Source organism: Streptomyces sp. NPDC018000 (genome assembly GCF_044328025.1).
In the GTDB taxonomy this organism is placed as follows: domain Bacteria; phylum Actinomycetota; class Actinomycetes; order Streptomycetales; family Streptomycetaceae; genus Streptomyces.
Window position 1 is genome coordinate 57672 of the sequence record NZ_JBIRGM010000016.1, and the last position, 48689, is coordinate 106360.

Sequence of the window (48689 nt, forward strand, 5' to 3'; positions counted from 1 at the left end):
TCACCCGGCGCGCGCAGACGATCGTGCGCCCGCGCGCGCCGGTCCCCGGGCGGCGCGCGCGGCCGGGTCTTCCCTTGACCCCTGTGTGCAGCGCGGTCAGCCCCGGGAGAGCGGTCTGGGCACCGACTCGACCAGCAGCGCACCCACCGCAGGCACCACGACCGCCGTAGCTGCGGCGCCCGGCCAGAACCGTACCGATAGCGCGGTCACTGCAGCCCCCGCCACGGCTGCGATCAACCGGCCGGCCACCCAGCCGTCCCCCTCGTTCCGCGACCTCAACGTCACGCGGCTGACAAGAGACGTGAGCGTGCCCGTGAAGTAGTTGGTGGGCGTCGCGCGGATCCGGCCCTGAATCCCCATGGCCACGGAAATGAGCGCCAGCAGCCCCAGCCGGTCCCCATGGGAGGTGATCAGGTCCAGTGCCCACAGCACAGCCCCCGCCGCTAGCAGTGCCACCTCGATCAGCAGCATCACGGGCAGAGGCCACCGCAATCGCTCGCTCATCCATGCACCGCACATGACGCCGAAGCTGTACGAAACGAGCGCGGTGATCACATGCAGGGCCACCGCGTGCCCCCCGACACCGGCGGCGGAAACGCCCAGCAGCACCAGATTCCCGGTCATCACCCCGGCAAAGACCTGACCGACACAGATGAATGCGAACGCGTCGGCAGCCCCGGAAGCGGCCGACAGGAGCAACAGGGCCCATTCGCTCCGTGGATCGCGTCCGGTGAGGAGGGTAGGAGTAGACACGCCTGCATTGTCGGCTCAGCCCCGCCGAAGGCGCCGACTCTCAGCCGACACGGCGCGGCGAGCCGCCCACGGCCAATCGTGGGCGAGGTCGTTAGCGTTCTGCATCGTGACCAGACACATAGCGTTCGAGCGCCTGCACAACTTCCGTGACGTGGGCGGATATCGGGTAGACGGCGGCCGAGCGGTCCGCTGGGGGAGGCTCTACCGATCCGACTCGCTGGGCAAACTCCGAGGCAAGGACTGGGACCGTTTCCTGGCCCTCGGCATCCGCACGGTCATCGACCTGCGCTACGACTGGGAGATTGCCGCCAAGGGGCGCGTGCCCGACGCCCCGGGACTGCGCTACCACCACCTCAGCATCGAGCACCGGCCCTACGACCAGGCAGCGCTGGGCCCGGATGTGGAGACCGGGCGCTACCTGGCGGACCGGTACGCGGAGGTCGCCCACGACGGAGTTGCCGAGCTCGGCCGCGCCCTGCACGTGCTCTCGGCCGAGGAAAGCGGCCCCGTCGTCTTCCACTGCGCATCGGGCAAGGACCGCACCGGGCTGCTTGCCGCACTTGTTCTGTCCCTGCTCGGTGTGGCCGAGGACGACATCGTTGCCGACTTCACCCTCACCGAACTCGCCACCGAACGGCTCCTGGCCGACTGGCGGGCGGACCATGCCGACCAGGATCCGGTCTGGCCCGGCTACGGCCGCGCGCCCGCCGACGTCATGAGGTTCTTCCTGGCGGATCTCGCCGCGGCCCACGGATCCGTCCGCGACTACGCCACCGAACTCCTGGGTGCTGACGAGGAATTGGTGGCTGCGCTGCGCAGAAACCTCCTCGAACCGGCCGAAGCGGGCGGACCGGCCGCGCGCGGCAAGGCTGTCGGGAGCGCCTGAGCCGGTGTGTGCAGGTCCGCGGAGACGATTCGCACGGGCCTGCTCGCGGGTGTCTGCTTGTGCGTCCGCCCGTCGACGGAGCGGCCGGCTCAGGTCCTGGGCCTCCGCAGCATCGACGGAAACGCGAACATGTGTTGCAGCAGCCGCGCCGACAGCAGACGGCCGGCGAAGAGCGCCATGGTAAAGCGATCCAAGTCATCGATGGTGAAGTTCATTTCGCCATCGCCGTACGCGTACGACTGCTTGTAGACGGTCGCGTCCTCCAGCCTTCGTCCGGCATCTCGATGTAGTCGTGCACGTGCGGGCAGCGGGAAGCTCAACCTTCGGTACTCCTGCTTCGCGCCCGGCATGAACTTCAGCCGCGTCGTCCGGGTGACGGTCGCCAGGAGCTGCTCCAGTGTCCATCGGTCGTATCGGTGGGCCGGGATCAGCTCAGGCGTGTCCGTGTCGATGACATCGGGTCCGCTCTCGCTCAGCAGACCGCTGGTGTGCGTCAGCAGGTGGGAGACGCGGATATCCGGATATGCGGCGGGAAGCAGCCCGGGAAGACAGTGCTGAACCGGCCTGTGCAGCTCGACCCGGTGCTCATGGACGAGCTGCGGAACGAAAGTCGCGAGGAACGCCTTGCTGACGTTGCCGATCCCGACCCGGTCACCGGACGGATCGCCCCTCCGCCTCGACCGGCTGCGCGCCGGGGCACAGTAATGGCTCTACGGAATGTCACCGCAGGTCAGAAGGAGCCAGGGTCGTGAATGACGCGCATTCAGGTGAGGGTGTGAGCCTCCCGCCTGGGCCGTGTCAACGAAGACACGCCGTCACCAGGGGTGAGACGGAGTCAAAGAGTCGCCTGGTCGGGCTAACGAAAAGTCAACAGGACCTGTTTTTTAGCTATTTGATGTGTAATCAGATTATCTGAAGGTGGCATATGGGTGACTCGTGTACCCCGATCGGCGTCCCGGCATCATCCTTCCAACATGTCCGATATGACAGCTATGGGGGTCGTCAGTACGTTCAATCACGGGTCGGCTACTCGGTCGACCTCTCTGAGACAGGAGAAGTGACATGGTTACGCGATCAACCGTCGCTACTGCCGCTTGCGCGGCCGCTGCGGCACTGGCCGCCACCGGCATCACCTACGCCTCGGCCGCCTCCTCCGAGCCGGCCCAGGCTGCCCCGGTCGTCCAGCAGGCCGTCGCCCCCGTTCAGGCCGTCAAGGGCGGCGAATCCGGCGGAGGCAATGAGGGCAAGGGCAACGAGGGCAAGGGCTACGAAAAGGGTGGCGAGCGGGGCGAGGAGCGGGGTGAGGAGCGCGGGGAGCGCCGTGAGCGGCGCCACTTCGAGGGCCGCATCCACATCAACGAGCGCACCTTCAGTGCCAGGGAGACCGGCTGCATCACGGTGGTCAGTGGTCTCGGTTCCAAGAGCCTCAACATCCGCAACGACAGCCGTCGGACCGTCGAGGTCTTCCGTGGGGCGACCTGCGACAACGGTGCCGCGCTGGCCGTCGTCGGTCCCTGGAGCTCCAGCGACGGCGTCCACCCGGGCCGTGTCAAGGGCGGCGTGAAGGTCAAGAACGGCGTCGTAGGCAGCTTCCGAGTGATCGAGCGTCACCACCACGGCGGTGGCTTCGAGAAGGGCGACTTCGGCGACGACTTCGGCGGCGACTACTGAGACCGGTGATCGAGCACCATCACGATGACCGGTAATCGAACACCACTGAAACGGCTGGTGACCGAGTCACCCGCCTGACGCAGAACCCCGGCCCGCCGGAATCGGGCCGGGGTTCCAGTCTGGGGACATCTGGCCGGGTGCAGGTATCCGGGACACCCGGCCCCGGATACCTGCACCCGGCCAGATGTCCGGCAACCCACTCACCTGCCAAGCCATCGTCATTCGCCTCGCCAGATGTTGTCGAAGGCCGCCTGGTCGAGGGCTCGCCGTTGCCGTTGGAACTCCAGATCCCTCAACGCGTCATCAACGGCGGCGAGCACCGTCGCCACCGCGTCGTCGGCAACGTCGGGGGAGTTGCCGATTGGCTTGCCGCGGATTCCGACGGCCGCTGCAAGGGCGGCGAGGATGGGCTCATCCGATGTCCAGCGGTCAGCCGCCTCGCGGCGAGCGGGTGAATCGACCAACACCATCTCACTGGCCCGGGAAGGCATCCAGCGGGGGCGGCGTCGCCGAGCGAGCTGTCCTTCCGCCTCAAGGGCGTTCAGGTAGGCCGTCGACAGGCCGCGGCCTCTGCGCCACAGCCAGTCTTCGAGCGACTCGTACGGCGCTTGTCGGACGAGCGACGACGCGGCCTCATCCAACAGGCGATCAGCTATTGCCGGCGGGAGGCTCGGCACGATCTGACCGCCGTCCAGTCTGATGGCTTGGGCACCCAGGAGGTCGATCACCTCGGCTCCGGCGAGCGCAAGCGACAGATCGCCTCGCTTCAGAGGGCGACTGGCCGCCATGTCCATGGCGGCGATCAACAGGTCCCGCGGTGTGGTCATGAATGGCTCCACGTCAAGGGCATCAGGAGTGATGCGTCGCTGAGCAGCTGATCCGGCGCCCGGCGTGAAGCCGAGTGGCGAGATCAGCTGTCGATATCGGTGGCGGCCGCGATCGCTGCACGAATGTGCTTCGTGTAGCCGGTGGGCGTGAATGTCCGGCCGGCCCGACGCTGTCCACCAGCTTACGGAGCACTGACGGCAGCTGCATCCCGCGCTGATTGCGCTGGCGGCAGCTGCGGTTGCAGGCGGTTGACGGAGAGACGGGGGTGAGTATCAGTGTGAGCGGGCAGGGCCGGCGTCCGCGCCCCCAGGTGTACCGCGTCCTGATGGACCGTCAATGGCTCTGCTGGAGGCTCCGCAAGCTTGCAGCTCGGGCGGCACCGGTGGGTGCTCGTGGGGACCTGCCCTGGAGGCTGGCAGCGATCTCCCGGATCGCGGGGAGTCGTGCGAACAGTGCCTCTCCGGGGCAGTTGGTGGCATAGCCGTCGCGATGGCCGGAGATGGCGTCGAAATCTGCCGAAGTTCCCTTCGCGTAGCGGCTCTTGTCGTTCGTGGACGTGAGCAGCACCTTGCTGGTGGGGTCGATGCCGCGCAAGCCGAGCTTCCAGGCGGCGAGGGCTGCGATCGCATGTTCCATGGCTGCCGGTACGTGCGTGCCTCGTCCGAAGGTGCCGATCGCTGCAATCCCCGTGGTGCCCTGGTTGAACCCGAGGGTGTGGGAGCCGACGACGGGGCGGTCGGCACCGCCGGCGCGCCCTTCGTAGACGGTGCCGCATTTGTCGACGAGGAAGTTGTAGCCGAGGTCCCCCCATTTATTGTCACGGGTCTGGCCGGTATACAGATTGCGCAGGGTACGCGGGACATCGGCGCAGTCGTAGCCGTTGGGGGTGTCGGTGTGATGGATGAAGATCGCCGTCACTCCTCGCGCGTAGTGGGCATATGGGTCGCGCTTGGTCTCGTCGGCCCGCCACTGCGTACGCAACACGATGGTGGGCCGACGCGCCGCACGTGGGAATGCCACTGACATCGCTCCGAGGGCCGGGAACGGCAGTGCAGAATCGACAACCGACTCCGGAACTGCTCCGGCCCGCCATGCAGAAAGGGGGCCTTCCGGTGTCGTGTCGCCGACGGCAGCGGCCGTCGTCACTCCAGGCGGCGCCGCCATGAGAGAAACTGCCACAGGAGCCGTGACCCACAGCGCTAGTCGGTACAGACGCACGGAAAACCTTCTTTGTCTTCAGCCGAGGGGACGGCAGGAGCGCGTACGTCCATAGCTTTGCGGTGGGAGGTTCGCTGCGCGCCCGGGGATACTGCAGACAGGCGAGCGCGGCGGCACTCCTGCCGACTGCCGCCAGGAGGTGTGCGGGTGAGCCCTTCCCCTATCAGGGGATGGGTGTGCGATGACGAGTCGTGGTACGCGTGCGCCTCCTGGCCACCGCGCCCAAGGCGCCGCCCCACGGTCCGCCCGCCCCAGGCAGGCAGCAAAATGCCGTTGCTCGCCGCCGGGGGCACGGCGGATGATCCCGTGGTGTCCCGCATCACGCCCCAGGGCCCCGCCCTGCTGCCCTATCCCAAGATCCCCGCGAGCGGACGGCTCGGCGGCTTCGCAGTCCGGGAATGGCTCGCCACCGAGAAGGTCCACGGAGCGCACTTCGCCGTCGTCTGCGACCGCAACGGAGCCCGCCCGGCCAAAAGGCGTGAGCTGCTGGGCGACGAACTGCTCGACGGTTTCTTCGGCGTCAGCAGGATCTGGCCCGGGCTGGCCGTGGCAGTGGCCCGCTTCGCCGCGACACTGCGCACGAGCCGGGGCGCGACAGGTGGCGAACCCAGCGGCGGAACAAGCGCAAGCGACGAGACTTGCAGCGACGACGCGGTGGTGACCGTTTACGGCGAACTGGCCGGCGGCCGCTACCCACACCCGGACGTCCCCATCGAGCCCGGAGCCGAGCCGGTGCAGACCGGCGTGTGGTACGCACCGGGCCTGCACTGGCTGCTCTTCGACGCTCAAGTCGCCACCCCGGGCGGCCGCTGCTGGATATCCAACCGTTCCCTCCGCCAGGCTGCCGCCACCGCTGGGCTCACCTGCGTGCCCGCACTCGCGCACGGCCCGCTGAACACGCTGCAACAGTTGCCGAGCGGGTTCCGCACCAAGGTCCCCGCAACCCTCGGACTGCCCGAACTGGACGACAACCTCGCCGAAGGCTACGTTCTCAAGCCGGCCGGGGAATGGCACGAGACCGACGTCCCAAACATCGAAGGCCGCCCAGTCGCCAAGGTGAAGCACCCCGCATTCGCCGAGGACGCGCGCTACAACGGCGCACGGCCCTACCTGCCGCCGCCACGCGGCGCGACCGGCGTGCCTGCCTGGCTCCTGGTCGAAGCCACGGCCCTGCTCACCCCCGCCCGCGCCGCCGCGGCGGTCAGCAAACTCGGCCCCTCCACCCCCGCAGCCGCGGTGGCCGCCGAGATTGCCCACGACGCCACGGACGAGATCGCCTCAGCTGTCGGGGGCCTGGAGGACGCGCCCGCCCAAGCTCTGGAACGGGCTCTGCGCCCGGGCGCGCATGCCCTCGCCCTGTTCGACGCCGCCGACCGCCGCACGGGCGGGCACCCCCGCCAGTGATCCAGCAGATCGCTGACTTCTTCGGCATGCCGCGGTCGACGGGGTACGGGCACGTAGCCGAAGCCCATGGGCACGGCGCTCCTGCATGGCAGCGGCGGCGTCATGGATCGGTGTGGTCGACGGGGCGCAGCCGGTTCATCCGCCGGTCGGTGAGGACGTCCGGGCGGGGGCCGAGGACGAAGTGGGCGGGGGCAGCACGACGCAGGGCGTATGGCCGCCGAGCCCGGGGCGGTCCCAAGCACGTTCGAGGGCGTCGGTGACGCAGTCGGCGTAAGCAGTGTCGTTTCGGCGATGAAATCGCTGGACCGTACGGGTGAGTTCATGGCTACGGGTCTGTCGCAGACGCGCGCAGACTGCGTAAATCCGAGGTTGTGATCAAGAACCTCGTGTGGCGCGGCCTCCCCGCGCTCACCCTCGCAGCCCTGCCCGTCCTGGCCGCCGTTCCTGCCGCTGACGCCGTGGAGAGCAGCCGTACCGTCCAGAGCACGCAGCCCCGAGAGGCCCTGCGGAGCGACTCCCACTTCTACCCCCGTGCCACCCTCGGCAAGAACCAGGCATGGACCTCCGGCAACGGCCGCACCATCCTGCGTGTTCAGAGCGACGGCAACGTCGTCGTCTACAAGGACAACCGTCCCGCCTGGCAGGCCCCGAACGTCTACCCCAACGCCGACCACCTCGTCATGCAGGAGGACGGCAACTTCGTGATCTACAACAGGGCCGGCCAGGCCATCTGGGCCGCCGGAACCTGGCACAAGGGTCGATACCTCGCTGTCCAGGACGACGGAAACGTCGTCGTCTACAACAGCGCCAACCGGCCAGTTTGGGCCACCAACACCGGGGACTGAGCGACATTCCCATATACGACAAGGGCCCGGGCCAGTCGTCCGGGCCCTGCTTACTCCCGCATCGTTCGCTGCTCCCGCAGAAACAGCCGACTCCCCGTGACAGAACGACTGACGTTACGTGACCCGCGGAGCCGAAGCCCGAACCGGCCTCGCTGCATCCTCCCGTGCGGTACGGTCCCACTCGATGGCGCGTACGGGACAACCCTCACCCTGGGACTTCCGTGCGCTCCCACCATTCGTAGACAGGCAAGTTCCCCTCGGTTGTGTTCTGGTGACGTGTCGTCATCTTGAAGTGCTCGTATCCACCACGGAACGGGATCTTGAGGTCGAGCCCCGGCGTTGTGATGGAAACGATGCGCTCAGGGAGATCGTCGGGGCCGCCCTCAAGGACTGCTTTCATTGTGTTGGTCATGGCGGAAGTTTCCCCTGAGGCTGGTCCGGCTTCGCCATGACGCGCCGAAGGGCTCGCCGCCGTGTGTCCTGCCGGCATCCCGGCAGCGCGCCCGTGATTGTGGACATCACTCGATGCAGGACACGTGCCCAAGAAGGCGCGGAGACCCATGAGCCGAACCCCGCGGAGCTTGTGAAGCTGTGGTACGCGCTTTGCGCCGGAGATCTCCTGGATCGGATGTCCCTCGCCCGGTTCGACGCTTCCGCGCCGCCCCGTTACTTCGCATGATCGCGGCAGGCAACCTCGATTCCGGGCTGCTCGGAGCGCCGGGCTAAGGCGGTGGCCGCACCGGGCTCCCCGTGCCCGCGTCCGGTCAGGTGATCAATGAAGCCGTGCTGCGGTGCGCGGGGGCCCTCGGTAACACGCGGGCCAACGCCGGGCAGGCGCCGACTGTCGAGTGTTCACCGGGGACTGGAGGGGCAGGTGGGATCGTTCGTACGACCTGTCAGTCGTCTGTGTGGTTGCTGACGCAGCGGGTGCCTGGACTCCGGCGGAGCCGCCCTCCGACAGGCAGCCGGCTCGGCCGCCGGGGTGATGTCATGTGAAGTCGCGTTACCTATCCTGCCGCCGGGCATACTGCCGACCGTGGCGTGGAACCGATCCATGCATGACCGAAAGTGTGAGCCCTCGTATCTCGACGCCTCGGATCACCGTGCTGAAAGTACAGCCAGGCGATCCGCCCTTCCGCCTTGTGGAGATCGACGGGGAGGTCGTCAGTGCGGCAACATCGATGACGGACGTGCTCTCCACCGCCGCGGCCGCAGGCATCACGGTCCACGACCTCGACGACCCGGACGTGGTCCGGTGGGTGGGCGGCGGCAAGTTCACCTGGACGCTGCACTGAGGGCTGTCCCGTAATCCGTGGTGGATCAGCGCGCGGCGTCAGGTGTGGTGCATCGCAAGGCGGAGGGACGCCCGAATACTGGATGTATTCGGGCGTTCCGACAACGCGGCGAGGATGGGGCCTCCCCTGCTCGAGCGCAGTCGAGAGCTTGGGGAAGCGGCTGTCGTCGTGCGCCCACCAGGGATTACGGGACAGCCCTTAGGCAGTTGCCATGCGCGGGCCGGGTGTCACATGGCCGTGACGACGTGGCCGGCGGCCATGGTGATCCGGTCACGAGTGGTGGAGTCCCCGGGCTGATGCATCGCCCTGCAGGAGTGCCGGACCGCACTCGTGGCCGTTGTGCTCTTCAAGCTCCTTCGCCGTCGGGGAAAATCTCTTGGCGCGCACAGACGCATCAGAAGCCGCTTTATCAGGCATGCCTCGAACAGAACCAGGCCGGGATGCCGTGTTGGCGTCCAGAAAAACGGCGTAACGGCGACGCTCTGAGTAAGTGAAAGGCTACTCTTTGTCAGCTCGTGATTGATCGTCAGCATACGAGGGGACTCCTGAATGAACCGCATGCGTAACGTACTTGCTGTGCTCGGCATTACTGCTGGGCTGGTCACGGCCCCTGCCGCGAGCGCATCGGCGAAACCGGGGGACCGGACGCCTGCATCCGAAGCCCGGCACGAGCCCTGTACAGGTGAGTTCCGCGGCGATGCCCGGCTGGGCCCCAAGTGGCTTCCGAACAGGCGACTGGCCCCCGTAGGCCCGCTTCTGAACGGGTACAAGCGCACCGGAGCCCTGTCCCCGCAGGCATTCCTCAAGAAGTACTGGGAAGGTCCCGCCGACTCCGGCGGCTGGAAGTATCCGCCCAACGACGGCTTCGGTCAGGTCAACGGCCAGATCGACAAGGAACCGACCAAGCTGCGCCCGGGCCAGCGTCTGGACCGCTTCGGTTCTGAATACGGCAGCTACCTGGCGCCCGCTGGTGACACGTACGCAGAGCGCGCGCTGCCACCGCAGAACCTCAACACCCGTGAAGCGGCGATCGCTTGCGACTACCGTTTTTACAAGGTGACCAAGCCGTTCTGGGTGTGGCAGGGCAGTATCGCCCCGTGGTTCGAGCAGCCGGGGGGCGGCCAGCAGATCAAGCTCGACGCGGTCTTCGTCGACCCGGGCCAGGGACAGCGGCTGAACGTCAAATGGCTGCTGGAGCACAACTACCTCACGTCCACCGGCGCGTAGCTTCAGCGTGGAACGCCAGGAACTGCACGCGGCGCTGAACGAGGCAGGAGTAGCCGACAGCTGCTACCGCATCGAGGGCGTTCATGAACCGGTCCCCACCCCCACGGACTTTCTGTTCTTGCGGCAGGCGTCCGACGGGGTGTGGGAGACCGGTGTGTACGAACGGGGTACGTACGAAGTCATCGCCCGCCACCCCAGCGAACAGGTCGCCTGCGCGCATCTGCTCCACCTGCTCCTCTGAAGGAGTGTGTTCGCCCCGGGCGGCGCGTGTATCCAGTTGTGGTCGGTGCGTCCGGGATCGGCGTTGATGCTCCTATTGGCAGTCAAGGAGTGCCCAGAACCTGAAGGTGGCCAGGTCAGGTTTGGTAGGGATACAGGGCGACGCTCTCCGATCCGACGCTGATCTCTACCCAGGATTCGTCCAGGCTGCTGGGAATTGGTGATGCCAGATCGAGCAGTACGGGCCAGTGGCCCATCTGGAGATAGGCGGCGCCGTCGTCGGTCAGGTGGAGGAGACCACGCATGATCACCCGGTCGCCTTCCTGGCGGAGTTCGGGCTCGACGGAAAAGGTCGAACGGGCGTTCTGGCCCCAGTGGATGTCCTCGTCGACGGTCCATTCAGCGAGGTGTCGGCCATCGGCTTCTCGTGGAGCACCGCCCCAGAGCACCACGGCGGACCCGATGGGGGTGTGAACCCGAACCGTCATGTGGTGCTGCGGGGTATGCGGCAGGCTCTCCGTGCGTACGAACATCGCCTCATCATCCATGACGCCACGTCTCAGGATCGAGGAGTCGTCTGGTCGGCGAGATCAAGCGGCGGTGAGCCAGTCCCGGTAGGCGCCTGCGAGGTCGTCGTCGCGGCGTGTGCCGCGTTCGATGCAGGAGATCACCGCCGGCCACCGTCGCCGAAGTGCTCGGCGACGGTGGTGAGGGTGAAGTTCTTGGCCCGGCGTGCCGGCCGCAGGTCGGAGACGTCGGGGACCGTGGCCGGTGTGGTGAGGTAGCGGAAGATCCCCCGGGCGATCGCCCGCGGGAGCAGGCGGATGATCTCCTTCTTCGTGCGTCCGGCGGCGGTCTGCCGGGTGACGTAGTCGCGGGTGCGGGCGTCGCTGGGCGTGCGGTAGAGGGCGATGAGGTAGAGGGCGGCGTCGGCTCCGAGGCCTCCGCCGCGGGAGGCGGTGGCGGTTGGTCCTGCCGCTGGAGTCGGGCACGGGACCGCGCAGGGCCGCGAAGCATGCTTCGGTGCGCAGGCGGTCGGGGTTTCCTCCGGCTGTGACCAGGAGTTGGGCGGCGGTGTCGGGGCCGACGCCGTGGGCAGCGCGGACAGAACAGTCGCAGGACAGCCCAGCAGGACGTCAGTCAGACCCTGAGCCACGACCACCGGAACCCGCTACGCGTATCAATGTCAGTGGTCGCAAGTATGTTCAGTCGTGTCCCGCCGCTGCGGTGCGGAAGTTCCATGGTGCATAGGAGATGGCGCGTTGTCAGACTGGGAGAGGTCGAGCACGGCACGGGTGATAGCACCCGCACGGCCGCGCAAGCTTGCCAAGGTCCCGTTCGTCGAGCTGGCCGACGGACGCTTGCAGGGCGTGGTGTCCAGCGGCTCGGACATCGAGCGGGTCTATGTCTCGTCGGTTGCGGCCGGTACTTACGCGTTCGCTTGCAGCACCAACAACAACCGGCCCTGCGGCGGTGCACGGGGCTCGTTCTGCAATCACATCCGAGCCCTGATCAATGAGGCGGGTCTGCAGTACGGCGCCGAGCGGGTCGCCCGCTACCTGAGGGTCGAGATCGTGGACGGGGAGCCCAACGCGCAGACCATCGCCGCCGACATGAGCAGCACTCGTCCATCACAGGGGGACACCAAGGCTGCCGCGCCGGTCTTCAGCCGGTTCCTGCGTCACCTGGCCTACCTGGAACTTGCCCCGACCACCACACCGTTGCCGGAGATGCAGTGGTTCCCACCGACCAGGGCGGTGGCGTGATGCGCGTCGACCTGCTCAGCGAAACCATCGCCGGGCTCGATGAAGCCCTGACGGCCGTCGACGCCTTTGACCGGGCTCTCGTCGCCGGCCTGCTCCGTCCCCAACCGGCCCAGGCCGCCGGCCTGACAGAACTCGCCCGCGCCGTCGCGGGGACGCCGCTGGCCGACAGGGTCGCCAAGGCAGCCGAGAAGGCGGCGGACGGAGCCGCGAACGAAGACCACTTCGTCGCCCTCGCCGCTGCCCGTACTGCACTGCTCGGCTCTGTCCACGACGCACTGATGACCCGAGTCGAGGAGGCGACCGGCCGGTCCCGCAGCGAGGAGGCCGTCCCGGCGTCCGGTGGGCAGCAAGCGGCGAACCTGCTCGCCGCCGCCCGCTCCTGGCTGTCGGATCTGGCACGCTCCGGGTGGCAGGGCATCGACCACGACGTGGTCTCCGGGTCGGCGCAAGTCGTCTCCGCCATGCTCCCGGACCCGGCCCTGCGCCGCCTGGCAACGCTCCTCGACGGCTTCTCCGCCGAACTCGCCGCATCCTGCCCGGGCGCTGCCCTGGAGCGCATCCCGGCACGCCGCTGGGCCGACCTGTGGTCGCGTGCGATGCTGCTGACGCTGCCCGGTGCGGCCGACGTGCCCGTGACCGGTACGGCCACCGGCCGCCTGCTGCCCCTCGGCGTCGACGTGCAGGAACACGCGACCGCCGCACAGGCCCAGGTCCACGCGGTGTTCGAGCCCGCGGACGGTGCCGCTCCCCGCCTGGTGCGTGCCGCCGTGTCGCTGCCGAAGCCCGACACGGTCGTCGGAGCCGGCGTCTGGCAGCTGCTCCGCCCGCACATGTCGCTGCTGGCGGCCGTCAGCGAGGGCCGCTCCATGGACCTGGCCGGCATGCCGGTCACCGCCGAGGGCGACCTGGTCTGGAGCGACGAGCACGCACGCCCGAGCGAACCGGCCGACGCCTTCGCTACTGCCCGCGTCGCCCTGCCCACTGCCACCGACGCGGCGACCGCACCCCTGGACCGGCACCCGACGCGCATCGCCGTACCCGTGTTCCTGGAGGGCTACGCCGCCCAGAATGACGACGACGTACTGACGTTCACCGTCGCCGGACACTCTCTCGCTGTCGACACCGACCGCATTCCGACCGCCGGACCGCTCACCCCCGACGCCGTCGCCGCGTCCGGCGCGTGCATCGGGCTGCTCCGCTGGGACGCCGGGACATTTCGCGTCCAGCCCCTGGCCGTCGAGACGACCGTACGGAAGAAGGCCGTCGCGATCCACGCCGGGGGATGGGCCGGGGGCACGACCGATAAGGCCGGCGTCAAGGCCGAGAAAGCCGCCACCGACGCCGTGGCTGTGCTGCGGGAGCGCGCGGGGAGGCTGTTGCGGAAATGACGGAGCAAACGACCGAACAATCGGCCGAACACGCGACCCCACAGAATCCCGGGGGCGACCCGCACGACAGCCGTCGTCAGGTCCTGTACTGGCGGCTCCTCGCCCGCCTCTTCGACCACGAAGAGCAGGCCACGCTGGAATCGGCGAGCCTCGCCGTCGTGGAGGACATCGGCCTGCCGTCCGCACTGCTGGACCCGCAGGCCTCCGTCGACTCGATCGTGCAGCGCCACCCGGAGCTGGCCGCCGAGCTCGACGGCCTGATGGCGCCCGAGCCCGACGACGACGGTACATGCGACCGGGCCGGCGAAGTGCGCCGCGCGGCGCTGGTGTCGAAGGTGCTGCTCAACGTCTTCGCCTCCGGCACCGGCACGGTCACCGCCGGACAACTGGCGCGCTGGCAGTCCGACGCGGGCTGGCTGGAGCGTGCGCTGGGCTGCAGGCCCGGCGAGCTGCGCGGTGCCCGCGCCGGCCGTGGGGCCGGGGGAGGGACCGCAGGACCGGGCCTCAGCCCGACCGGCACCGGCAAGCCGGGCACGACGCCCGATCTCAGCAGGCTGATTCCGGCGATCGGCCCGGAACTCGGCGCCATCGAGGCCGACCTCGTCAAGCGCATGCACCTGCGCGAGGTACTGGCCGACCCCAAGCTTGCCGCTCAGCTGACCCCGAGTATGTCGCTGATCGAACAACTGCTGCGGGACAAGAACAACCTCTCGGGCGTGGCCCTGGCCAACGCCAAGGCCCTGATCCGCCGATTCGTCGACGAGGTCGCCGAAGTGCTGCGCACCCAGGTGGAAAAAGCCACGGTAGGCGCCCTGGACCACTCCGTCCCGCCGAAGCGGGTGTTCCGCAACCTCGACCTCGAACGCACGATCTGGAAGAACCTCACCAACTGGAGCACGGAAGAGGAGCGGCTGTACGTCGACCGCCTCTACTACCGGCACACCACCCGCAGGACGACGCCCCAGCGGCTGATCGTCGTCGTGGACCAGTCGGGCTCGATGGTCGACTCGATGGTGAACTGCACCATCCTGGCGTCGATCTTCGCCGGGCTGCCGAAGGTGGACGTCCACCTGATCGCGTACGACACGCGTGCCATCGACCTGACGCCCTGGGTGAACGACCCGTTCGAGGCCCTGCTACGCACCAACCTCGGTGGCGGCAACGACGGCCCCGTCGCGATGGCCATGGCCCGTCCGAAGATCACCGGCCCCAAAGACACTGTGATGGTGTGGATCTCGGACTTCTACGAGTTCGACCGCTCCCAGCCGCTGTTCGAGGGCATCGAGGCCGTCCACCGGTCCGGGGTGAAGTTCATCCCCGTCGGTTCGGTCACCAGCTCCGGCCGCCAGGAGGTCAACCCCTGGTTCCGTGAACGTTTCAAGGCCCTCGGCACACCGGTGCTCTCCGGCCACATCCGCAAGCTTGTCCACGAACTCAAGATGTTCCTCGCTTAGAAAGGCCCTGTCATGTCAGACCTGTTGCGCGCCCCTGCCGAGATCAAGTACGCCGAGGAACTCGACTGGCTGGAGTCCATCGACGACAACCCCAAGCCCTTCTCCTGGCGCCTGTCCCCGAAGATGGTCTGCCTGTTCATTCTGGGATCCGAGCGCTCCGACGGCCTGGACCGGGAGATTTCGCAGAAGTGGTTCGGCGACCGCAGTTTCGTCGAGCGCTCCATCGTCACCCTGGCCTCCGACCGCGGCCTGCTGCTCATCGGCGACCCCGGCACCGGCAAGAGCTGGCTGGCCGAGCTGCTGTCCGCCGCTATCTGCCGCAACTCCACGCTGGTCGTGCAGGGCACGGCCGGTACCACCGAGGACCACATCAAGTACTCCTGGAACGTTTCCATGGTCATCGCCAAGGGCCAGTCGCGGGAGTCGATGATCCCCTCACCGATCATGACCGCGATGGAAGCCGGCGCGATCGGCCGTTTCGAGGAACTCACCCGCTCCACCAGCGATGTCCAGGACGCGCTGATCTCGATCCTGTCCGAGAAGTACATCTCGGTTCCCGAACTGGACAGCGACAACATCGTCTTCGCCAAGCCCGGCTTCTCGATCATCGCCACCGCCAACAGCCGCGACCGGGGCGTCAACGACCTGTCCTCAGCGCTCAAGCGGCGCTTCAACTTCGTCCGCATCCCGGTGATGACGAACAAGAAGAGCGAGGCGGAGATCGTCCGCTTCCGCACCGAGGAACTGCTGCGCCGCCACCGGATCGAGCTGGACGTGCCGCCGACGCTGCTCGACGTGCTGCTGCAGAGCTTCGCCGATCTGCGCGCCACCGCGGCCGCGGCCGGCAGCGACGACGAGAAGCTCGAGTCGGCGCTGTCCACCGCCGAACAGATCGGCGTCCTCGAGGACGCGGTCCTGCACAGCAACTTTTTCGGCGAGCGTGCCCTGACCGCCCACACGCTCGCCTCCTCGCTCATCGGGTCGCTGGCCCGGCGCGAGCCCGAGGACCTGGCCATCCTCAACAAGTACCTGCACGGCGTCGTCGAGCCGCGCAGCAAGGAAGAGGGCGGATCCTGGCCGGAGTTCCTGGAGGGCGGCCGCGACGCGATCGCCACCCTGTCATGAGCAGCACACACGAGGGGACCTTCGAGGCACTGCGCGCGCAGTTGCAGGAGGCCGCCGCGGCGTTCGCCGACGGACCCGACGCCCTGGAGGGCATTTTCCTCGGAATCGTCGACGACGTCGACCGCGCGGTGCGCGAGCCACTGGAGATCTTCCCCGTCTGCCACCACTCGCCCGCCTCGGCGATCGCGATGGCACGCCGTCTTCGGGAGAAGCAGCCGAAGGTCGTGTACCTGGAGCTGTGCGAGGACATGGCACCGCTGCTGACCGAACTGCGCAACTGCAGGCTCCCGGTGGCGGTCCAGGCGTTCGCGACCGAGGTCGACGGCTTCCCGGCCGAGTGGTCTCCGCTGTCCGTGGTCGCACCGATCACCGAGGCCTCGGCCGAGTATCAGGCGATCGCCTACGCACTGGACACGCCGGGCGTCGAACTGGTCCTCGTCGACCGTTCCTCGGACCACGTCTTCCAGTGGGACGCGCGCAAAGAGCACTCCGCCGAGCCTGCCGATCCGGAGTCACCGCCCGCCGAGGAACAGGCCGCGCTGCACGGCGACGCGGTCGGCGTGGAGATCGGCGACCTGCGTCCGCGCTTCGCAGACCTGGAGGAACACCTGCTGCGTCATGGCAGGGTGCGGCACTGGTCGGAGTGGTGGCACCAGTACGTCGAACTGCCACTCGGCGACAGCGACCACGACACCTACCGCCAGGTCATGTTCCTGATCGGCAGTCTCTTCCGGCGCCTGGCCCCCGGCGACCGCCACCGGGTACGCGTGGACGAGGACCGTGAGCGCTACATGTGGGCCAGGATGCGCGAGCACCTGGCCGCGACCGGCACCGATCCTGCGGACTGCCTCTATGTCTGCGGCGCCTTCCACGCGGCCGGCCGTGTCGAGGAGTTCGGTGTCCACGGCACCGACACCTTCGAGATCAGCCCGCGCAGTGCCACCAAGTGGCAGCACGGCCTGATTCCTTCCAGCCACGCGGCGATCGAGGCGCAGTTCGGCCTTGCTGCCGGCTCGGTGTCGATCGCCGCGACAGTCTGGGCAAAGAACGTCAGGCGCACGCGCGTGGAGCCGTACCGCCTGGAAGGACAGGTGGGTGCGAAGAAGGCGAAGGCCAAGAAGACCGCAGCCGCGGCGTCTCCCGTACCGGCCGCCCCGCCCTCGGACAAGCTGACCGGCTTCCTGCAGCAACCGCCCGTCCTGGACCGGCTGGACGAGACGGAACTGCTCAGCTGGTCGGTGGAGATCGTGCGCGCCGCGCGCCGAGGTGGCTACCTCGCCTCCACCGCCGACGCCATCGCGGTTTTCGAGACGTCGATCCTGCTGGCCGGGATGCGTGACCGGGCCAAGCCCACGCCGTACGACTTCCAGGACGCGGCCGTCACCTGCATCGAGAAGGACACCGTGCCCGGCCGGCGCGACGTGCGCCGCCTCGTGGAGATCATGATGGGCGGAGATCGGGTCGGCCAGGTCGGCTACGACGCGCTGCCACCCCTGGCCCGCGACGTGCACGACCGGCTCGCGCCCCTGAACCTGAAGCTCCAGCAGCGCGGCGTGCAACGGGCGCTGCTGGACATCGCCTCCCAGCCGGAACTGGAGCGGTGTTCCGACCTGCTGTGGATGCTGCGCCGCCTGATGCCGCAGGGCGCCGCGCGGCCGATCATGGGAGAGCGAGGACTGGGGGAGCGGCCGATCCAGGAGTCGTGGGATCTGGCGCTGGGTACCCACCAGCGTGCGCTCATCGAGCTCGGCTACGAGGGCGTCAGCATCGAGCAGGTCCTGGAGCAGCGCCTGCGCCGCGCGGCGTACAGCCCGCACGCCACCGCGGCGACCGTTCTGGAAGCCGTCGAGGACGCGACGCTGTACCTGGGCAGCCGCCGCCTCGCCGACGAGCTGGGCACACGCGCCCTGGAGGTACTGTCGGCCGAACGCAGCGTCGACGGCGCACCGGACGTGCTGCGCCGGGTGCGGCGGCTGGTGGCGTACTACCGCACCAGCGAGCCGGTACTCCCGTCATGGATCGAGTCCTTCGTCAAGACCGGATACGCGCACTACTGCACGCTGTTGCCGACGGCGTTCACCGACGACGACGCCACCGTCCGCCAAGTGGCGGCGATGCTGGGCTTCCTGTTCAGCATGGAGAGTCTGGCGCTGTCGCTGGGCTGCGACCGGACCCAGCTGGAGCTGGCTCTCGCCCAGTCGCATCCGCAGGACCCGCCGAAGACGGCGCTGCTGTGGGCGGCTCAGGTGCAGCTCGGGCGCCTCTCCCGTGCGGATCTTCGGGCGAGGTGCGACGAACTGCTCGGCAACCCCTTGGTGGTGCCCGCCTATCCGCGCTACCTCAGCGGCTTCGTACACGCCCTGGAGCCCGTCCCCGGCCTCGCCGACTTTGTTGTCGAGGCAGTGTCGAACGCGTTCGGAAGGTTGCCGGACCCGGTGCTCCTGCCGTGGCTGCCGACTCTGATCACCACCCTGCGATCGGGCGGGGCCGAGCTGGCCCCGCTGCTGATCCGTGAAGCCGGGCGGATTTTCCCCGGCCGGCTCGCAGCGCTGGACGAGTGGGTGCCGCCGTGGCGGGCGCAGCCGGAGCCGGAAGCTGTGCATCCGGCGCGGCGCGCGGACGGCAGCCGCGCTTGCACGCTGCTCGTTGCCCACCCCGCGGCGTGCGACGCGGTGGCGAGCCTGCTGGGCTGCGACGGGACATGGACGGCGGATCCCTGCCCGCCAGGCGCGGCACTGGCCGGTCGCCATCCGGATACGGCTGTGGCGCTGGAGGTGCTGCTGGCCGGCGCATGACGCCGGCGGAGTGGCAGCCCACGCAGGCTGATTTGCCGTCGGCGGCGACCGGTGCCGCAGGCGCTCCGACGCTCCCCGGCAAGCGGGCCCGGGGTCCGGCCGCAGCCGGGCCGGGTCCGCGATCAACTGCGGGGCGGCGAAAGCCGTTACGCCCACCCGGCCGGCCAGGGCTCGGGGTTCGGGGCGTGCCCGGTAGATCGTCATCCGGCGGTGGGTGGCGGGGTGCGGTGTGCAACCGCACCCGGAGGTCGAAGGAACTCGTCCGGAGCTGGTGCGTGCAGTGGGCGTCCGCTGCTCGGCACATGGGCTCATCGACGCGTTGGGCCGTGCGCTAGGCTTCCGCCGGATCGGCCCTCAATTCGGGCACGTTCACTGTTCACCCATCGGCATGGGCACCCTCGGCCGGCCAGGATCAGCGTCTCCTCGACGAACAGGAATTCCACCCGGAGACCTCCCGGCGGTTGGTCTCAACGCCTGATCCGCGATCGCCTCCGAAACGTCCTTTGAAGCGATCGGCGCCTTACGGAACTGCCGGTGCCGCGTAGTCCACGGGCAGGAGCAGCGGAGGTGCCTTGCTGCAACCATGTGGCACGCAGGCGCATCTCTAGTGTGAAGATCGAATGGTTCGGGAAGCGGGAGAACGATGAACAGGCCGTTGCGGCATATAGCCGTCTTCTGTGGGCTGCTGGTGCTGGCCTTGCTGCTCCGGGCGAACTGGCTCCAGTACTTCAAGAGCGAATCTCTCGCCACCGACGAGCACAATCGCCGGGTGAAGATCGCTCAGTTCGCCACCCCGCGCGGCGACATCATCGTGGGCGGTGAACCGATTACCGGTTCGAAGGCGGTCTCCGGCTCGGACTTCAAGTACCAGCGGACCTTCAAGCAAGGCGCGATGTACGCTCCGGTGACCGGCTACGCCTCACAGGCGCAGGGCATGTCCCTGCTGGAGAAGACGTACGACAGCGTGCTCAGCGGCCAGGACGACCGGTTCGCATTCCGGCACGCCAAAGACATTCTCACCGGCGAGCAGCGCCGCGGCGGCGATGTGATCACCACGATCGACCCGAAGGCGCAGAAGGCGGGCTACAAAGGGCTGACCGATCTCGGTGCCCGCGGCGCGGTCGTCGCCCTCGACCCGCGCACCGGCAAGGTCCTTGCGCTGGTCTCCACCCCTTCCTACGACCCGTCCGTCTTCGCCGGGAATTCGTTCAAGGAGGGCGACCGGTTCCAGGATCTCGTCGACGACAAGAGCAAGCCCCTGGCCAACCGCCCGCTGCGCGAGACCTTCCCGCCCGGCTCCACCTTCAAGATCCTCACGGCGGCCGCTGCTCTCGAGAACGGCGTTGTCACCGACGTCGACGCGGCGTCCGACGCCGTCTCCCCGTACCCACTGCCGCTCTCCTCGAACAAGATCGGCAGTGAGGCCGGCGACGCGGTCTGCAACAAGGCGTCCATGAAGACCGCCATGCAGTACTCCTGCAACAACGTCTTCCTCGACGCGGCCTCCAAGGTCGGCGCGGACAAGATGCGCGAGACGGCGGAGAAGTTCGGCTTCAACGCCGATGTCTACTCCGACGAGTTCGGCGACATGCTCGCCACCAAGAGCCTCTACCCGAGCCAGCTGGACAAGCCCGGGACCGCGCTGACGGGCATGGGCCAGGGCAGCCTCACCAGCACCCCGATGCAGATGGCCATGGTGACCGCAGCACTCGCCAACGACGGCAAGCTGATGCAGCCGTACATCGTCGAAGAGCTGCGCGGCCCCGATCTGTCGACCCTGGAGAAGCACGAGCCGAAACTCAAGAGCCAGGCTGTCTCCGAGGAGACAGCGAAGAAGGTCCAGGAAATGATGGAGTTCACCGCCAAGGAGGGCAGTGCCCAGCGGGCCCTGATCGACGGCGTCACGGTCGGTGGCAAGACCGGCACGGCGCAGCGCGGTGTGAACGTGAAGGACGAGGTGCCGTACGGCTGGTTCGTCTCGTACGGCAAGAAGGCCGACGGCGCGTCGGTGGCGGTCGCGGTCTTCATCGACCCGACGGACATGAACATCTCCCGCTCGGACATCTCGGGCGGACGGCTGGGCGGACCGATCGCGAAGCGTGTGATGGAAGCAGTCCTGGGAAGCTGAGGGGATCAGCTCACTCGACGAGTCTGCGGCCCGGTCCGCAGGCCGGCCCGAGGGGCGGTCGCGGTGTTGTGTCCCCAGGCATGGGACTGCACCTTCGGGGGCAGGGCGTCGGCGGAGGCGTTGGCGAGCGGGGAGTGAAGCACGCTACGACGAGGTGGCGCGGTGCACAGGCACCCTGGGCCGTCACTGGTGGCCGGCCTCGGCCGCGCCGGCTTTGGGCATTGGGGCTGACGGAGCCCGGGGCGGCCTGCTCTGCGACACCCCCGCACCGATCGGTCGCGTCGGGCCCCCCGGCCCTTCGGGCGGGTGACCGCCGGCCGCGGTGGCCGCTGGGCCTTCGACCTGTGGAGGAGGATGCGTGGTCACACGGGCCCGGTTCCGTCCGATTTTCGGTCACGGCCGGCGCCTCAGTGAAAATTCACCGGCGATTTGGTGCGCGATGTCCGATAACCGACCATGGGGTGGATCCCCCGACGGTTCCCGCAGCAGGCGTGCGCCAGCACACTGGGCCGCCGCTGTACGGGCCGGGGGGCCGTGGCGCTGCCCCGCGGGGCAGGCGACGGTACCGAGCACGATGAAAGGCGCACCATCCCCATGCACGACACCGGAACCGTCTCGCCGTCGGCTCCGGCCCCGGGCAGCCCCGCTCCGACCCCGACCCAGGATCCCGCCTGCGCCCGGACGGGGCACCTGCCGCCCCCGGAGCAGGACGGGAACAGTCGGCACGCCCGGCGCTTCGGGCTTCCGGTCGCCACCGCGCTGGTCATGGGCAACATCATCGGCGGCGGCATCTTCCTGCTACCGGCGTCCGTCGCCCCGTACGGCACCATCAGCCTCGTCGCCTTCGGCGTGCTCACCATTGGGGCCATCGCGCTCGCGCTCGTCTTCGGGCGGCTCGCGCAGCGCGATCCGCGCACCGGCGGGCCGTACGTCTACGTGCGCGAGGCCTTCGGCGATTTCGCGGGCTTCCTGGCCGCATGGTCGTACTGGATCACCTCCTGGGTGAGCAACGCGGCGCTCGCCGTCACCGCCGTTGGCTACCTGGACGTGCTGCTGCCCCTGCACGGCTCGCCGTGGCTGATGATGACCGCCGCACTTGTCGTGCAGTGGCTGCCGGCTCTCGCCAACCTCGCCGGGACCCGCTACGTCGGCGCGGTGCAACTCGTCTCCACCGTGCTGAAGTTCGCGCCCTTGCTGCTGGTCGCGATCGGCGGGCTCTTCTTCTTCGACCCGGACAACCTCGGTCCCTTCCAGGCCACCGAAGGCGGCGCCCTCGGCGCGGTCTCCGCGTCCGCCGCGATCCTGCTCTTCAGCTACCTGGGCGTCGAGTCGGCGGCGGTCAGCGCGGGCGAGGTGCGCAATCCGCGGCGCAACGTCGGGCGGGCGACCGTCCTCGGCACGCTGGGCGCGGCGCTGGTGTACCTGCTGGGCACCCTCGCAGTCTTCGGTACTGTCGCGCACGACGAGCTGCTCACCTCCAGCGCACCCTTCAGCGACGCCGTCAACGCCATGTTCGGCGGCACGTGGGGCGGCGCGGCGGTCGCCTGCGCTGCGCTGGTGTCGATCGTGGGCGCGCTCAACGGCTGGACGCTGCTCAGCGCCCAGACCGCGTACGCCGCCGCCCGCGACGGCCTGTTCCCGGCACGCTTCGCGGTGAAGCGGCGGGGCGTGTCGACCTTCGGCGTGATCGTCACAGTCGTTCTCGCCTCGCTGCTGACTGTCTACAACTACATGGCCGGGACGGCCCAGGTGTTCGAGATCCTGGTGCTGATCACGACCTTCACCGCGACCGTCCCGTACCTCCTGGCGACAGCGGCCCAGCTGTATTTCCTCGTTTCGGGGCAGCGCGACCGGGTCCGCCCGGCTCGCCTCGCCCGTGACACCGTGCTCGCGCTGGCCGCCTTCGGCTTCTCCATGTGGCTCCTGGCGGGCTCCGGCTACGCCGCCGTCTACCAGGGCGTGCTGTTCCTCTTCGCGGGTGTCCTGGTCTACGCATGGATGTCGGCCCGCAAGGCACGCACCTGACGCCTTTGCGGGGGGACCGGAAAGCCGACGCGACGGCATCCGACGTCGCGTCGCGCCGTCCGTGGAACCACAGCGGTCGGACATGCGCCACCCTGCACGTCAGGGCCAAGTCGGCCGATCAGGTGCCGATACCGCGATTCTGCGCAGCCCCTTCGAGCAATGCGATACCCATAAACGGCGAACCGGAACAATAAGGGGTGCGGGCTGGCGGGAAGACCGACGGGAGAGTGGTGCATGTCCCTGCGGAGACGTAAGGCGCAACTGAAGTCCCGGGCCGGGCAGGCGGCGGTCAGTGGATACGGAGCGGTGGACGGGCGCCTGCCCGTCAGTGAACTGGCCAGGCCGTTGCTGCGCAAGGCATTTCCCGACCACTGGTCTTTTCTCCTCGGCGAGATCGCCCTTTACTCCTTTGTGGTTCTGCTCCTCACCGGTGTGTACCTCACCCTGTTCTTCGACCCGAGCATGACGGAGAGTGTCTACACCGGTTCCTATGTGCCCCTTCAGGGCGAGAGGATGACGCAGGCCTACGCCACCACCATCGACATCAGCTTCGCCGTGCGCGGAGGCCTGCTGGTCCGTCAGATCCACCACTGGGCGGCGCTGGTGTTCGTCGCCGCGATCGCCGTCCATATGCTGAGGATCTTCTTCACCGGCGCCTTCCGTAAACCGCGGGAGGCCAACTGGATCGTGGGCGTGACCCTGTTCGTGCTCGCGCTTCTCGAAGGATTCGCGGGCTACTCGCTGCCCGATGACCTGTTGTCCGGTACGGGCCTGAGGACGGCGGCCACCATTGTGGGGTCGATTCCTTTCGTCGGAACGTACCTGGAGCTGTTCGTATTCGGCGGACAATTCCCGGGCAATGCTGTGATCCCTCGTCTGTACCCCGTACACGTCCTGCTCGTGCCCGGTCTGATCGTGGCGCTGATCACCGCTCATCTCATCCTGGTGGTGTATCTCAAACACACCCACTGGGCGGGTCAGGGGAAGACCAATAGGAACGCCGTCGGCTCACCTGCGTTCCCTCACTTCACTGTGAAGACCACAGGTTTCTTCCTCATGGTGTTCGGCGTACTGGCCTTGCTGGGAGGGCTCGCCCAGATCAACCCCGTATGGAACTACGGCCCCTACCGTGCCAACCAGGTATCCGGTAACGCACAGCCGGACTGGTATGTCGGGTTCCTGGAGGGCGCGCTCCGGCTGATGCCGCCATGGGAGACCGATATCGCGGGCCACACCATCATGTGGAATGTATTCATTCCGGCGATTGTGCTGCCAGGCCTGGTCTTCACCGTGCTGTTCCTCTATCCCTTCTTCGAGAAGTGGGTGACGGGTGACCGCACGGAACACCATCTGTGCGACCGGCCGCGCAACCGGCCGACCCGTACGGGGCTCGGCGTGGCGGCCATCGTCTTCTACGCCGTTCTCCTGGTCGCCGGCGGCAACGACGTGGTCGCCTTCTTGTTCAGGGTTTCGGTCGAGGCCATGATCTGGATCCTCAGAATCGCGCTGATCGCCGCCCCGATTCTGGCCTTCGCGCTGACCAAACGCCTCTGCCTCGCCCTTCAGATGCGGGACCGCCGTCGGCTGACCGAGGGCGAGGAGACCGGCCAGGTGATCCAGTCGGTGAACGGCGAGCTCTCGGAGAGCCACCGCGGCCTGAGCCCGACAGCCCGCCACCGCATCCTGATGCGTGATGTCCCGAGGCCTCTGGAGCTCCCCGCGCACGGCCCGATCTCGCGTCGGCGACGGCTTCGGACCGTACTGAGCGGCTGGTACTACGGGGACCTCGTGGAACTGCCCGCCACGGACGAGCAACGGTCCCGGATCGCGGAGCGGCTGGCGCCGCCGGAGCTGGCCGGCGAGCCTGAGGAGTGAGAACCGGCGTCAGGCCTGCGCACGCCCATACTGGAAGACCATTCCGAACACCCCGGCCAGTACCACGCCCAGCCCGATCAGGAAGAGCCACAGGCCGAACACCACACCGAGGGCGAGCAGGGCCGTCCCCGCGGCGGTCAGTGACGGCCAGATGCTGTGCGGGGGAAAGAAATCCACCGGGCCGGACCGCTCATGGATGTGCGCGTCCCCGCGGTCCTCGGGGCGGAGCCCCTTCCTCCGGTAGTTGGTGGCGAAGAAGAACGTGACCAGCAAAGCCATGAGGAACGAGACGGTGAGAGCCGCCGTGCCGGTCGGCTCGTGGGACCACGCGGCGTAGAGAACATCGGTCACGAGGAAGAACCCCGCGACCCCGGCGAAGAGAACGGCCTCGGTCTTCATTCGCCCGAATCCTCTCCGGCGTCCGATGTGGAGTGGGACCCACCCCGGCCGAGGCTCGGTTTCTCGTTCTCCGGCCTGAGGAGGTGGTGCAGGTCGAAGGCCGGCGAGTCCGAACGTACGCGGGGCAGAGCCCGGAAATTGTGCCTCGGGGGTGGACAGGAGGTCGCCCACTCCAGGGAACGGCCGAACCCCCACGGGTCGTCCACCCCGACCCTCGGTGCATAACGGCTGGTGCGCCACACGTTGTACAGGAACGGCAGGGTCGACAGGCCCAGCAGAAAGGAGCCGACGGACGAGATCGTATTGAGCAAGGTGAAGCCGTCCGCCGAGAGATAGTCGGCGTAACGCCGGGGCATTCCGGCCTCCCCCAGCCAGTGCTGGACCAGGAAGGTCGACTGAAATCCGACGAACAAGGTCCAGAAATGGATACGTCCGAGGCGTTCATCCAGCATGCGTCCGGTCAGCTTGGGCCACCAGAAGTAGAATCCGCCGAACATCGCGAAGACCACTGTTCCGAAGAGCACGTAATGGAGGTGGGCGACGATGAAGTACGAATCGGTGAGATGGAAGTCCAGCGGGGGCGAGGCGATCAGTACCCCGCTGAGGCCGCCGAGCAGAAATGTCACGAGGAAACCGATCGCCCAGAGCATGGGTGTCTCGAACGAGATACTGCCGTGCCACATGGTGCCGATCCAGTTGAAGAACTTGACGCCGGTGGGCACGGCGATGATGAACGACATGGCGGAGAAAAAGGGCAGGAGAACGGCTCCCGTCGCGAACATGTGGTGGGCCCAGACAACCGCCGAGAGCATGGTGATGCTGACCGTGGCCATCACCATTCCGAAATACCCGAACATCGGCTTCCGGCTGAACACGGGAATGATCTCGCTCACCACTCCGAAGAAGGGCAACGCGACAATGTAGACCTCGGGATGGCCGAAGAACCAGAAAAGGTGCTGCCACAGCAGCGCCCCGCCGTAGGCGGAGTCGTACACATGCGCCCCGAACTTCCGGTCGGCTTCGAGGGCGAGCAGGGTGGCCGCGAGCACCGGAAAAGCGAGCAGCGCGAGGATCGAGGTGAACAGAATGTTCCAGGTGAAGATCGGCATCCGGAACATGGTCATACCCGGGGCGCGCAGACAGACGATCGTAGTGATGAAATTGACCGATGCCAGGGTCGTGCTGATCCCCGACAGCACCAGGCCCATGGTCCAGAGGTCTCCGCCGGCGCCGGGCGAGAAGACGGCACTGTTCAGTGGGGCGTAGGCGAACCAGCCGAAGTGTGCCGCGCCGCCGGGCACCACGAATCCCGACACCACGATGATTCCGCCGAAGAGGAAGAGCCAGTAGGTGAGTGCGTTGAGGCGGGGGAAGGCGACGTCGGGCGCGCCGATCTGCAGCGGCATGATGGCGTTCGCGAAGCCGCCGAACATCGGCGTGGCGAACAGCAGCATCATGACGGTGCCGTGGATGGTGAACAGCTGGTTGTACTGTTCTGTGCTGACGATCTGAAGTCCTGGCCGGGCCAGCTCCGTTCGCATGAACATGGCCATCACTCCGGCCAGCAGGAAGAACCCGAACGCGGTGACCATGTAGAGGTTGCCGATGACCTTGTGGTCCGTGGTCGTCAGCCAGCCCATGAGCCTCACACCGGCATTGATGCGCCGGTTGGCCACCGGCTCGGCCGACGCGGCTTCCTGCAGGTCCTGCGCCATCGGTTCTCCGTCCCGCCAGGTTGACTCGATGGTGGAGCCTGCGACCATGGACGGCCCGTACGACTGGCGGTGACACCTCGAATTTCACCAGTTCACCGGTGCTCCGATCGGGTGTCCCAGGGGCCCGTGGCGACTCAGGCGGCCCTAGGCACCCCGTCCGTGCGGTGCGTCGGCGATCAGCCACCTGGTCCTGAAGGACGGCCCAGGTGGCCGGCGAACCACTCTCTGGCCAGGTCCGCCACCTGTCCCAGAGCACCAGGCTCCTCGAACAGGTGAGTGGCGCCGGGGACCACTGCCAGTCGGCTCTCGCAGCGCAGCTGTGCCTGGGCCTGGCGGTTGAGGTCCAGCACCACGTCGTCTTCGCCTCCGACGATGAGCAGCGTGGGCGCGGTCACTGCGGGCAGGCGGGGTCCAGCCATATCGGGCCTGCCGCCGCGGGAGACGATCGCCTTGGCCGGGGAGTCCGGCTCTGCCGCCGCCCACAACGCGGCGGCCGCGCCGGTACTGGCACCGAAGTAGCCGACGGCGAAGCCCTGGGTTTCGGGCTGATCGAGCAGCCAGCGGGTGGCGTCGGTCAAGCGGCGGGACAGCAGAGCGGCGTCGAAGACGTGGGCGCGGTCCAGCTCTTCCTCCGCCGTCAGAAGGTCGAACAGCAGCGTGGCCAGGCCAGACTTGTTCAGCGAGGTCGAGACGGAGCGGTTGCGCGGGCTGTGTCGGCTGCTGCCGCTGCCATGGGCGAACACCACGATGCTCGTCGCCCCTTCGGGGACAGACAGCTGCCCGTGGAGCCGGACCGCTCCGGCATGTACGACGACTTCCGGATCCGCGGCCGTCATCACTCCTCCCACGGTTGCTCCGTCTACGTGCTGCTGCTCGATGCCCTCAAGAAGGCAGGCTCCTGTGCCCGACGCTTCCCGAGAGGCGCGGGACGCGATCTGCCGTCTCGGCTCGCGGCTTTCGACCGGACTTCCTGCCGGTCCTGCACCCACCACGCTACTCGCGTTCTGCCGAGGCGCGCGCGGCTCCATCACCGGGTCCCACCGTGATCGCCGCTTCGGAGCGCCAGGGATCCATGCAGCTCTGTACTGGCTGGTCGGAGCATGTTCGAAGGTATGGCAAGTCCTGCATGCTGCCGCGGAACCGCGCGGGAGCGCGCCGAGCAGCCGCACGTCGCGGACACCGGCCGCGCGCACCGCACGGACCAGGGCTTCTGGGGAAGCCGCGCCCATCTCTCCCGCTCCGTACCGGCTCATCCCTTGACGACGCCCAGCGGCACCAGGCGGGCGACCGGCCGGGCGAGTCCGGCGCCCTCGGTGACGGCGGCGACCGTGTCGACGTCCTTGTACGCCTCCGGCGCCTCCTCGGCGAGACCACGCCACGAGGAGGGGCGCACGGCGATGCCCCGCGCCTCCAGCTCACCGCGAAGCCGCTCCCCACGGACCATGCGCAGCGCGTGGTGGCGGCTCCAGACCCGCCCGGCGCCGTGGCAGGCGGAGTGGAAGGCGTCGTTGCCGGGCAGGCCGACCATTACGTACGAGGCGGTGCCCATCGTCCCGGGGACGAGTACCGGCTGGCCCGCCTGGGCGAGGTCCTCGGGCAGGCTCGGGTCGCCGGGTGGCAGCGCCCGCGTCGCGCCCTTGCGGTGGACGCACAGCGGACGTGCCACACCGTCCACTTCGTGGGTCTCGAGTTTCGCCGTGTTGTGCGAGATGTCGTAGACCAGCTCCAGACCGACTCCCGCAGCCGTTGCGAAGGCGTGGCGGGTGGCTTCGGACAGCAGCTGGCGGTTGGCCCGGCCGTAGTTGGCGGCTGCCGCCATCGCCCCGAGGTAGGCGCGGCCCCGCGGCGAGTCGACCGGCGTGCAGGCCAGCTGCCGGTCCGGTACCTGGATGTGGTGCCGGTGCAGTTCCTGGTCCATCACGCGGACGTGGTCGGTGCACACCTGGTGTCCCAGGCCGCGCGAGCCGCAATGGATCATGACGCACACCTGCCCCGACCGCAGCCCGAAGGCCGCCGCGGTAGCCGTGTCGTAGATCTGGTCCACCGCCTGGACCTCCAGGAAATGGTTGCCCGAGCCGAGGCTTCCCACCTGGTGGAGGCCGCGCTCGACGGCGCGCGTGCTCACCTGACCCGGGGCCGCGCCGTCCAGGACACCGTGGTCTTCGCAGCGCGCGAGATCGCGCGGCACACCGTGGCCGTGCTCGACCGCGTACCGTGCCCCGCCCACCAGCAGCTCGTCCATCTCCCCGGCCCCCGACAGCTTCCACAGACCGCCACGCCCCATGCCTCGTGGGATGGTGCTGTCGAGGATGTCCATCAGCCGCCGCATCCGGTCGTGGCCGAGCGCCTCGCGGTCGATGCCGGAGGCCAGCAGCCGTACGCCGCAGGAGATGTCGAACCCGACGCCGCCCGGCGAGATGACCCCGCCCTGGGATATGTCGGTGGCGGCCACCCCGCCGATCGGGAAGCCGTAGCCCCAGTGGACGTCGGGCATGGCGAAGGAGGCGCGGACGATGCCGGGCAGCGTCGCCACGTTCGCCACCTGCTCCAGCGCCTTGTCCCCAGCCGCCTGCGGCAGCAGTGCCCGCGAGGCGAACACTACCCCGGGTACGCGCATCGGTTCCCGCTGCTCGATACGGAAGCGGTACGGGCTTTTCTCCATCAGTGCGATGTCCACGTCCCTCACCTCCAGTCGACCGTCAGCCGTCCGGTCCGGTCGGCGACGGCGGTGCCGAACTCGGCGCAGGCGGTGGTGAGCCGCTCGCGGATCCACTCCCGGTCCTCGCCGCGCGCCAGGCGGGTGTGGCAGTAGTCCAGAGCCAGCGGCACCGCCTCCGCCCGGACGGGAACCAGGTGTGCGGCATCCGGACCGTCCAGGGTCACCAGGAAGAGGAGCCCCAGGTCGTTGCGCAGGACCGGGTCGACGGCGTAGTCGTCGATGAAGTCGCCCAGGTCGTAGAGGATCCGGTCGGCGATCCCGTGGAAGACATGGGCGGAGTGCCCGGCGACCAGTGTCGCTCCCGCCGCCAGCAGCTCCGGGGCCGCGGCCGCGACATGGCGCGGCGGCCGGGAGGTCATGTTGGGGCCCCAGTGCGCAGTGACGAGCACGACATCCGCCGCCGCGGCGGCCCGGCCCACCGACTCCGTCAGCCAGCCGGGCACCCCCGCGTGGAGATCGGCCCAGGCCACACCGGGACTGTCAGCCCCGGCCGCGTACTCCTGCGGGTGGTCCGTGACCCCCACCACCGCAAGCCGCACACCGCCTGCCTCCAGCACCGCGAACTCCCGGGCCGCGCTTGCGTTCGCCCCGGCGCCGACCGTCTGGACGCCCGCCCCGGCCAGCAGGGCGCGGGTGTCGGCCATGGCGTCGAACCCGTAGTCCAGGGCGTGGTTGTTGGCGAGCGTCACGCAGTCGGCCCCCAGTTCGGCCAGCACCTTCGCGGCGGTGGAGGGAGCGCGGAAGAAGAAGGCCTTTCGCGGGTCTGGCCAGCGGTGCCCGCGGTCGGAGACACAGCATTCCAGGTTGAGCACGAAGAGGTCCGCCTCAGCGAGCGCCTCCCTGACCCCTGCGGAGACCAGCGTGCCAGGCACCGGCGAGCGGCGCAGCTCCTCGGCGACGCTGCGCCCGAGCATGGTGTCGCCGGCCAGTGCCACCGTGAGAGCCATGATCCCGTCACCTTCCCCGTCCTGCACTCAGACGTCGACGGTCACCTGGCAGGTCCAGCCGCCAGGGCCGCCGCGCAGGTGCAGGTCGTGCAGCGAAACGGCCTTCGGCACCGCACCGACCGGCACGGCGGTGCCGGCGTCGGCCATCCGGAAGCGGACCGACAGGCCCCGGCCGTCCCCCGCCGACCGGATCGGCCCCACCTCCACATCGAGCGGGATCTCACCGTCGGCATCCATCCGGTAGACGACCTCCTCCAGGACGGACACCAGCAGATCCTCGTCGCACGCTGCCGTGACCGTGTATGCGCGTTCCGCGACGACTTGGGCTCCGGACGTGTCGGCGAAGCCCTCCACCATCGCGCTCACCGCCTCGCCGATGCAACCCTCGGCCGTCGGCGACCACGCCTCCACGCGCATGTCCGCGGTGTGAGGCACGGCCCGGTGGCCACACGCGCCGGGCTCATTCCCCACAGGTTCCCGACCGTCCACGGTCGGCGCCTCTCCGTCGTCTCCGGATGCACGGCCTGATGCCGAGTGTGTCCCGAGCCGCAGGCGATGCCTCCTCCAGAGTCGTCCCGTACACCGCTCCGGGGCAACCTGCACGAGGCGCGAGCACCCGTCGGCGTCGCACACAATCACTTGTGTTCCCCGCCTCGTTGACCACAGGTAATCGACGGGTGACGTACAGCAGTTGTCCGGCCGCGCGACGTACGCCCGGGCCCAGGTCGCGAGGGCGGGCCGCCCTGGCGCTACGACGGACAGGGGGGTCTCGCTCGTGTCACCGCCCAAGGAGGTGCGCCAGTTCGACGCCGACTGGATCATCGCCGACCTCGGCGTGCTGGATGTGACCGGGAACGGGACTGCGGCAACACGAACGGCGCGAGGGAGGAGGGTCGCAAGTCGGCCGGTGCCTCTGACGCTCGGAGCGCTGGAGGTCACCGGCCGATGTGTGCAGCGGGGGTTGGTTACATGGGTTCCCTCTTCTGGCTGCCGCCGCGGCCTTCCTGCTCGCTCTGCTCCAGCAGTCGGCGGGCCCGTTCCGTCAGCCGCTGACGCTCCTTCGGGTCCGTGGTGCGCGCGGCCTCGTCCTTGATCTCCTGCGCCTTGGCACGCATCTGCTGGGCACGGCCGGATTCACCTGCAACGCTCATGATCACTCCTGGATCTGTCGGGAAGAGCGGGCCTCATCAGCGAAACAGCGAGCCGTCACTCACGCATCTCGAACCGTCACCCACCGCTATTCCCACAGCTCGGGACCGTCCTGCTCGTGTGCCTCTGCCCGTTGCATTCTGTGCCGGCGTCTTTCGGCTCCACCCTCGGCAGGCACATCAACCGGTCGCGGTCCGGCCGCCATCGTCGTGGACGGGAAGGGCCGGGCAGCCTGACCCGGGCTGCCCCGCGCGGCATTTCACGCCCTTCCGCCGCTGAACAGCGCCGGTATTCCGTCCTTCACGAGCGGACTCCACCATGTCCGCCTGCGGACCGGCGGCCCCGGAGAACTGTCGGCATGCACCTACCGCAATGCCCGGCCCGCGAGGACGGCTGCCGGGGCACGGTCGAGGCAGCCCGTCTTGGCCGGCAGACGGTTTAAGCAGCTGAACAGGGTTCAGAACAAGGGGGGTTGGGGGACTGGTAGGAAAGTTTACTGTTCGCTAGCATCTCGGGCGGTGGCCCGGCGCGGTGCCTGACCTCCGTAGGCATGACGCGCTCAGTGAGAGTTCCGTCCCGGCCACCACGATGCCGCGCCCCTGCCCGCACGAGGGCCGGGGCGCGAGGTCGCGCACCGATGCCCAGCTCGCCACCCCCAAGGCCAGGAGTCCAGGGATGCATCTGAACGGCTCAGCTCCGCTCCTCCCGCCCACACGGCGCCGTACGGTGGGCGTGGTCATCGCCGCCGTACTCCTCCTCGTCGGCAGCCTGTTGCTCGCCTCCCCCGACCGGGCCGGTGCCGCTGCCGACCCCCTCATTTCGCGGGGCAAGCCTGCCACCGCGTCCTCCAGCGAAGGTTCCGGCCTCGGCCCGCAGAACGCCTTCGACGGCGACCCGGCCACCCGCTGGGCGAGCGCCGAGGGCAAGGACCCGCAGTGGATACGCGTCGACCTCGGTGCCACCGCCGACGTCACGCGGGTGGAGCTGAGGTGGGAGGCCGCGTATGCCAAGGCGTACCGGATCGAGATCTCCGCCGACGGCACCACCTGGACCCGGCTCGCCAACGAGACAGCCGGGGACGGCGGCACCGACGACTGGCCCGCCCTCTCCGGCAAGGGCCGCTACCTGCGCGTGTACGGCACCGTGCGCGGCACCACCTACGGCTACTCGCTGCACGAGGCCGAGGTGTACGGCACTCTCGACGGCACGCCCCCGCAAACCGGCGCCTTCACCGTGGTCGCCGCCGGTGACATCGCCGCCCAGTGCACTGCCTCCGACAGCGACTGCGCCCACCCCAGGACCGCCGCACTGGCCCAGAAGCTCAATCCGAAGTTCTATCTGACGATGGGCGACAACCAGTACGACGATGCCCGGATCGCCGACTACCGCGCCTACTACGACAAGACCTGGGGTGCTTTCAAGGACAAGACGCATCCGGTACCCGGCAACCACGAGACATACGATCCGGCCGGGACGCTCGCCGGCTACAAGGCGTACTTCGGGGCGGTCGCGTATCCCCAGGGCAAGAGCTACTACAGCTTCGACGAGGGTAATTGGCACTTCATCGCCCTCGACTCCAACTCCTTCGACAAGAGCGCCCAGATCGACTGGCTCAAGGCCGACCTCGCCAAGAACAGCAAGGCGTGCATCGCCGCCTACTGGCACCACCCGCTGTACTCCTCGGGCGGGCACGGCAACGACCCGGTCAGCCGGCCGGTCTGGAAGATCCTGTACCAAGCCAAGGCCGACCTCGTGCTGAACGGGCACGATCACCACTACGAGCGGTTCGCCCCACAGAGCCCCGACGGGAAGGCCACCGCCGACGGAATCACCGAGATCGTCGGCGGCATGGGCGGCGCCGAGCCGTACCCCATCGAGAACGTTCAGCCCAACAGCCAGAAGCGGATCAGCGGTGAATACGGCGTCCTGAAACTTGACTTCACCGACTCCGGCTACAGCTGGAGCTACGTCGGCACCGACGGCAAGGCCAAGGACGCCAGCCCGAAGTACACCTGCCACTGATGTATCTGGCGACCACAGGCCGCCGGGATGCGCCGGCCCCGCCCCGCACCGGCGGGGTGGGCCGACGCGTCCCCGGCACCGTCCTGGCACTCGGCACGGTCAGCCTCGTCACCGACATCTCCTCCGAGATGGTCACCGCGGTGCTGCCGCTCTACCTCGTCCTCGGACTCGGTCTCTCACCTCTCCAGTTCGGGGTCCTGGACGGCCTTTTCAACGGTGCCGCCTCCGTTGTGCGGCTGCTCGGCGGGCACGCCGCCGACCGCGGCCGCCGGCACAAACGGGTCGCCGGGATCGGCTATGCCCTTTCCGCCTGCTCCCGGCTCGGCCTGCTGCTCGCGGGCGGCGCCACGGCCGGGATCGCGGCAGCCCTCGCCGCCGACCGGATCGGCAAGAGCATTCGCACGGCGCCCCGTGACGCGCTGATCACCCTGAGCAGCCCGCCCGAGGCGCTCGGCCGGTCCTTCGGCGTGCACCGGGCGATGGACACCACGGGCGCCCTGCTCGGCCCGCTCGCCGCGTTCGCCCTGCTCTGGGCGACCGCCGACGCCTACGACGCGGTGTTCGTCGTCAGCTTCTGCGTCGGCCTGCTCGGGGTACTGATCCTCGTCCTGTACGTTCCCGGGCGCCGTCCGACACCATCAACGAAATCAACTCAACGTACACGCAGGGCATTTGGTGCACTCCGTGATCCCGCGTTCCGGCGGATTCTCGGAGCCGCCGCCCTGCTCGGTGCCGCCACTGTCGGTGACGCCTTCGTCTACCTCCTGCTCCAGCGCCGCCTCGGCCTCCCCGTCGGCTGGTTCCCGCTGCTGCCGCTCGGCGCGGCGGCCGGCTATCTGCTGCTCGCGGTCCCGGCGGGCCGGGTCGCGGACCGGGTCGGCCGACGGCTGCCGTTCCTGTACGGACACGTCGCGCTGCTCGGCGTGTACGCCACGCTCCTCGCCCCGACCGGCGGCCCGGCCTCGCTTCTCCTGGTTCCGGTCCTGGTGCTGCTCGGCGTCTTCTACGCCACTACCGACGGAGTGCTGATGGCCCTCGCCGGACCCGTGCTGCCCGCCGACGGCAGGGCGGGCGGACTCGCCCTGCTCCAGACCGGCCAGGCGCTGGCCCGGATGCTCGCCGCGGCGGGCTTCGGCGCCGCGTGGACGGCGTGGGGGCCGCGCCCCGCGCTGTGGGCGGCGATATCGGCCCTGCTCGCCGCGCTCGCGGGCGGCTGGGCGCTGCTGCCACGCAACCCGTCCGGCATCCCGGCCCCCCAAGCGCCGGGAGCCCAGACACCCGAGAGGCGGACCGCATGAGTGCCAGATTCCCGAGCTCCGCGACCCCGCTGGGCCCTCGGGCCCGTATAGCCGTCGTGGTGGCCGCGGTACTGCTCCTCGCGGGCGGCTCCGTCGGGTACGTCCTGCACGCGGAGAACCGGTCGGAAGGTCAACGAGTCGACGCAGAAGCCTCGTTCACTCTCGCCGGGCCCGCGCTGTACTTCCGGGACACGGCCACAGGACGCGTCGCCCGTCAGCCGCTCGCCGGAGCCCCCGGCACCCGCACCCCCGGCGGCCCCGCCTGCGACCGGTTCTACGCCTCCGGTGACAGCGCGCTATGCCTGCGCGCCAAGCCCGGGGTGCTGCCGAAGACATACGCGGTCGTTCTCGACCGGCGACTGCGTGAGACACGCCGGATCACCGTACCCGGCCTTCCCACCCGGGCCCGCGTCTCCGCCTCCGGGCAGATGCTGTCCTGGACGGTGTTCGCCACCGGTGACTCGTACGCCACCACCGCCTTTTCCACGCGGACCGCCGTCCTCGACCTGCGCACCGGCTACCTCATCAAGTCCATCGAGGACATCCCCCTCACCATCGACGGTGCCCGCTACCACGCCCCCGACGTCAACTACTGGGGGGTGACCTTCGCCCGCGACGACAACCGCTTCTACGCGACCGTCTCCACCAAGGGCCGCACCTACCTCGTCGCGGGCAGCATGAGGGACTGGTCGGCGAAGGCGCTGCGGCAGAACGCCGAGTGTCCCTCCCTGTCGCCCGACAACAACCGGATCGCCTTCAAGAAGAAGGTTTCCGACGACCCCGCCGCGCCCTGGCGGCTGTACGTCCTGGACCTGCGGACCATGCGTGAGACGCCGCTCGCCGAGACACGCAGTGTCGACGACCAGGCCGCCTGGCTCGACGACGGCACGGTCGCCTACGCGCTGCCTGGTGCGGCCGGCCGGGCGAGCGACATCTGGACTGTCCCCGCAGACGGTACCGGGGCACCCCGCGTGGCAGTGGCGGGCGGATCGTCGCCAGTGGCGGTGCGCTGAGCGAGTGCACCCGGGGCCGAGGCAGCCCACCGAGCAGGGCTGCCTCGGCCCTGCCGGCCGGTCCGGGTCTTCCCGCTTCGATGCAGTCGGCCTTCCGCCTTCCGGGGGAGAGGTCTGACGGCTGCTTCACGGGCGTCACGACCTGGGGGCCGTTAGTGGTACGTCAGCCGAACATGAGCAGGACGACAGGGCAGGGACCGAAGCTGTGAGCAGACCAGTTGTCCGCACCTGCCAGCGACCACACACCGACCGCGCCGTACGGGGAGCCCCCATGCGTACCTCCATCCGCCGCCCTGCCGTAATCGCCGCGACTGCCGTCGCCGCCCCGGTTACTGGACGTACGAGCTGCGCAACGGCGCCGACGATTTCCAGTGCCGGTCGCAGCGCTGGAGCTCACGCCGCTGGTGCTACCGGGCACTGAGCGTTTCCCAACCTGAAGGTGTGGCCCAGCACCTTCCCGTTCTGACAGGAGGCGTCGTGCAAAGACGCACATTTCTCACAGGCACCCTGCTAGGCGCAGCGTTCGCCGCCGTGCCGCTCTCCACTCTGATGCCGACCAGCGCGTCGGCGGCCACGGTGACGGTCGGTTCCCTGGACGACTTTCAGAAGGCGATCGACCGGGCGGTTCCCGGCGATCGGATCGTCCTGGCTGACGGTACATACACCGTCCCGTCGGGTGGCGCCATCAGAGTTTCGGGCAAGCACGGCACCGGTAGCGCACCGATCACCATCGTCTCGGAATCTCGCGGCGGCGCTGTGCTGCACGGCGAGCGCGGTTTCGTCTTCAGCGACTCGAGCGACATCACCGTCAGTGGCTTCGCGTTCAGACAGAGCACCACTTTGGAAATCCCGGCGAGCTGTCCGCGCATTCGGCTGACCCGTAACGACTTCCGGTTTTCCGACATCAGTGGGCTCGACTGGGTCGTCGTGCGGGGCGACGACGCGAAGATCGACCGGAACCGTTTCCACGACAAGACGACAGAGGGCATCTTCGTCGTCGTCGACGGTCCCGGCTCGACCGCCATGGCCCAGAGGCTGCACATCTTTAGGAACCACTTCTCCGACCACAGCTTCGCCGGCGCCAACGGCGGTGAGCCGATCCGGCTCGGCGTCAGCGGCCGGGCGCTGTCCAGCGCCCACGCGGTGGTGGAGTACAACGTGTTCGAGCGGTGCGACGGAGACCCCGAGACCATCTCGGTGAAGTCCTCGGACAACACCATCCGGTACAACACCATCCGCGACAGCCGTGGCGGAATCGTACTGCGGCACGGCAACCGCTCCACGGTGGAGGGCAATTACCTGATCGGTGGCACTGACGGTCTGCGCCTGTACGGCAACGACCACTTGATCGTCAACAACTACCTCAGCCAACTGTCGGGCCGCGCGCTGGTGATCGGCAGTGGCACCACCCGCGACCACAACTCGGGTGAGACGACCGAGGAGAGGCGGGGCAACGACGCGTGCGACCGCGCGGTGATCGTGCACAACACCCTGTGCGGCAACTCCAGCACGCTCTCGGGCGAGACACGGGACTACGAGCCCCGGGACGCCGTCATCGCCGACAACCTCCTGGTGGGCAGCGCCGGCAGCCTGGTCGCGATGGGGAAGACCACCGGTTTCACCTGGCAGAGCAACATCCTGTGGGGTGCGGCATCCAACGGCAACATCCCCTCCGGCGGCTGCCGTCGGGTCGACCCGCTCCTTCGGCAGGACTCCGACGGGGTATTCCGGCTGTCGGCGGGCAGCCCGGCGGTCGACGCCGCCACGCTGGGGAGTCCGCCCGTGGTCGATGACATCGACGGCCACTCGCGCGGGAGCACCCGTGACATCGGTGCCGACGAGTACTCGACACTGCCCCCCGTCCGCGGTCCCCTCACGGCGGCCGACGTGGGTCCCAACGCGTCGTGAGCGACCACCGGTGACGGCCGGTACTGCCCGTTGCGCGGTTGAGGTCATCGTGCCTCTGCCCTTTGGAGCTCGCGCTGATCGGAGTCCTGCCACGGAAACGGGGTGAGGTCGGCTCGATCCAGCCCAGGGGGAGCGCGAGCGACTGGCTCCCGTACACCGCACCGGCGCGCGGGGTCACCCCGCGCGCCGGTCCCTCGTCTCGCAGGCCGGGCGGACCGCGCCAGGAGGACACGGGCCGATGGTTCCCGGCGTCAACACGGCGTTCACCGGTCTCTCGCGTTCGACGTAAAAAGGTGGAACAGAGGTTGAGCATCGCGGTGAGTACGGCATCCTCGCAGGCGTGATGAGCCTGACGGGGACACCTTTCTTCCTGGCCACGATCGCGCTGGCCGTGGCCACCGTGCTGCTTCCCCTGCTGATGTGGGGGCGGGTACGCGGCCCCGCCGTGGTGCGCGGTGCGGTCCGTCTGGTGATGGTCGCCCTCGCGCAGGCGGCAGCGGTGCTGAGCGTCTTCGTGATGGTCAACAACACCAACGGCCTGTACGACAGCTGGGCCGACCTGTTCGGCACCGGACACCACATCGTGGCCGCACCGGACCTCGGGCGCGACGGACTCGGGGATCACAGGCACCCGGTGAATGAGCCGAAGGACGTCCAGGACTTCAGCCTGATGCACGACCCACGGATGGGCCAGGGCGTCCGCGTCACCCACCTGAGCGGTCGGGTGTCGGGGGTGCGCGGCGAGGTCTACGTATGGCTGCCGCCGCAGTACGGCCAACCGGCCTTCCGCCACCGGAAGTTCCCCGTGGTCGAGCTCCTCGGCGGCTTCCCCGGATCGGCGAAGGCGTGGTTCGGCAGCCTGCAGGTGCAGTCACAGCTGGAGGCCGGGATGCGGAGTGGGAAGATCGCCCCGTTCATCCTCGTGGAGCCGCGGACCAATCTGCTGGCGGGTCAGGACACCGGGTGCGCCAATGTGCCAGGTGTCGTGGACGCCGAGTCCTGGCTGAGTGTGGACGTCCGGCAGATGGTGACCGACACCTTCCGCGCACAGAGCCGTGCGAGCGGCTGGGCGGTGGCCGGGTACTCGGCCGGGGCACACTGCGCCGTGAAGATGGCGCTCTCCCACCCCGACCGGTACCGGGCCGCCGTGAGCCTCTCCGGCTACAACGACCCGGCCGCCGAGCGGGACTCCCTCACGGGCCGGAACCCGGAGCTGCGGCGGGTCAACAACCCACTGTGGATCCTGCGCCACGCCACCACCCCGCCGCGCGTCGCGCTCTACCTCTCGGGCGGGCGCAACGACGGCTACGGCGACGGCCTCGCGCTTCGACGGGCGGCAGCGCCCCCGACGCGCGTGGTGGTGGCCGAGGTGAGCGGGCCGCACACGATCGGGCTGTGGAAACGTCAAGTGCCGCATGTCTTCCGCTGGCTGACCGCCGAACTGTCGTCCAACACGGGCCGGGTCGCTCCCGCGAAGGGCATCTGACCGACGGGGGACGGCCGGACCGGGCGCCGCGTGCCGGTCAAAACCATCCGCTGCGCTGTGCCTGCAAGGCCATCTGGAAGCGGTTCGCGGCGCCCAGCCGGGCCATCAGGATCTGCAGCCGGCGGAACAGCGTGCGTCGGCTGATACCCATCTCCCGCGCGATGACGTCGTCGCTCGCGCCGCCCGCGAGGAGCCACAGCAGGCGGCGGTCGGCGGGTGGCAGGCCGCCTGGGCGAGTGGTGCGGCCGTGGAACGGCAGGGCGTTCTGCCAGGACTGCTCGAACAGTGCCGTGAGAGCGGAGAGCAGGCCGCATGGTTGCACGACCAGCATGGTGTTGTGCACGTCGGCCTCTTTGATCGACAACGACACGAGTGCGTACGCCTCGTCGATGATCACGAGTTTGACCGGCACCGACGGCATCACCCTGGCCTGTTCGCCGGCGTTGATGCACGGTTCGATGACCTCCTTCAGATGGCCCGGGTGCTCCAGCGACTCCCGCGAGTACACGACACGCTGCGTCACACCGCGGGCGAGCGTGGCAAGCGAGTCGTCCGTGGTCTCGGCCAAGGGGAAGTACGGCGGTGACTCGAACTGCCGGATCTGATCGCGGGCGCTCGCCCAGGCATGACGAATCCTGGGGCCGATGGCGTCGCCGGTGACGACCTCGACGAGATTGTCGTTGTACGCGGCGAGCCGCTGCCGCCGGAACGACTCGAACGCACCCCCGATGGTGATGCGCGACTCCTCGACCTCGGCCACACGGTGCCGGGCGAGGATCTCCAGGCCGGCGGTCGGCGGAACCGGGGCCACCACGTCTCCGCCCTCCTCGGCGGCACTGGCCAGACCGGCGTCGACCAGTGTGCCGTAAGCCGTGGCCAGTTCCGTACCGTCCAGGCCGGCCGCAGCCGCGATCGTACTCAGCGGAGCGGGGGCCAGCTCGAGCAGTGCCAGGTAGACCTGGCCCGCCGCGTGATCGATGCCCAGAAGCCGAAGGGCCTCGCCGAGTTTCGCGTTCGTCATACACCGCATTATCGACGGCTCCGGTCGGGGCTGTGGCCGATCTGTGTCAGTGGCACTCTTCGGCACCAAGCACGCGCGGTGCGGGATACCGTCCAGGAGCCGCCGACGACCGGCGGCGGCGAGGGCGCCCGAGCCGCACCGGGAGCAAGCCTGTCCGTACGGCTCAGCCTTCCCCTCGCCTCGGAGGAACCCACCCAGAAGAAGGTGTATGCCATGGCGAAAGGCCGAAAGAACGGTCTCTACTCAGAGATCTCCGAGGAACTGTCCGCTCTGATGCGTACGGGGTGGGCGGACACCGAGCGGCACGACCTGCAGCTCGGCGAGCAGGCCCCGTACGCGGCCCGTCGCCGCGCCACGCTCTCCGCGCGCTTTCCGGGCGAACGCCTCGTGATTCCCTCGGGGAACCTCAAGGTCCGCTCCAACGACGACAGCTACCCGTTCCGGCCGTACACGGGCTACGTGCACATGACCGGAGACCAGGCCCGGGACGGCGCTCTCGTCCTCGAACCCCGAGTGGACGGCGGCCATGACGCCTACTGCTACCAGCTGCCGCGGGACAGCAGGGACAACGACGAGTTCTGGACCGGCGCCACGGCGGAGCTGTGGATGGGCCGGCGCCGCTCCCTCGCCGAGTCGGAGCTCGTGCTCGGTCTGCCCTGCCGGGACGTCCGCACGGCGGCCGGTGACCTGGCCGCCGACTCCGGCGTGCCGACCCGGATCGTCCGGGGTCTCGACCCGTCCCTGGAGGCCGCCGTCACCACCGAGGAGGAGCGCGACGCCGAACTGGAAGAAGCGCTCAGCGATCTCCGTCTCGTCAAGGACGACTGGGAGATCGCCGAGCTACGCAAGGCCGTGGACTCCACGGTGCGCGGATTCACCGATGTGATCGGTGAACTCTCCGGGGCGATCGCGTCGTCCGAGCGGTGGATCGAGGGCACGTTCTTCCGCCGTGCCCGCCTCGAGGGCAATGCCGTCGGCTACGGTTCGATCTGCGCCGCGGGCGAGCACGCCACGATCATGCACTGGACGGACAACGACGGTCCGGTGCGCCCGGGGGACCTGCTCCTGTTCGACGCCGGCGTGGAGACGCACACCCTCTACACCGCCGACGTCACGCGCACGCTGCCGATCAGCGGAACCTTCACGCCCCTGCAGCGCAAGGTCTACGACGCGGTGTACGAGGCCCAGGAAGCCGGTATGGCAGCCGTCAAGCCGGGCGCCGCGTACCGGGACTTCCACGAGGCGTCCCAGCGCCACCTGGCGGCTCGGCTGGTCGAGTGGGGTTTCATCGAAGGCCCGGCCGACCGTGCGTACGAACTCGGCCTCCAGCGCCGCTTCACGATGGCGGGCACCGGTCACATGCTCGGTCTGGACGTCCATGACTGCGCGCAGGCCCGGCACGAGGAGTATGTCGACGGCGTGCTGGAGCCGGGCATGGTGCTCACCGTCGAGCCCGGCCTCTACTTCCAGCCGGACGATCTCACCGTGCCCGAGGAATGGCGCGGCATCGGCGTCCGGATCGAGGACGACCTGGTCGTCACCGAAGACGGTCACGAGAACCTGTCGGCGGGCCTGCCGCGGTCGGCGGACGACGTCGAGGAGTGGATGGCCCGGTTCGCGGGTTGAGTGGGCCGAAGAAGCGGCCCGGTACCGGATCCCCTGCAGTGAACGGGTCCCGGTCGGCAGTGCTCGGGCCTGCCGCCGGGGCCCGGACGAGGGCCCCGGGATGTCACCGCCCGTCCAGGAGGGACCGCAGTTCCACGGCGAGGCGTTCGTACTCTGCGGGCCGGTTGTAGATCTGCCCGCAGATCCGGATGCCGCCGCCGCCCGGCCAGGGCCAGATCAGCACCCGGCAGCCCAGCCGGGCCGCGATCTCCTCGCGCAGGGAGGCGGCCTCGGCATGGGTGCGGGCGAGGCGGGGCGGCAGGCGCAGGGCACGCATGGCGAGGCGATTGTCGGCGGGCAGCGGGGTCACGCCCGGGAGTCGGGCGAGGAGTTCGGCGCCGTAGCCCGCCAGAGCGCTGTTGTGGGCGCGCACGCGTTCGGGGCCGAGGTCCGCGAGAAGGTCGAGGCCCTCGGGGGCGGCGAGCCAGCCGGTGTAGTCGGCGGTGGCCCGGTACTCGACCGCGCGGGGGAAGCCGCGGTCGTCCTCCCAGGAGGGAACGGGCGCGGGCACCCGCTCCCGGTGCGCGGGGGACACCGCGAGCAGGGCACTGCCCGGCGGAGCGTACGCCCACTTGTGCAGGTTGCCGAACCAGAAGTCGGGCCCGCCGGCCAGGGGCTCGGCGAGCATGCCGGGGGCGTGGGCGCCGTCGACCACGGTGGTCACCCCGCGCTCGGCGAGGTCGGCGAGGAGTCCGGGGGTGGCGATGAAGCGGGCGGTGGGCGAGCTGATCTGGTCGAGGAGGGCGACTCGGGTGCGGGCGGTGAGCGCACCGAGCACCGCCTTGCGCACCGCGCTCTCGTCCGGCAGCGCCGGGTCGAGGGCAACGGTGACGACGCGGGCCCGGCGGGCGGCGGCCGCGACGACCGTGCCGTAGCCGTGGTCGGTCACCAGAACCTCGTCGTCCGGAGCCAGACGCAGGGAGTCGAGGACCAGGTTGGCGCCCTCGGTGGCGTTGGTCACGAAGGCGGCGCCCTCGGGTTCCGTGCTCATATGGGCCGCGATACGGGCCCTGGCCTCGGCGAGCCGGTCCGGGAGGCCGAGGAAGAAGGCGTCGGGGTCGGTTGCGGCCTCCGCCGCCAGCCGCCGGTGGGCATCGGCGACGGGGACCGGAACGGCGCCGAAGGACCCGTGGTTGAGATGGGCCACGTGCGAGCCGAGCCGGAACAGCCCGGCGCCGCCGGGAAATGCGGCGGGTGCCGCGGGCCCGGTCACCGGACCTCGACAGTGACGGTCCGGCCCGGGGCCACCCGGGTGCGGACGCTGGTGCAGGTCACTCCGTCGATCACCTCGGTACGGGCCGGGCGGAGCACCCCGTCGACGCTGACGGCGGCGTGGGCGCCGGGGAAGCGCGCCTCCCACGTGTAGGGCGAGGTGCCCGAGGCGTGGGTGAGGGTCGAGCGGCGGTCCGTGTCGTGCCGCAGGGTGAAGGCGGAGTCACCGATCCGCAGGTCCTCGACGCTCAGCCACTCCATGCCGGAGGGCAGGCGTGACTGGGTGGTGAGGCCGCGGGCGGGGGCGTCGGGGGTGACACCCATCAGCCCCTGGACGGTCTGGCCGATGAGGGTGAAGGAAACCTCCGGGTAGTCGCCGTTGGTGCCCTGACGGGTGTTGACGTGCTGGACGTCCTTCTGCGCGTAGACGTGCCGCATCCACTTCCAGGCGGTGTCCGCGCGGTTGTTGGCGAAGAACGTGTCCGGGAGGTAGGTCAGAGCCTCGATGTTGTCGGGTCGTCCCTCGCCCTCGGCCTGCGCGTCGATGTAGTCCAAGTACGCCTCGCGCCGGGGGCCGGGAGAGATGAGCTGCTTCATCGGCATGAACCAGCTGTTCTCCTTGCCCCAGCCGGTCAGCGCGCGCCCGTCGATGGTATAGCCACGCACCATGTCGGCGCCCGAACCGCCGCCGCTCCAGGTGGCGTTGAAGTACGTCTTGAGATCGTGGGACCGGCGCTCGAAGCGGGCGGCCGTCTCGTGCTCACCCTTGGCGCGGGCCAGCGAGGCCATCGCCCGGTACGCCTGGTACTGGGAGCCGATGGCGTCGCCCGCCTCGGCGAGCGGCTCGTCGCTCTGCTCGTTGTAGCTGGCTACCCCCTGGAAGATGCCCTGCCCGGTGCCCTCGGCCACGCGTACCCGGCCGTTGTCCTTCCGGCTGTCGTGGAGGGTGACGAACTCCTCGGTGGCGTGCCGGTAGAACTCCCACAGGGCCGGGTCGTCGAGGTAGGCGCTGTCTCCGCTCCAGCGGTACGCCTCCTCCGCCTTCTGTACCAGCTCGAAGACGGCGGGCACCTCGCGGACGAAGCGGTCGGGGCCGCGGTAGTCGATGGACAGATAGGTCCGGTTGTCGAAGTTGAGTGCCCACACCGGGTAGTAGGCGTGCTCGGCCGTGGCGGATGCGGCGAAGGCGCGCAGCATCTCCTTGTTCTCGGTGTGAAGGCCGAGAACTCCGGCGCCGGCGAGCTGGTGGGCCATGTCGCGCGAGTAATAGCCGCTGCGGTTGGCGTAACCGGCCCAGTAGGACGGGGCGTAGACGCCACTCCCGGTGCCGCCGGTCTGGCGTTCGTCGGCGTTGAGGGGGCCATGGGTGCCGGGCAGCTGGACCCAGCTGTTCGCCTTCTGCGTGGCCCAGGCGAACATCTCGACGACCTCGGGGTCGCTGGAGCTGATCCGGGGGGTGGCCGGGGCCGCCGGGGAGACCATGACGTCGTCGGCGTTCAGCCAGCCCTGCCCCGACTCGAAGGCGATCTCCAGCCGGTCGCCGGGGGCGAGGGTGATCCCGCCGAGTGTGTAGCGGCGGTAGTTGGCGGCGGCGGGCAGGGGCAGGGAGGCGGCGGCGGTGCCGTTCACCCGCAGGACGTACCGGCCGCCGGGTCCGCCGGTGGCGATCCAGGCGGAGACGACGTAGGCGCCGTAACCGGTCGCTGTCACTGTCTGGGAGACCTTCATGCCGCTGCCGGCATCGAGGTAGGCCAGCCGGCGTCCGCTGTGCGGGTTGTTGCCCGCGACCCCGGTGCCGGGGGTGAACTCCCAGGCCGTTCCGCCCGCTTCGAAGCCGGGGTCACTCACGGTGACCAGGGCGGGGGAGGCGGACGCCTGCATGGCGGGCGCCTGGGCGGCGGCACGGCTCGCGGTGAGGGGGAAGAGCGGAGCGAGCGAGGAGAACAGCGCGACGGCGGAGAGCAGCGCCATGCGGGAACGCGTCATCGAGTTCTCTCCCGGTTCGGGTTGGGGCCCGGAGCACGCGGCACGCTAGCAACCCTTCCTGACGGATTACAACGGATCTCGCAGTGTTTTATTGCGACGTCGTCGTCTCCTGTGGCCCCTGCCGACCGCCTACCGGCACGGCCTGCCAAGGTGGGCCGCGCACCGCACCACGCGACCGCCCACCGAGCACGGCCCGTACCACAGGAGGGGGCACCATGAGCAAACAGCTGAGACCGGTGTCAAACCAAGGCTGAGGAGGAGGCAGCGAGGCGGACCTCATGTCCAGAGCTGTTCGCCGAGAGTCCCGGCGGGCGCGGTGCCGGGCAGGACGTAGGCCACGGCCGAGGCCCGGTGTTGGAGGAAGGGGTTGAGGGCGTCGCGGGCGGCCAGGCGGTTCTGGACGCGGGTGAACCGGTCGGGGTCGCGCATGAAGGCGCAGAAGAGCAGGCCGCGGTCGGCCGGGCCGTCGTCGTAGCTGTAGCTGCGGCGGAGCATACGGGCGCCGCCGTCGAAGCGGGGGCTGGTAAGACGCACGTGGGCGGTGGCGGGTATGACGTAGGAACCGTCGGGGTTCTTGGCGTAGATATCCGGCTCGTCATGCTCGGTGGTGCCGCTGAGGGGGGCGCCGTCGCGGGCGCGGCGGCCGACCACCTGGTCGCGCCGGCCCTCGGGGAGGGCTGCGAAGCCGGTGACGTCCATGCGGATCCTGCGGTAGACCAGAACGGTGCCGTTCCGGTGGTCTCCGGATGGGCCCCAGACCCACTCCTCGGCCGCCGCGTGATCGGGGTTGGCGGTGCCGTCCTTGGAGCCGAACAAGTTGCGCGGGGTGGTGCCCGGGGCCGTGTGGGGCAGGAAGCCGGACTGGGTCCAGCGCGGTACGGCACCGGCGGCGTGCGCGGCCCTGCCGACGAGTTCGGCGACGATGGTGAGGGTCCAGCGGTCGGCCGCGCACAGTTGGACCAGAAGATCGCCGTTGCTGCGGCGCGGGTCGAGGCGGTCGCCGGGGAACGGCGGCAACTCGCCGAATGAGGCTGGGACGTTGAGGCCGAGCCGGGCGGCGAGGGCGGGGCCGACGCCGACCAGGGAGGTGAGCCGGGTCGCGCCGCCGCCCCGGAGTCGCGGGTCCCGGGGGGCGTCGGAGGCTGCGGTGGCGAGCGTGCGGGTCAGCGCGCCGAAGACGCTGCGCAAGGTCTTCCGGTCGGTGGCGGCGGAGGTCTTCGGGAGATCGAAGGAGAGCAGGTGCGTCGCCGGTTGCTGAGGCGTCGTAACACCTGCCTGCCGGGCACCGTGGAAGGGAATCGCGGCCTCGGTCGGCGGGGCGCCGGCGGTGGCACGGCCGGCTGCCCGGTCGTCCCTCACCAGTTCGTCGGCCGCCGCGCCGACCCCGGCGGCGAGCACCGCTCCGCCGGCGAGCAGCACCCGGCGCCGCCCGAAACCGGTTGCCGCGGGTCGGGACGGATCCTGCGCATTTCCCTGTTCGGTGGGCATACGCCTATTGGAGACGATAAAACATCAGCCATGCAAATCCTGTCTACAGAACGCCTGTTGAACCGCCCCCCAGCCCCGGCGGTGTTCCGGACGGCGCTGCGTCTGTCGGTGCTGGTCGTCTCGGTCGCGATGGCGGCCACCGGGTGCTCCGAAACGGAGTCGAAGTCCGCAGACGCGCGGCATCCGGCCGGGAGCGTGCTGCGCGTTCCGCAGGACTTCCCCTCGGTGCAGCAGGCGGTGGACGTCGCTCGTGAGGGCGAGACGGTGCTGATCGGCCCTGGCGTGTACCGGGAGAGCGTGCGCGTCACCAAGCCCCGCGTGGTGCTGCGCGGAACGGACCGCAACAAGGTGGTCTTCGACGGCGGTGTGCGTCTGGCCAACGGCATCACCGTGACCGGCGCCGGCTCGGTGGTCGAGAACCTCACCGTGCACGGCTACCTCGCCAACGGTGTGCTGTTCACCGGCGTCACCGACGAGCGGTTGCAACAGCGCGGCGCCGGCGGCTCCGCCTACGACCCGCTGGACACCACCCGCTTCCCTCCCGTCCGGGGCTTCCGCGCGACCCGGGTGACGGCTTACAACAACGGCCTGTACGGCATTTACGCCTTTGACGCGCGCAGCGGCGTGATCGAGAACTCCTACGCCTCCGGGCACGCCGACTCGGGCATCTACGTCGGCCAGTGCAAGCCATGCGAAACCGTCGTCCGTGGCAACACCGTGGAGCGCAACGCGGTCGGCATCGAAATGACCAATGCCTCGGACGGTCTGTCGGTGCTGGGCAACCACGTCGCCCACAACCGGGTCGGCGTCACGGTCAACTCCAATGACCTGGAGGCCCTCGCCCCGCAGCACGGCGCGTTGATCGCGGGCAACGTGGTCGCCGACAACAACGCCGCCGACACGCCCCAGCAGGCGGACGGGGCCTTCGGCATCGGCATCGGCATCGGTGGCGGCACCGCGAACCGCGTCCAGCGCAACCTGGTCCAGGGCAACCGGGCGGCCGGGGTGGTCGTCACCGACCCGCCGGGGCATCCGGCGAGCGGCAATCGTGTCGAGGGCAACCGCGTCACCGGCAACGGAACCGACCTCGTGCTGGCCTCGGCCGACCCCACCAACTGTTTCGCGGGCAACCGGCCCGATACCCAGAGCCCGGACCGCCTGGAGGGTCGCGCGGGCTGCGGCACCCGCGGCCGGGGCGCGCTGCCCGCCGGCCGGGCGGCGCCGGTGCAGGCGCCGCCCGGCGTTCCGTTCAGCCAGGTGCCGGCCCCGCCCGCTCAGCCGTCCATGCCGGACCCGACGGTCCCGGGCAGGCCGGCGACCGGCCTGCCGGGGGTCGTCGACGCGGCAGCGTACCCGCTCCCGAAGAAGGTGGACGTCGTACCGCACTCGCGCTGAGTACGGTGCTCCGCTGGACTCGTCCCCCGCTTCACCATGCCGCCGTGAAGGGTGAGTCGGGGGTGGCCGTCGATGCGCTCACGCTCCAGCCAGCGAGCTCCGGACTGCGCGAGCAACAGCGGGTTGTCGGGGCGGTCCGCGCCGAGTTCGATCAGCAACTGGAGTCCGGCGTCCAGGGGATCGGTCGTGTAGGTGCGGCGCCGCACACCGAGAGCGCGATCAGTGTTCTGAACCAGCGGGTCCGACGCGGCGTACGGCCGCTGGTCTTTCTCTTCCGAGCCATGCAGTCGCCTTCTCTCGTCGGTCGGTCACGCAGGAGGGCGGGTCCGCGAACCGCTGGTCCGCGAACCCGCCCGATCCGGCC

Annotated in this window: 39 protein-coding genes and 2 pseudogenes; 22 read left to right on the plus strand and 19 right to left on the minus strand. The window is 69.3% G+C overall.

Features of this window, described 5'->3' with window-relative positions; genetic code table 11:
• Positions 1-96: 96 nt before the first annotated feature.
• Positions 97-753, minus strand: coding sequence for a YoaK family protein (locus ACH4EW_RS25700; protein WP_398260689.1), 657 nt, complete (start codon positions 751-753; stop codon positions 97-99).
• A 106-nt stretch (positions 754-859) separates the two neighbouring features.
• Here ACH4EW_RS25700 and ACH4EW_RS25705 point away from each other — a divergent pair, with 106 nt between their 5' ends.
• A complete protein-coding gene (locus ACH4EW_RS25705) occupies positions 860-1639 on the plus strand; it encodes a tyrosine-protein phosphatase (RefSeq protein WP_398260691.1) in 780 nt (259 codons plus the stop codon).
• An 89-nt stretch (positions 1640-1728) separates the two neighbouring features.
• Here the strand turns inward: ACH4EW_RS25705 and ACH4EW_RS25710 are convergent, their stop codons facing one another.
• Both ACH4EW_RS25710 and ACH4EW_RS25715 read right to left on the minus strand, forming a co-directional pair.
• Positions 1729-1959, minus strand: a complete 231-nt coding sequence (locus ACH4EW_RS25710; protein WP_398260693.1) for a hypothetical protein — start codon at positions 1957-1959, stop codon at positions 1729-1731.
• A gap of 3 nt (positions 1960-1962) precedes the next feature.
• Positions 1963-2280, minus strand: a pseudogene (locus tag ACH4EW_RS25715) (serine hydrolase); the annotation flags it as partial.
• Positions 2281-2701: 421 nt separating this feature from the next.
• Between ACH4EW_RS25715 and ACH4EW_RS25720 the strand changes: the two are divergent.
• Positions 2702-3310 (plus strand): hypothetical protein, encoded by a 609-nt coding sequence (locus tag ACH4EW_RS25720; RefSeq protein WP_398260695.1) that lies wholly within the window; start codon positions 2702-2704, stop codon positions 3308-3310.
• A gap of 218 nt (positions 3311-3528) precedes the next feature.
• Here the strand turns inward: ACH4EW_RS25720 and ACH4EW_RS25725 are convergent, their stop codons facing one another.
• Together ACH4EW_RS25725 and ACH4EW_RS25730 are read right to left on the minus strand one after the other, a co-directional pair.
• Positions 3529-4137: a GPP34 family phosphoprotein gene (locus tag ACH4EW_RS25725; protein WP_398260697.1), complete on the minus strand. Its 609-nt coding sequence runs from the start codon at positions 4135-4137 to the stop codon at positions 3529-3531.
• Positions 4138-4471: 334 nt separating this feature from the next.
• Positions 4472-5164 (minus strand): peptidoglycan recognition protein, encoded by a 693-nt coding sequence (locus ACH4EW_RS25730; protein ID WP_398260699.1) that lies wholly within the window; start codon positions 5162-5164, stop codon positions 4472-4474.
• 501 nt (positions 5165-5665) lie between these two features.
• Here ACH4EW_RS25730 and ACH4EW_RS25735 point away from each other — a divergent pair.
• Positions 5666-6760, plus strand: a complete 1095-nt coding sequence (locus ACH4EW_RS25735; protein ID WP_398260701.1) for an RNA ligase family protein — start codon at positions 5666-5668, stop codon at positions 6758-6760.
• Positions 6761-7131: 371 nt separating this feature from the next.
• Positions 7132-7605, plus strand: a complete 474-nt coding sequence (locus ACH4EW_RS25740) for a hypothetical protein (RefSeq protein WP_398260703.1) — start codon at positions 7132-7134, stop codon at positions 7603-7605.
• 205 nt (positions 7606-7810) lie between these two features.
• Here ACH4EW_RS25740 and ACH4EW_RS25745 read toward each other — a convergent pair whose 3' ends face one another.
• Complete coding sequence (locus tag ACH4EW_RS25745) at positions 7811-8017, minus strand: DUF5988 family protein (protein ID WP_398260705.1); 207 nt, start codon at positions 8015-8017, stop codon at positions 7811-7813.
• A 646-nt stretch (positions 8018-8663) separates the two neighbouring features.
• Here ACH4EW_RS25745 and ACH4EW_RS25750 point away from each other — a divergent pair.
• The 3 genes from ACH4EW_RS25750 (at position 8664) to ACH4EW_RS25760 (ending at position 10368) form a co-directional block, all read left to right on the plus strand.
• Positions 8664-8900, plus strand: a complete 237-nt coding sequence (locus ACH4EW_RS25750; protein WP_398260707.1) for a hypothetical protein — start codon at positions 8664-8666, stop codon at positions 8898-8900.
• Between the two features lie 549 nt (positions 8901-9449).
• On the plus strand, positions 9450-10127 hold the full coding sequence (locus ACH4EW_RS25755; RefSeq protein ID WP_398260709.1) for a TNT domain-containing protein: 678 nt from the start codon (positions 9450-9452) through the stop codon (positions 10125-10127).
• Between the two features lie 7 nt (positions 10128-10134).
• Entirely contained in the window at positions 10135-10368 is a 234-nt protein-coding gene (locus ACH4EW_RS25760; protein WP_398260711.1) for a hypothetical protein, read from the plus strand.
• A 115-nt stretch (positions 10369-10483) separates the two neighbouring features.
• Here the strand turns inward: ACH4EW_RS25760 and ACH4EW_RS25765 are convergent, their stop codons facing one another.
• Together ACH4EW_RS25765 and ACH4EW_RS25770 are read right to left on the minus strand one after the other, a co-directional pair.
• On the minus strand, positions 10484-10879 hold the full coding sequence (locus ACH4EW_RS25765) for a hypothetical protein (RefSeq protein WP_398260713.1): 396 nt from the start codon (positions 10877-10879) through the stop codon (positions 10484-10486).
• Between the two features lie 57 nt (positions 10880-10936).
• A complete protein-coding gene (locus ACH4EW_RS25770) occupies positions 10937-11470 on the minus strand; it encodes a transposase (protein WP_398260761.1) in 534 nt (177 codons plus the stop codon).
• A gap of 138 nt (positions 11471-11608) precedes the next feature.
• On the opposite strand from ACH4EW_RS25770, the gene ACH4EW_RS25775 reads away from it, so the two are divergent.
• The 8 genes from ACH4EW_RS25775 (at position 11609) to ACH4EW_RS25810 (ending at position 24902) form a co-directional block, all read left to right on the plus strand.
• The gene (locus ACH4EW_RS25775; protein WP_398260715.1) at positions 11609-12112 is read left to right on the plus strand and encodes a hypothetical protein; all 504 of its coding nucleotides are present in this window, start codon (positions 11609-11611) and stop codon (positions 12110-12112) included.
• Positions 12082-13500: a hypothetical protein gene (locus ACH4EW_RS25780; RefSeq protein WP_398260717.1), complete on the plus strand. Its 1419-nt coding sequence runs from the start codon at positions 12082-12084 to the stop codon at positions 13498-13500. The genes ACH4EW_RS25775 and ACH4EW_RS25780 overlap by 31 nt, the downstream gene beginning before the upstream one ends.
• Positions 13497-14954: a VWA domain-containing protein gene (locus ACH4EW_RS25785; RefSeq protein ID WP_398260719.1), complete on the plus strand. Its 1458-nt coding sequence runs from the start codon at positions 13497-13499 to the stop codon at positions 14952-14954. Before ACH4EW_RS25780 ends, ACH4EW_RS25785 begins: the two co-directional genes overlap by 4 nt.
• A 12-nt stretch (positions 14955-14966) precedes the next feature.
• Positions 14967-16079, plus strand: coding sequence for an AAA family ATPase (locus ACH4EW_RS25790; protein WP_398260721.1), 1113 nt, complete (start codon positions 14967-14969; stop codon positions 16077-16079).
• Entirely contained in the window at positions 16076-18874 is a 2799-nt protein-coding gene (locus ACH4EW_RS25795) for a hypothetical protein (protein WP_398260723.1), read from the plus strand. The genes ACH4EW_RS25790 and ACH4EW_RS25795 overlap by 4 nt, the downstream gene beginning before the upstream one ends.
• A gap of 643 nt (positions 18875-19517) precedes the next feature.
• Complete coding sequence (locus ACH4EW_RS25800; protein WP_398260725.1) at positions 19518-21002, plus strand: peptidoglycan D,D-transpeptidase FtsI family protein; 1485 nt, start codon at positions 19518-19520, stop codon at positions 21000-21002.
• A 594-nt stretch (positions 21003-21596) separates the two neighbouring features.
• Positions 21597-23027 carry an amino acid permease gene (locus ACH4EW_RS25805; RefSeq protein WP_398260727.1) on the plus strand — a complete coding sequence of 477 codons (1431 nt, stop codon included), beginning with the start codon at positions 21597-21599 and terminating at the stop codon, positions 23025-23027.
• A 234-nt stretch (positions 23028-23261) separates the two neighbouring features.
• Positions 23262-24902, plus strand: a complete 1641-nt coding sequence (locus tag ACH4EW_RS25810) for a cytochrome bc complex cytochrome b subunit (protein WP_398260729.1) — start codon at positions 23262-23264, stop codon at positions 24900-24902.
• 9 nt (positions 24903-24911) lie between these two features.
• Here ACH4EW_RS25810 and ACH4EW_RS25815 read toward each other — a convergent pair whose 3' ends face one another.
• The 7 genes and pseudogenes from ACH4EW_RS25815 to ACH4EW_RS25845 all read right to left on the minus strand — a co-directional run bounded on the left by ACH4EW_RS25815 (position 24912) and on the right by ACH4EW_RS25845 (position 31833).
• Positions 24912-25301 (minus strand): cytochrome c oxidase subunit 4, encoded by a 390-nt coding sequence (locus tag ACH4EW_RS25815; RefSeq protein WP_398260731.1) that lies wholly within the window; start codon positions 25299-25301, stop codon positions 24912-24914.
• Positions 25298-26941 (minus strand): cytochrome c oxidase subunit I, encoded by a 1644-nt coding sequence (ctaD, locus tag ACH4EW_RS25820; protein WP_398260763.1) that lies wholly within the window; start codon positions 26939-26941, stop codon positions 25298-25300. The genes ACH4EW_RS25815 and ctaD overlap by 4 nt, the downstream gene beginning before the upstream one ends.
• 251 nt (positions 26942-27192) lie before the next feature.
• Positions 27193-27858, minus strand: a pseudogene (locus ACH4EW_RS25825) (dienelactone hydrolase family protein); the annotation flags it as partial.
• A gap of 407 nt (positions 27859-28265) precedes the next feature.
• Entirely contained in the window at positions 28266-29693 is a 1428-nt protein-coding gene (locus tag ACH4EW_RS25830; protein ID WP_398260733.1) for an RtcB family protein, read from the minus strand.
• Positions 29694-29698: 5 nt separating this feature from the next.
• Positions 29699-30682: a CapA family protein gene (locus ACH4EW_RS25835; protein ID WP_398260735.1), complete on the minus strand. Its 984-nt coding sequence runs from the start codon at positions 30680-30682 to the stop codon at positions 29699-29701.
• 27 nt (positions 30683-30709) lie between these two features.
• Positions 30710-31171, minus strand: a complete 462-nt coding sequence (locus ACH4EW_RS25840) for an archease (protein WP_398260737.1) — start codon at positions 31169-31171, stop codon at positions 30710-30712.
• Positions 31172-31647: 476 nt separating this feature from the next.
• Positions 31648-31833, minus strand: a complete 186-nt coding sequence (locus ACH4EW_RS25845) for a DUF6381 family protein (protein ID WP_398260739.1) — start codon at positions 31831-31833, stop codon at positions 31648-31650.
• A 673-nt stretch (positions 31834-32506) separates the two neighbouring features.
• On the opposite strand from ACH4EW_RS25845, the gene ACH4EW_RS25850 reads away from it, so the two are divergent.
• The 5 genes from ACH4EW_RS25850 (at position 32507) to ACH4EW_RS25870 (ending at position 39558) form a co-directional block, all read left to right on the plus strand.
• Entirely contained in the window at positions 32507-33853 is a 1347-nt protein-coding gene (locus tag ACH4EW_RS25850) for a discoidin domain-containing protein (protein ID WP_398260741.1), read from the plus strand.
• Complete coding sequence (locus ACH4EW_RS25855; RefSeq protein WP_398260742.1) at positions 33853-35151, plus strand: MFS transporter; 1299 nt, start codon at positions 33853-33855, stop codon at positions 35149-35151. Before ACH4EW_RS25850 ends, ACH4EW_RS25855 begins: the two co-directional genes overlap by 1 nt.
• Entirely contained in the window at positions 35148-36164 is a 1017-nt protein-coding gene (locus ACH4EW_RS25860; RefSeq protein WP_398260743.1) for a TolB family protein, read from the plus strand. The genes ACH4EW_RS25855 and ACH4EW_RS25860 overlap by 4 nt, the downstream gene beginning before the upstream one ends.
• 477 nt (positions 36165-36641) lie before the next feature.
• Positions 36642-38072 carry a chondroitinase-B domain-containing protein gene (locus ACH4EW_RS25865; protein WP_398260745.1) on the plus strand — a complete coding sequence of 477 codons (1431 nt, stop codon included), beginning with the start codon at positions 36642-36644 and terminating at the stop codon, positions 38070-38072.
• Positions 38073-38415: 343 nt separating this feature from the next.
• Complete coding sequence (locus ACH4EW_RS25870) at positions 38416-39558, plus strand: alpha/beta hydrolase (protein WP_398260747.1); 1143 nt, start codon at positions 38416-38418, stop codon at positions 39556-39558.
• A gap of 37 nt (positions 39559-39595) precedes the next feature.
• Here the strand turns inward: ACH4EW_RS25870 and ACH4EW_RS25875 are convergent, their stop codons facing one another.
• Positions 39596-40579, minus strand: coding sequence for a LuxR family transcriptional regulator (locus ACH4EW_RS25875; protein ID WP_398260749.1), 984 nt, complete (start codon positions 40577-40579; stop codon positions 39596-39598).
• A gap of 213 nt (positions 40580-40792) precedes the next feature.
• Here ACH4EW_RS25875 and ACH4EW_RS25880 point away from each other — a divergent pair, with 213 nt between their 5' ends.
• Positions 40793-42205, plus strand: coding sequence for an aminopeptidase P family protein (locus ACH4EW_RS25880; protein WP_398260765.1), 1413 nt, complete (start codon positions 40793-40795; stop codon positions 42203-42205).
• A gap of 103 nt (positions 42206-42308) precedes the next feature.
• Here ACH4EW_RS25880 and ACH4EW_RS25885 read toward each other — a convergent pair whose 3' ends face one another.
• The 3 genes from ACH4EW_RS25885 to ACH4EW_RS25895 all read right to left on the minus strand — a co-directional run bounded on the left by ACH4EW_RS25885 (position 42309) and on the right by ACH4EW_RS25895 (position 46930).
• Positions 42309-43457, minus strand: coding sequence for an aminotransferase class V-fold PLP-dependent enzyme (locus ACH4EW_RS25885; RefSeq protein ID WP_398260751.1), 1149 nt, complete (start codon positions 43455-43457; stop codon positions 42309-42311).
• A complete protein-coding gene (locus ACH4EW_RS25890) occupies positions 43454-45442 on the minus strand; it encodes a hypothetical protein (protein WP_398260753.1) in 1989 nt (662 codons plus the stop codon). Before ACH4EW_RS25890 ends, ACH4EW_RS25885 begins: the two co-directional genes overlap by 4 nt.
• Before the next feature lie 276 nt (positions 45443-45718).
• Positions 45719-46930, minus strand: coding sequence for a Dyp-type peroxidase (locus ACH4EW_RS25895; protein ID WP_398260755.1), 1212 nt, complete (start codon positions 46928-46930; stop codon positions 45719-45721).
• Positions 46931-46987: 57 nt separating this feature from the next.
• On the opposite strand from ACH4EW_RS25895, the gene ACH4EW_RS25900 reads away from it, so the two are divergent.
• Complete coding sequence (locus ACH4EW_RS25900; RefSeq protein ID WP_398260757.1) at positions 46988-48325, plus strand: right-handed parallel beta-helix repeat-containing protein; 1338 nt, start codon at positions 46988-46990, stop codon at positions 48323-48325.
• Positions 48326-48689: the final 364 nt, after the last annotated feature.

Coding starts and splice junctions, on each gene's coding strand:
- ACH4EW_RS25720 (WP_398260695.1), top strand. CDS start 2,702: ATGGTTACGCGATCAACCGTCGCTACTGCCGCTTGCGCGGCCGCTGCG.
- ACH4EW_RS25725 (WP_398260697.1), bottom strand. CDS start 4,137: ATGACCACACCGCGGGACCTGTTGATCGCCGCCATGGACATGGCGGCC.
- ACH4EW_RS25730 (WP_398260699.1), bottom strand. CDS start 5,164: ATGTCAGTGGCATTCCCACGTGCGGCGCGTCGGCCCACCATCGTGTTG.
- ACH4EW_RS25745 (WP_398260705.1), bottom strand. CDS start 8,017: ATGACCAACACAATGAAAGCAGTCCTTGAGGGCGGCCCCGACGATCTC.
- ACH4EW_RS25750 (WP_398260707.1), top strand. CDS start 8,664: ATGACCGAAAGTGTGAGCCCTCGTATCTCGACGCCTCGGATCACCGTG.
- ACH4EW_RS25755 (WP_398260709.1), top strand. CDS start 9,450: ATGAACCGCATGCGTAACGTACTTGCTGTGCTCGGCATTACTGCTGGG.
- ACH4EW_RS25765 (WP_398260713.1), bottom strand. CDS start 10,879: ATGTTCGTACGCACGGAGAGCCTGCCGCATACCCCGCAGCACCACATG.
- ACH4EW_RS25785 (WP_398260719.1), top strand. CDS start 13,497: ATGACGGAGCAAACGACCGAACAATCGGCCGAACACGCGACCCCACAG.
- ACH4EW_RS25790 (WP_398260721.1), top strand. CDS start 14,967: ATGTCAGACCTGTTGCGCGCCCCTGCCGAGATCAAGTACGCCGAGGAA.
- ACH4EW_RS25795 (WP_398260723.1), top strand. CDS start 16,076: ATGAGCAGCACACACGAGGGGACCTTCGAGGCACTGCGCGCGCAGTTG.
- ACH4EW_RS25800 (WP_398260725.1), top strand. CDS start 19,518: ATGAACAGGCCGTTGCGGCATATAGCCGTCTTCTGTGGGCTGCTGGTG.
- ACH4EW_RS25805 (WP_398260727.1), top strand. CDS start 21,597: ATGCACGACACCGGAACCGTCTCGCCGTCGGCTCCGGCCCCGGGCAGC.
- ACH4EW_RS25810 (WP_398260729.1), top strand. CDS start 23,262: ATGTCCCTGCGGAGACGTAAGGCGCAACTGAAGTCCCGGGCCGGGCAG.
- ACH4EW_RS25815 (WP_398260731.1), bottom strand. CDS start 25,301: ATGAAGACCGAGGCCGTTCTCTTCGCCGGGGTCGCGGGGTTCTTCCTC.
- ctaD (WP_398260763.1), bottom strand. CDS start 26,941: ATGGGCTGGCTGACGACCACGGACCACAAGGTCATCGGCAACCTCTAC.
- ACH4EW_RS25835 (WP_398260735.1), bottom strand. CDS start 30,682: ATGGCTCTCACGGTGGCACTGGCCGGCGACACCATGCTCGGGCGCAGC.
- ACH4EW_RS25845 (WP_398260739.1), bottom strand. CDS start 31,833: ATGAGCGTTGCAGGTGAATCCGGCCGTGCCCAGCAGATGCGTGCCAAG.
- ACH4EW_RS25850 (WP_398260741.1), top strand. CDS start 32,507: ATGCATCTGAACGGCTCAGCTCCGCTCCTCCCGCCCACACGGCGCCGT.
- ACH4EW_RS25855 (WP_398260742.1), top strand. CDS start 33,853: ATGTATCTGGCGACCACAGGCCGCCGGGATGCGCCGGCCCCGCCCCGC.
- ACH4EW_RS25860 (WP_398260743.1), top strand. CDS start 35,148: ATGAGTGCCAGATTCCCGAGCTCCGCGACCCCGCTGGGCCCTCGGGCC.
- ACH4EW_RS25870 (WP_398260747.1), top strand. CDS start 38,416: ATGAGCCTGACGGGGACACCTTTCTTCCTGGCCACGATCGCGCTGGCC.
- ACH4EW_RS25875 (WP_398260749.1), bottom strand. CDS start 40,579: ATGACGAACGCGAAACTCGGCGAGGCCCTTCGGCTTCTGGGCATCGAT.
- ACH4EW_RS25880 (WP_398260765.1), top strand. CDS start 40,793: ATGGCGAAAGGCCGAAAGAACGGTCTCTACTCAGAGATCTCCGAGGAA.
- ACH4EW_RS25890 (WP_398260753.1), bottom strand. CDS start 45,442: ATGACGCGTTCCCGCATGGCGCTGCTCTCCGCCGTCGCGCTGTTCTCC.
- ACH4EW_RS25895 (WP_398260755.1), bottom strand. CDS start 46,930: ATGCCCACCGAACAGGGAAATGCGCAGGATCCGTCCCGACCCGCGGCA.